The following is a 57,671-nucleotide window of genomic DNA, read 5'->3' on the forward strand; positions in this document are numbered from 1 at the left end:
TTGAACTGCACCATGTCGATAGACAGGGGGCAGTTCGTTAATTTACAATAGGTTAAACATGTTTGCTTCTTTAGATAAGATAAAGAATTGATATCAAATTACTGTAGAATTAAAGGAATTATACAAAGAATATCAAATATAATTATTTAATCTACTATGGATTTCTATTAATGTAATTATAAGCATGTGAGAATGAAAGAGAAATTGTAGTAACTCAAAATGACTTTTGAAGTATCTATTACTAATATAGCTTTATAAATAGAAATACATCATGTGCTACTACATACTTTTAGCTTAGTTTAATGGCTAAGATAGATTTTTAAGTCAAAATTAGGAGGTAAAGCGAATGGAACGAGTCACTTTTAAAAATTCTAGAAAATTAACATTAGTTGGCAATCTATATCCTTCAGCTTCTGAGACAATAATTATTATGTGTCATGGCTTTATGTCGAACAAGTACTCAAGAGGAAGATTTGAAAGACTTGTCTCATCTTTTAATAGATTGGGTTTTAGCGCATTAGCTTTTGATTTTAGTGGTTGTGGAGAAAGTGATGATGATATTTTAGCTGTTGAAAAAGAAGTAGATGATTTAAGAGCTGCGATTTTATTTGCTAAATCAAAAGGATATAAAAAAATTGCTGTATATGGTCATAGTCTCGGCACTCTTATTTGTTTAAAAGCTTATACTCAAGAAATTATAGCAATGGCTTTAACAGGTGCTCTGACTGATTCGATGAAATATAACTGGTATGATTTTTTTACAAAAGAGCAAATGAAGCAGTTAGAAGAAAAGGGATATATAATAGAATATACATCTGAAAAGATAAGAGAGAAAACAGTAATTGACAATCAAACATTAATGGATTTTGAACTGATTAATCAAAAGGAACTTTTAAGAAATGTTAGATGTCCAGTTTTAATAATTCATGGTGATAATGGTGAGGAAGAAAACTTACTTTGTGAAAGGTCAAAAAAAGCAATGGACTTACTCTCAGGTGATTCAAAATTAGAAATCATTAATGGAGCAAATCACAGTTTTATTGAACATTTTGATATCGTAATTAAATTAGTCAGTGATTGGTTTGAAAAACATCTTTATTGATAATTAATTTTGCAAATTGTATACATTGCTACTAATTCAATTGAGTAACATGAAGAATAATTACCATTTGAAACTGAGTCTATAAGGGCTGAGTGGTTAATAAAATTTGTTTTGTTTCCTTAACAGCTTTAAGTTCTTGAGAAAATTGAAGTTAAAGTATCTCAACAAACTACTAACTTCAAGAATTGGAATATGAGTACTTATAGCTATTGTTATTACTTCTAGGTGTTTGGGGTGAAAGCGAAAGTATAATCGGAAAAGACCTAAAGGAGTTTTTGTTTAACCCAAAAAGGGAGTGTCACTAACTATTAATAAAGGTAGTTTTGTGACACTCCCTTCTTAGTGCATGCACATATACTAGTCTATACTAGACAACATTAATATCCAAAGCCATAGCAGTTACAGAAGATTACAACTAATAACAGGAAGAAAAATAATAACTCACTTCCCCCTCCATATACTCCACAATTATTAGTGTTAATATCACTCATTAGAATACCTCCTTTTCTTAATAATTAAGACAATATGTTCACTTATTTATTCTTATCAATATTTACAAAAACTCCAAACAAGTTTTTGATTTCAGACATTTTTAAATTCTTTTGAAATTCTCTTTTTTTACTATATAAATATGAAAAAAAATAAATAATGTGATGGCTTTAAATATTTTTGAGAGCTATTTATTGGAAAGAATAAAGAACAATAAGAAATGAAATTTCTGAGTCTAATTATAATAGAGATAAATATGAAAAAATGTGAGTTAGAAAGACTTTTTTTGCTATGGCTATTCGAGTCAAAGAGATTTATGCTCAAGAAAAATATGTGAACATTACTACTAGGGAAATATTTCTTAATGTTTTTAAATGAAATGTAAGTGAGATTAATACAAACAATATTTTACCAAAGTATGGTATAATATGTAATAAACTTAAATCATGTTTAGAATATTTATAATTACTTGTATAGTTTCAAAAGAACAGTATTATATAGAAGATATAAAAATTAAGGAAAGAAGAATTAGAGTTAAGGGGGAAATAGGATGAAGGCAGATTTATTTCATAAGCTGGAAGGTGAAAATATTTATTTTAAACGTCTAAATATAAGTGATGCAAAAGAGATACACAGCTATGCTTCAGATGACGAAGTTTCGCGCTTTATTGGATGGCAATTAATGCACAATTTGAATGAAACCAGTAGATATATTGAAGAAATGTTGAGACGTGAGGCAGCTGGTACTCATTTTTATGCGTCTATTGTACTTAAATCAATTCAAGCGATTATAGGTACAGCGATAATTTTTAATTTTGATAGCGAGGCTAATCATGCAGAAATCGGCTATGTATTTCATAGCGGCTATTGGAAAAAAGGCTATGGCACAGAAACTGTTGCATTAATGAATAATTTCGCCTTTAAATCACTTAACCTACATAAGCTTCATGCACGTGTAGTGGAAGCAAATATTGGCTCTATTCGTGTACTTGAAAAGAATGGGTTTGAGATAGAGGGACGATTAAAAGATTACTTCTTTATAGATGGTGTATATTATGATGGATTGTTTTTTGGTAAAATATGCAATCAATAAGAAAAATCTTTTTAGCTGTGGCAACTATTACTACAGCAATAATTTATAATAGGTAGTAGGGGGAGTGAATAGCATTGAAAGAGAGAAAAATAGCATTAATTTCATGTAGAGTTTTATCAATTTATATTTTCGTACAGGGAATTATGCATATCTCTAACTTTATTTCTTTTTCTTTAACTTCATTACTAGACCAATCATTTAAAATCAGTTACAAGAATCAAATTATATTAATGTCGTTATTACCAGCATGTGTTCTATTGATTTTAGGAATAGTCCTATGGATTAAAGCAGATAAAATAAGTAAATATATAATATTTGAAGAAGATGATATAGACGATGATATAGACGATGATATGACACTGAACATGGATGAGCTACAGTATATAGCATTGTCTATTGTTGGGATTATTGTGTTAATAAATGTAATACCAGAGTTCTTAAGAGAAATACCTAATGTAATTCAGTTGAAAAACAACGTTATACAATCAGATTTATTTGCTTATGCTAAAATAATAAGTTCTGTAGTTGAAAAAATTATTAGACTTATCCTTGGATGCTTATTAGTTCTTAGGGCAAAAGGAATTGTTGGTTTTATAAGAAAGATACAAGGATTAGGTCTTGATGACATTAATGATAGTCAAAATTAATATGATATCCAGATTAACGTATCAGTAAGAAGAAGTATTAAGCAGCATAGGACAGAATTTATCATTATTATCTGAGCAAAAATACTGTGATTAATTTTCACAGTGTTTTTTATTACCAAAACTTAGATTATATGTGTTATAATATTTAGTGTCTCTAAATTATTACAGAAAGAAGAATGGAAATGGACAATTCAGAATGCAGAAAAGAAGAGAGAAACCACAAATTGTTTATGAATTTAAAAAGTTCAACTACAAAAGATGTCATTAATATTGCCTGGCCTGTTTTAGTTGAGCTTCTTTTAGGGTCACTTTTTGGTATGATTGATATGATGATGCTTGGAAGAATAAGTGATAATTCGTTGGCAGCAGCTTCTGTTGCTACCGTAGGAATAACTAATCAGCCTTTGTTTATAGGATTATCTCTTGTCCAGGCTTTAAATGTAGGTGGAACAGCCATGGTGGCAAGATATTTAGGTGCTCATCAGGATGAAAAAATAGAACTCACTCTAAAGCATATAATATTATTAAGCTTATTATTGCTAGCAATACCATTATCCATATTAGGAATAATTTTTACTGATTCTATTATGAATTTTATGGGCGCACAAGCTGATACATTACAGGTAGGAAGAATATATTTTAAGATAGTTATGGTTGGATTTGTATTTCAATCATTTAATATGTCTATATCAGCAGCATTAAGAGGTGTTGGTGAGACCAAGGCACCTATGAAGATAAATCTGAAAGTAAACTTTTTAAATGTAATTGGTAATGCTCTTCTTATATATGGATTATTTGGATTTCCAAAGCTCGGCGTTACAGGTGCAGGGCTTTCAACGGCGATATCTAACGTAATTGCAAGCATAATTTTATTTACATACGTTGTAAAAGGCAATAGTATTGTCAAATTTAGTATCAAAAGATCATTCAAATTCGATAAAGATATTATATATAATCTTGTTAAAATAGGAGTACCTGCATCATTAGAGCAGATGGTTTTAAGAACAGGAGTGCTTTTGTTTGTAAAAATAGTTGCAGGCTTAGGAACAGTTGTTTATGCAGCACATCAAATATCATTAAATATATTGAGTTTGTCTTTTCAACCAGGCCAAGCTTTTGGAATAGCAGCTGCATCATTGGTAGGCAGAAGCTTAGGAGCTAATAAGCTTTCAATGGCAGAAGATTATGCAAAAGAGACACGAAGGATTGGTTCTATGATTTCTTCTTTCATGGCTATAATATTTTTCTTTTTTGGACCACAGATTGTTGGACTATACTCAAATGATCCAAGGATTATACAGAATGCATCTATAGTGCTGAAGATAATAGCGCTAGTTCAACCTTTTCAATCTTCTCAGCTTATATTGGCCGGTGGATTAAGGGGTGCTGGAGATACTTTCTGGCCTTTATTAGGTACATTTTTTGGTGTGTTAGTAATTAGGCTTATACTTGCCCATCTATTTGTGAATGCACTTGGATATGGTTTATCTGGAGCATGGATGGCAGTATTATTTGACCAGTTTATAAGATGGTTATTTGTTTATATGAGATTTAGAACTGGCCGTTGGAAATATACAGTAGTTAGGTAATTGAAGAAAGTTATTGTAACTACATAAGTTAAATAAAAAAAGTGTCTTTAATAAGACACCATTAATATTAAATAACATAGAATTGCTGTTATTCCTCCGATAATTAATCGTAGCATATGATATTTTTTATAGATATTGAATCATCCTTTCCCTACCAATTATCATCTATTATACCATAAAATAGAATTGACATCAAATTGAAATTAATGATCCAATGGGACAAAAAAGAGATGATTATCATACTTATATACTAGGGAGGGAAGAAATTATGAAAAAACTAATAGGTTATACATTAGATAAAAGACAAGTATATGAACCAGAAGGAATAGGTTGTACAAGTATATTGTATTGTAAGGGCTGTGGTAAAATGCTTGCGTGTACATGTGGAAGAGCAGACGTATATTGCCTTGAGTGTGCAATGAAAAAAGATCTTTTAGTTTCATCAAAAACACAAAAACATTAAATTATCTACTGTCCCCTTATACATTTTCTTAAGTTTGACATTATTATAGAATAAAGATAAACATAGTCTTGTACAATATAGCCAGTATATATTATATATTGGCTATATTTGTGTAAGTCAATTCAAAATAAAAATAGTATGCATTTGTTTTCCCATTTTTTTATAATTAAAGGTTTTTTTATGTAAATAGAGTATATATAACAATATGATATTAAAATAATTACGAATGGAGGTATCTTAATATGCAGTATAGAAAATTTGGTAGACTTGATTTAGAAATATCTGCGCTAGGTTTTGGGTGCATGAGATTTCCAGTAATAGGTAATGATAATGGAAAAATTGACGAGAATGAAGCTATAAGAATGGTTAGATACGCTATAGATAATGGAGTAAACTATATTGATACTGCTTATCCTTATCATCAAGGTAGTAGTGAACCATTGGTAGCTAAGGCGTTAAAAGATGGATATAGAGAGAAGATAAAGTTAGCTACTAAACTACCAGTATGGTTAGTAAAAACATACGATGACTTTGATAAATATTTGAATGAACAATTAGAAAGGTTAGAAACTGAACACATAGACTTCTATCTTCTTCACGCACTTAACAGAAAAACATGGGAAAATTCAAAAAAACTTGGAGTATTAGATTTCGTTGATAAAGCATTAAAAGATGGAAGAATAAAGCATATAGGTTTCTCATTTCATGATAATTTGGAACTATTTAAAGAAATTGTTGATTCATATGATTGGACGTTCTGTCAAATTCAATTTAACTATATGGATGAAGAGTATCAGGCTGGCATAGATGGTATGAAATATGCTGCTGCTAAAGATTTAGCTGTAATAATAATGGAGCCTCTAAAAGGTGGAAAACTTGCAAAAAAACCAAGAGGAGAAATTAAAGAAGTTTGGGACGAGTATGGGATAGATAAGACTTCACCAGATTTGGCATTGAGATGGGTATGGAACCATCCAGAAGTAACATTACTTTTGAGTGGGATGAGTACTATGGAGCAAGTTGAACAAAACATAAAAAGCGCTGAAGATGCTTTTCCGTTATCTTTGACCAATAAAGAAATCAAGTTAGTTGACGAATTAAAAAATATTTATAGACAGAGAAATAAAGTTGGTTGTACAGGGTGCGAATATTGTATGCCTTGTCCAAACAATATAGTTATTCCTGATATTTTTGAAATCTATAATGAATATTATATTTATGATTCAGTTAAAGAAGGACATGATTTCTATAATAGAATAATGAATGCAAAGAAGGATGCATCCTTATGTATTGAATGTGCTAAATGTGAGACCGCTTGTCCTCAAAACCTTGCAATAATTAATTATTTAAAAGAAGCTCACGAAGTACTTAGCAAAGAGAATAAATAAAAGTAAATATCCGGTGAAAACCGGATATTTACATGCTTGGAGTTATTCTTCTTATAATTTCTTCGATTTCATTACCAAATCCTGAGATTGGCTTTCCAGTTCTAATATCTCTACCGATATTTTGAATACGTTTGAACAAGTCAGCATCTGCTGTAACAGTTACATTTGTTATGCTTTTATCGGTGTTTCTTACAGTCTTTTCAACCTTCTTTTTTAAATCTGTAGTTAGATTGCCTTCTACTTGGTTTTTAATGTCTACACCGACTATTGCAGTGTTACCTGAGATAACAACTGTTGCACTATTAACTTCTTTTAAGTTAGCTACGTTATTTGCTATTTTATCAGCTCTATCTGATAAATCTGTGTTCATGTTGTTGTCATTGATATCTCTGTTAATATTGTTATTGTTTATATTTCTATTCATATCATTATTTGGAGTATTATTATATGGTGTTGGTTTTGCTGGCCTTTGACATGCAACAACTCCTAAACTCAATACTAATAGTAATACAACAGCTAACGATAAAAATCTAAAACTTTTTTTCAAATTTTCCACCTCCTATTATTATTTTGTCACTTTTATTTGATTTTATTAAAGATATTAGACTAACAAATATGTAAATAGAAGAAATTTAATAAGTTTTATGTATAAAATATGATATATGGTATATAATAGAAAAATTTAAACTAAATAATATATATGACTAATAAACACAAGATACAAAGAATATACTATATCATGAAATTAATCAGGGTGAGTATATGTCAAAAAAATTTTATTTTATTGTAATTAAACTAAATAAGAAAATAATTATTGTATCATTGATTATCTGTCTCATATCAATTGTCATTACATTATTAATATCAAATAAGCATATTAGTGTCTTTAATAATAACTATTATTGTAATGGGAAGATTGTCATTGATCCTGGACATGGTGGAATTGACGGAGGGACAAGTGATAAATCAGGATTACTTGAAAAAAATATCAATTTAGATATAGGATTGAAACTGAAAAAAGTGTTATTAGAAGATAATATAAAGGTAATAATGACAAGAGAAAAAGATATATCATTAGAAAAGAAAAGTAACATTAATGCTTCAAGGTATAAAAGAGATTTAGATGCAAGAAAAAAAATTATTAATAGCAATAATCCTAATGCTTTTATTAGCGTTCATGTAAATGCAAGTGTTCAGACTAGAAATGCTAGAGGCATACAAGTATATTATTATCCATCTTCAAATGATAGTAAAAGATTAGCTCAGTTAATATGTGAATCAATAAATCAGAACTTATATCAAAAGCATCTAAAGCTTACAAAGGTTAAAGCTTGTATAATACCTGAAGATTATTTTATTTTAAGAGAAACAGAATATCCTGGTGTCTTAATAGAAACTGGATTCATAACTAATACCTATGATAAAAAACTCTTAATGGATAAAACTTATAAAGAAATTTTAGCAAAAGCTATCAAGAAAGGAATACTAGACTATATGAATTAACTTTGCATTGATTAGCGATAAATGATAATAATTGTAAAAAAAAGGTATAATTATTACAAAATTATGAAAAATAATTATTTAAAAAGGATTATCTTATAGTTTGTTGAATAAATACATAGTCACATAGAAACAAAATTCCAAAATTAACGAAATGATATAATATTTTGTTTTTTTGGAACTTTTTTATTGTTTTAAAGTCTAAAAAATTATAATAGAAAAAGGGGTGAGAAAAGTGGCAGTGATCGAATTAAATGATGTTACAAGATGTTATAAGATTGGGCAAATTCAAGTAAATGCTCTTAATGGCATAGATATATCCATAGAAAATGGTGAATTTGTTTCAATAATGGGGCCATCAGGTTCGGGGAAATCTACCTTACTTAATATCATAGGTTGTCTTGATAAACCTTCATCAGGTAGCTATAAGCTTGGAGATACTAGAGTTGAAAAAATAAGTGACTGGCAGTTATCGGATATAAGGAATCAATTTATTGGTTTTGTTTTTCAGAGCTTCCATCTTCTATCGGGCTTGAAAGCTATAGAGAATGTGGAACTACCATTAATATATAGAGGAATATTAGGTAGAGAAAGAAGGAAAAGATGTGCAGAAGCTTTAGAGGCAGTTGGACTAGGAGATAGAATGCATCATCTTCCTACACAGCTTTCTGGAGGAGAACAGCAAAGAGTGGCTATTGCAAGAGCAATAGTTGGGAATCCATCTGTATTATTAGCTGACGAGCCAACAGGTGCATTAGATTCACGTTCAAGTGAAAATATCATGTCTATCTTTAAAAGACTAAATGAAGAAATGGGAATAACAATTGTTCAGGTTACCCATGAGGAAAACATAGGTCACTATGGTCATAAGATATTCCGTTTGCTAGACGGGAAAATTGAAAAAGTGGATATTTTGAAGGGTTCAGTAACGACTTTATAAGTTAAAAGATGTATTTTGGAGGTGTAATAATGATTAAGAAAATTTTTATGGTTGTAGTTATAATCGCTATCGTGGTGGGAGGTGGCTTCTACGCTTTTCAACAACTTATGCCTGAAGAAGTTGTTGAGACGCAAGGAACTGTTTATTCGACTCAAGAAGCAAAAAAAGGAGATATTTCCGTAGGTGTTGAAGTTGTTGGGCAACTTGATGCTACAAATGGTGGTGGAATTAGAGTTCCTGGTAATAGGTATGGTGGGGATTCAGCACAATACATAATTGATGAGTTTTTTGTTCAAGAAGGAGATTCAGTTACACAAGGTCAAATACTAGCTAAGATATTATCTGATGATATTCATAATAAAATAGATGACCTCAACGAACAAATTGAATCACAGAAAAAGCAATTATCACAAGTGACTGGACTTCCAATAGACCAGTTAGATAATATAAATCCATCTCAAGGAATACAAATACTTGCACCTATAGATGGAAGTATAGTTAATTTGCAAGCAAAAGAAGGCCAAGAGCTTACTCAAGGTCAGATTATTGCACGCGTTGTTGATAATTCAAAGTTCAAAGTTGCTTGTAAGTTTACAACTGCGGAATTCAAAAAGGTAAAAGAAGGGCAAAAAGTTGTTCTCAAATTTCCTTACTTTGATGGATTTTATGAAGGAAAGATAACAGAAATCAATTCAACTCCTATACCAAATGACGAAAAGGAAGATACTTTTGGAACAAGCTTTGTTTACCATGCAGTCGTAGAAGGAGATAATCCAGGTCTTATACAACCTGAGATGAAGGTTAATATTGGATTATCTAATGGCAAGGATGTATCAGATGGAGTTACATATTTTATGTATGATGGTAAGGTAGATGGATTTGTAAGCGAAGAAAAGGTACTAAATCAGGTCGAAGCAGTAGCGACTGAGGTTCATGTTAAAGAAATGGGAAATGTAAGAAAAGGTGATCCTATTGTAACAATGTCAGGGTCAGATGTTAAGGAAATGATACAAAAATATCTTGATAAAATTAGAGAATTAAATAATGATAGAAGAGAATATGTTACCAAACTTGATCAATTAGAGATTAGATCACCTATGGATGGAGTAGTTGGTGGAATATATAGACAACAAGGTGAAAGTGTAAGTGCTGGTGATTGGATAGGAGATGTATATAATACATCAGATATGATGATATGGACAGAAATAGATGATGTAGATATATTACAAGTAAAACAAGATGCACCTGTTAAAGTAACAGTAGATGCTCTTCCAGGAGAGCAATTTGAAGGTAAGGTAGAGAGAGTTTCTACAATGAGCAGAGATAGAAATGGTGTGACTAGGTTTGCCGTGTCTATACAAGTAAAAGGAGGTCCGCAATTAAGACCAGGTATGCAAGCACGTGGTTTTATAGATGCTGGAAGTGCAAAAGATGTATTATTAATTCCTTTAGAAGGTATTTTTGAGGAAGACGGAGTATCAAAGGTGGAGTTATTAAAGAAAGATGGTACAACTGAGGTTGTGTCTATAAAGCTGGGACTAATGAATGATAGATATGCTGAGGTAGTTAGTGGATTAAATGAAGGAGATGCGATTATAACTGGTAGTACTGCTGATTTACTTCCAAGTCAACATATTAAGTCTGATGATGCATTAATTCCATCTGGGGACGGAAATGAAGATAGTAAAGATGAAAATAATGGGAATGACGGAAACAATAATACAGATGGTAATAACTAAGGAGGGGTAAAATATGGCACAAAAAAAGCAAATGTTCTCCTTCTTGATTAGATGGTGGTTTACTGCTAAAATGGCGGCACATGGTATTATGGCCAACACACTTAGGTCTTGCTTGACTGTATTAGGAGTTGCAATAGGTGTTGCTTCTGTTGTCAGTCTCATGGGAATAGGTGAAGGTGCTAGACAATCTGTTATAGAACAATTTGAAAGCTTAGGCTCGAATGTAATAGAGATTAAAGCTCAGAATCCATCTGTAGAGTTTGAACCAGAATTAGCTGAAGAGTTAGTTGAGAGAGTTAATGGTATGGATATGGCTACACCGGTTATACATACTAAGGCTACTATGAAATGGAGAAGAGCAAGAGGGAATGTTGATATAATTGGTGTAAATGCTGATTTTGCAACAATAAGGGATCATGATCTTATGTCAGGACATTTCTTTTCAGAACTTCATGTTAAGCAGCGATCACCAGTAGCAGTGCTGGGATACAACATGGGAGTTGGACTGATGGGTGGAAGAAATCCAGTCGGTCAGACATTTACTTTAAATGGCAAAACATATAGAATACTTGGAGTATTAGAAGAAAAAGGTCCAAATAGCGCAGAGGCTATAGACGATAAAATCATTATTCCGTATTCATCAGGTATGAAGATAGCAGATAAGAAAACAGTTGATCAAATTTGGGGAAAAGCGAATTCTAGTGAAGAGGCAGATTTAGTGGTTGTTCAACTAGGTAGAATATTTAGGCGTAGACTTGGCTTAGACCAACTTGCACCTGTAGCTGGACCTTCCGATGATAGCGGAGAAGGAGGAGACGAAAGCGGAGAGTTCATAGAAGATGAATTTATAGATGACTTCGATTCTCCTGAGCCATCTAATAAACCAGAAATTCCAGGTAGTGGAGAGGAACTAGTAACTATAACTAGTTTAAATAAATTGGTTAAAGAGGCAGATGATGCAAATAGGGTTATGACATTACTATTAGGAGGAATAGCAGCAGTGTCACTTCTAGTAGGTGGATTAGGTATAATGAACATAATGCTTGTAGCTGTAACTGAAAGAACAGAAGAGATAGGTCTTAGGAGGGCTATTGGAGCAAAACAACTTGATTTATTATTTCAGTTTATTTTAGAAGCACTTTATGTTAGTGCTATAGGTGCTATAGCTGGGATAGCGTTGGGAGTTTGGGGTCTTGGAATATTTAGTAAGTACGGATTTCAAACCGCAGTAAGCTTCCAGGCAATAAAGATTGCTACAGTAGTGGCATTAGCATCCGGATTACTATTTGGGGTTTATCCTGCAGTATCAGCATCGTCATTACCACCGGTGCAAGCTTTAAAGAGACAATAATATATTCTATAGTAGAGTAGCAACATAAAACAGGCCAAAGAGATATCTTTGGCCTTAATTTTTGTGCGCCCAGCATGGGCGTAAACTAGTCGGTGAAAGTCCGATACGGGGGTTGATAGTGCCAACCGTTAGCTTAAGACAAGGGTGTCCACCGTGAGGTGGAATCTGAAGGAAGTCGGGGGCAAAACTCTGGTCTGAGGTACACGAACTACATTCGAGGCTTAACCCTGTGGATGAGGCTGCAAGACAAGTCAAAGTCCAAAACTATCCGAAACAGGGAAAGTAAATGTAGCAGATATATGGAGTGAAAGTTTACGTTCTTACCTGGGGAGGTCTGATAGAAACATCATTAAAAGATGATACATCTAAATGATAACCTATGCAGTGATGTGTAGCTGAACTATCAGAAGTCAGCAGAAGCCATAGTACAAAGCTAGTCATGAATAATTTTGGAAGGGCTGAACATTAGGGAGGTGAGTAAGTTTGATAATCCAGGCAAACATGAAAAGAATACAGAAAACCAAGGATTTGGACTACCTTGTGGAAGTAGAGTTGGAAACTCAAGGTAAACAAGGAGTGTATAGTGATTTGTCGGCGATGTCAAATCTGAAAGCCAAGTCGAAAATTAAAATTAATACTGAAAACCTACTTGAAAAGATAGTGGATAAGAGAAATTTCTTTGAAGCGTACAAGAAAGTAGTAGCTAACAAGGGGAGTCATGGAATTGATGGAATGAGAGTAGATGAACTTCTACCGTATCTACAAGAACATTACGAAACCTTGAAGGCAAATCTGTTAGCTGGCAAATACAAGCCACAACCAGTTAGAAGGGTAGAAATACCTAAATCCAATGGAGGAATAAGACTTCTAGGGATACCAACCGTAATAGATAGACTAGTACAGCAAGCAATAAATCAAGTAATTAATCCGATATTCGATAAAGAGTTCTCTAATAATAGCTTTGGATTTAGACCAAGACGAAATACACATATGGCTCTAAAACAAGCACAGATATATATAAGTGAAGGATACAGATATGTAGTAGATATGGATTTAGAAAAGTTTTTTGATAATGTAAACCATGACCTTTTAATGCACTTAGTAGCAAAGAAAATACAAGATAAAAGGGTATTAAAATTAATACGAAAATATCTTAACTCTGGAGTAATGCTAAAAGGTATGTTGGTTAAATCAGAGAACGGTGCACCGCAAGGTGGACCGTTAAGTCCATTGCTTAGTAATATATTACTCGATGAATTAGATAAAGAACTAGAAAGAAGGGGACATAAATATTGCCGATACGCAGACGACTGTGCGCCACGAAGGCGAGTCCAAGTAGCGTAGCTACATGAGGATAGCCATGCTGTACAGATGATGGTGGAGGGCCCACCGAAACCGCCATACAGGTGGAAGTTTCAAACCACCTTAAGGTGCTGTAGTCAAAAGCTGTGGTACTGAGCGTTAAGGAAAAGGCAGTATTAACTGTCAGGTGAGTGTTAAGAAGATGAATGACCAAGTGAACCACTTAGGAAAATGTCGAAAGCGTAGAGATTCCATCAAAACTAGGGGGTAGTCGTTAACCTAGGATAAGCTTAGAGGAAACCTGTTTACTGTCTAAGCGGTGGGCGGCGTAGAGGTGGCATGAACTTAATACAGGCTTCTGTATGGAACGTGGGAACCCACGGACTGATGATAAGGGAGTATATCAAGTGGAAGAACCACAAGATAAGAGTACCGATGCAGTCATGGGGGCAGATTCTGTTGTAGTAGTGTTGAAGTATCTGTAATGGATATGGAGCGAAGAACAGAAGTTATTCAGTTTCAAGAATAAGCCAACTTTGAAAGGAGGAGGAGCTTGTGAAAGAAACAAAGCCATACAATATTTCAAAGAGAATAGTAGTAACTGCTTATGAAAAAGTAAAAGCAAACAAGGGAACATATGGAGTTGATGAACAGTCTATTGAGGCTTTTGAATTAAAGTTTAAAGATAATCTTTATAAGATTTGGAACAGAATGTCATCAGGAAGTTACTTTCCCAAACCTGTAAGAGCAGTAGCGATACCAAAGAAGAATGGCGGAACAAGAATCCTTGGAGTTCCAACCGTAGAAGATAGGATAGCACAGATGGTAGTGAAGTTATACTTTGAACCAAATGTACAACTGATTTTCTATGAAGACTCCTATGGATACAGACCAAATAAATCAGCGGTACAGGCTCTAGAAGTGACAAGAACAAGATGTTGGAGAAAAGATTGGGTATTGGAGTTTGATATCAAAGGCTTATTCGATAACATCAGACATGATTACTTGCTGGAAATGGTGAAACGGCATACGGAAGAGAAATGGATACTTCTGTATATTGAGCGATGGTTGAAAGCACCATTTCAGATGGAAGATGGAGCCATCGTTCAAAGAACATCTGGAACACCTCAAGGCGGAGTAATCAGTCCGGTTCTTGCCAATCTATTTCTGCACTATGCATTTGATGATTTTATGGTGAAAGAGTTTCCGTCAATACCGTGGGCAAGATATGCCGATGATGGGGTAACGCACTGCGTATCGCTTAAACAGGCAAAATACTTGCAACGAAGATTGATTGAAAGATTTGCGTTGTTTGGATTGGAATTGAATCTCGAGAAGACAAGAATTGTGTATTGTAAAGATGACGACCGAAAAGGTAATCATGAATATACTTCTTTTGACTTCTTGGGGTATACATTTCGACCAAGACATGCAATGAACAAGTATGGAAAGTTCTTTACGAATTTTCTGCCAGCAATGGGAGGAAAAGCAAAGAAAGCTATACGAAAAGAAATCCGAGGTTGGAAATTACAACTAAAATCAGATAAAAGTCTGAATGATATTGCCAACATGTTTAATAAGCAGATACAAGGGTGGATAAATTATTATACGCATTTCTATAAGTCAGAAATATATGATGTGCTTAGATACATTAATAGATGTCTCGTTAAATGGGTTCGGAGAAAATATAAAAAGCGAAACTCAAGGACAAGAGCAGAAAATTGGCTTGGAGAAATATCAAAGCGTGATAGGAGATTGTTTGCACATTGGAAGTTTGGAATATTGCCAACGGCTGGATAATGGGAGCTGTATGAGCTGAGAGGTTCACGTGAGTCTGCCTAAAATTAAGCTTTCTTTCTATAATTGTAGAAATTTAAAGCTAATTGTTAGACAGACTCACGTACGGTGGTGTGAGAGGACGGAAAATAAAATAATTATTTTCCTCCTACTCGATTGCTTTATTTTAGCATTCAGTAATAATTATTAATAAATCAATTAAAATATATATGATATAGTATATTAAGAATATTTCATTAGAGGTGATTGAATGAAGAAATTGCTAAAACCAGATTTATACGTAGATTCGGTATTTGATATTGAATTGCATAAACTAAAGAATGCCGGATATGATTCAATAATAGTAGATGTAGACAATACTCTTGTTGCGTGGGATAAAAAAACAGCCCCTGATTCTGTAGTAGAATGGTTTGAGAGAATAAAAAAGCTAGGATTTAATGTATGTTTAGTTTCAAATAATACTGAAGACAGAGTAGTTAAGTTTAATGAAGATGTCAAGGTTTGCGCTATACATAGAGCTTCAAAACCAAGAAGAAAACCATTTATTAAAGCAATGAGAAAGATGAAATCTACTCCTTCTAAGACAGTAGTAATAGGAGATCAAGTTTTTACTGATATCTTGGGGGGAAATAGAACTGGGCTTTTTACAATACTAGTTGTTCCAATTAGTGGTAATGAATTTGCATGGACTAAGTTTGTTCGTAGAATTGAAAGGATAGTTTTAAAAAATATGCAGAAGGAGGAGCAGAAATGAGTATTGATGCAGATACGAAACTATTTTGTCTTTTAGGTCATCCCATATCAAAGAGTTTATCACCCATTATACATAACTATAGCTTTGAAGAAAATGAAATTAATGCTAGATATGTGGCATTTGACGTTGATAAAAATGCACTGGAATATGCCGTTAATGGAATAAAAGCGCTAAATATACAGGGATTTAATGTTACAATTCCTCATAAAGTAGACATAATAAAATTATTAGACGAAATTGATGAAGAAGCGAGTTTATTAGGAGCTGTAAATACTGTAAAAAATGTAAATGGAAAGCTAACAGGATTCAACACAGATGGAAGAGGCTTTATACAGGCTTTGCAAAATAATAACATAGATATAAAAGACAAAAATATAACGATTATTGGAGCTGGAGGTGCTGCTAGAGCTATAACGATGACTATGGCTAAAGATGGGGCAAGAAGTATTCAAGTTGCAAATAGAACAGTTGAAAAAGCAAAAAAAATTGCATATGAAATTTCTTCTAAATTTCAGAATGTAGTTACTTCATGGACAGATATTCAAAATATTAATACTGTCGATATGGATATTGTTGTTAACTGTACATCTGTAGGAATGTATCCTGATGCTGAATCATTTATAATAGATCCATGTATTTTCAATAAGAATGCACTTATATGTGACATTGTTTACAAACCAACTTTAACTAAGTTTTTGAATGTAGCAAAGCAAAGTGGATATAGAATTATGGGTGGAATTGATATGCTAATATATCAAGCTATTTTAAGTGAACAGATTTGGTTAGATAAAAAAATTAATTCTAAATTTTTTACTGAAAAAAAGAAGGATATTTTTAACATATTGTAGAATAGTAGTTTTTATACTAAATATAGGTCGAAAGAACTATAAAGGATAGGACTTGAGAGCTAGTAGATTATTATAATAGTAGGTGAAGAAATGCTAAATAAAAACAAAATGAGATTAGGGGACCTATTATTATCAGTAGGAAAAATCACTGAAGCACAATTACAATACGCATTAAAAGAACAGAATCTTTCAGGTAAGAAGATTGGTGAAGTATTAGTAGATAATAATTTCACAACAGAAATTGATATTATCGAGGTATTGGAGTTTCAATTAGGAATACCTCATATTGACCTAAGCAAATATTTTATTGATCCAGAAGTTCCTGACATAATTCCAGAAAATATAGCAAGAAGAAATATTTTAATACCAATAAGAAAAGAAAAGGGGAAGCTGTTTGTTGCGATGTCTGATCCACTAAACATTTTTGTAATAGATGACATAAAAATTATTAGTGGATTAGAAGTTGAGCCAGTAATTTCAACGAAAAATGATATTTTAAATGCTATAGAGCAGTATTATGGAAAACAAAATGCAGAAAAGGCAATTGAAGATTTTAAGAAGCAATATAAGGTTGATGACATTGAAGATATTGATGAAGAAATGATAAATGAAATTAACAATGCTCCTGTGGTTAGACTAATTAATTTAATAATTAGACAAGCTGTTAAAGCTAAAGCAAGTGATATTCACATAGAACCTTTTGAAAGCAATGTAAGAGTTCGTTTTAGAATTGATGGAGAGTTACAAGAAATAATGTCACCTACCAAATCTACTCACTCTGCTATAGTAACTAGAATTAAGATTATGGGAAAAATGGATATAGCAGAAAAAAGAGTACCACAAGACGGAAGGGTTGAAACTAATATTGATGGACGTGATGTTGATTTAAGGATATCAGTTCTCCCTACAGTATATGGTGAAAAGATAGTTATAAGGCTATTGGATAGAAGCAGTTTCTTATTATCTAAAAAGCAGCTAGGATTTACTAAAAATAATAGTGAGAGATTTGAAAATGTTATTAGTAACAGTAATGGGATAATTTTAGTAACAGGTCCAACTGGTAGTGGCAAAACTACTACTCTTTACGCAGTATTAAGAGAGTTAAATACAATTAATAAAAATATTATTACTGTAGAGGATCCTGTTGAATACAGACTAGACGGTATAAATCAAGTTCAAGTAAATACTAAAGCAGGGCTTACTTTTGCTAACGGATTAAGATCTATATTGAGGCAGGATCCAGATATTGTCATGATTGGTGAAATAAGAGATGTAGAAACTGCTCAGATAGCTGTTAGAGCTTCAATAACAGGACATTTAGTTATTAGTACTATACATACTAATGATGCTCCATCTACAATAAGTAGACTTGTAGATATGGGAATAGAGCCATATTTAATAACATCTTCAGTAGTAGGAATTGTGGCTCAAAGACTAGCTAGAAAGATTTGCGAAAACTGTAAAATTGAATATGAGGCTTCTAATGAAGAGAAAGATGTATTAGGAGTGGATAGAAGTGAAAAGCTTATATTATATAAGGGTAAAGGGTGCAATAGTTGTTATAACTCAGGATATAAAGGAAGGATTGCTATACATGAGATTATGCCTATAACTAAAGGAATAAGAGAATTGATTAATAACAGACAATCTGTAGATATTATTAAAGGCAAAGCTTGTGAAGAAGGAATGAATACTTTAAAAGATAATTCTGTCTATTTAGTTAAAGAAGGAACTACAACTGTAGAGGAGCTTATTAAAATTACTCACACTGTAGAATAGGAGATGTAGATAATGGATATGCATGAGTTGTTGCAAAGGACTATAGAGTTTAAAGCATCGGATTTACATATTACAGTTGGTTCACCACCAATATTAAGGATTAATGGTGAACTTAAAAAAATAGGAGATATGAAATTAACTCCTGAGGATACTCTAAACATGGTTAAAAGCTTAGCAGATGATTCTCAATTTAAAAGGGTAGAAAATGAAGGCGAAATAGATATGTCTTTTTCTTATCCTGGAATAGGAAGGTTTAGAGTAAACATATATAAGCAAAGAGGTTCTTATGGAATAGCTATAAGAAGTGTGGCATTAGAAATTCCCAATCTTGAAGAGCTAGGTTTGCCTTCAACAATTGCTGAATTGTCAAGAAAACAAAGAGGATTAATATTAGTTACAGGGCCAACGGGAAGTGGAAAATCCACAACACTTGCTTCGATGGTAGATATTATAAACAAGGAAAGAAGCTGTCATATTCTAACTTTAGAAGATCCAATAGAGTATCTACATAAACATAATAAAAGTATTATTAACCAGAGAGAAATAGGACATGATTCAAAATCATTTGGAAATTCTTTAAGAGCTGCTTTAAGGCAAGATCCTGACGTAATATTAGTAGGTGAAATGAGGGATTTAGAAACCGTATCTATTGCTATTACTGCTGCTGAAACTGGTCATTTAGTTTTATCTACTTTGCATACATTAGGTTCAGCTAAAACAATAGACAGGATAATAGATGTATTTCCACCACATCAAAAACAGCAAATAGTCATGCAACTTTCAACCGCATTAGAAGGAATAGTGTCTCAACAGTTATTACCTAAACAAGATAATAGTGGAAGAGTAGTCGCTTTAGAGATATTAGTGTCGACTCCAGCTATTCGCAACCTTATTAGGGAAGGTAAAACTCATCAAATTCCTACAGCTATACAAACAGGCGCAAAATTTGGCATGAATACAATGGATAATTATATATTAGATTTATATAAGAAAAAGATAATTTCTAGAGAAACTGCCATTACTAATTCATTAGATAATGAAATGATAAAAAGACAGTTAGGGTTATAAATTAACAAACTATATATTTGAGGTGGACGACGTGCCTATATATAAGTATACTGCTATAAACAAATCTGGCGCCAAGATTACGAATGATTATTCTGCAAAGTCTCAGGCTGAAGTTATGATTATGTTGAAAGAAAATGGATTTTATCCCATAAGAGTAGAAGAACGTATTGAAAGAAAGGAAATAGTGATTTCAGATATTTTTAATAAAATTACTATTAAAGACATAGCAGTTTTTTGTCGTCAATTTTATACTATGCTGAATGCAGGAGTTACTATAACAAGTGCATTAGATATATTAAGACAGCAAACGGAAAACAAAAAGTTTAGAAAAATTATATCAGATATTTGTGAAGATGTGCAAAAAGGATCAGCATTTTCAGAAGCCTTAAAGAAACGCAAAGAAATATTTTCTGACCTACTCATAAATATGGTTGAGGCTGGAGAAGTTAGTGGAAACTTAGATACAATTATGGATAGAATGGCTAATCATTTTGAAAAAGAATTTAAAATTAACAACAAGATAAAAAGTGCCATGGTATATCCAATCATATTAAGTGTAGTAGCTATTGGTGTAGTTGTATTTCTTTTAACATCTGTTATGCCTACGTTTATAGGTATGTTTACGAGTAGTGGAGTTCCATTACCAGTTCCTACTAGGATTTTGTTAGGTATTAGTTCAGCACTGCAAAATTATTGGTATATTTTCTTTATAGGGATAATTTCAATAACTTTAGGTATTAATGCTTATAAAAAAACTGATGGTGGAAAATTACTGATTAGCAGGTTTAAACTTGCAATACCAGTTTTAAAGGACTCAAATAAGAAAATCATAACATCTAGGTTTACTAGAACCTTATCTACACTCCTATCAAGTGGAGTACCATTATTAGAAGCTCTAGATATTGTTTCCAAAGTTGTTGATAATGTAGTAATAGAAAAAGACATCAGTGTTGCAAAGGAAGAAGTTAGAAAAGGTTCAACTTTAGCAAAACCTATAAGAGAAACAGGACATTTTCCTCCTATGGTAACTTCAATGATAGAAATAGGAGAAGAATCAGGTGCACTAGATGATATATTAGAAAAAACTGCAAATTTTTATGATGAAGAGCTTGAAACAGCTATACAAAGAATGACTACATTAATTGAACCTATCATGATAGTACTTATGGCAGTGATAGTAGGATTTATTGTTATTTCAATGGCACTACCAATGTTTGATATGGTCAACACTGTTCAAATGTAGCCAAATTAAATAGGCAAAACTACCGAAAGGTTGTGACGCAAAGCTAGAGTCTAAAGCTACTTTCAAGTAGCCATGATCGTTCAGCTGCATGGATAATTTGTTGTTTATGCAGCTTTTTTTATTCCCAAAATTAGACAAGGCTATATTAATTATTTTTAGGAGGTGGTTCTGAGGATAAGCTCAAATGTGAAATGATTATTAATACTAAAATTCTAATTAAAACAAGGGGGTAAGGGTATGCTTAATTTCATTTTAAAACAAATGAAAAACAAAAATGGATTTACATTAATTGAATTGATTGTTGTTATTGCTATTTTAGGGATATTGGCTGCTATTGCGGTGCCAAGGTTTGGTGGGACACAAGCAAAGGCGAAGATGTCAGCAGATCAAGCATCTGCAAGAACAATTGCGAGTGCTTTAAATATGGCTACAGCGGAGGGAACAGCTATTATTGGAGATAGCGCAGTAACTTGGAAGAGCGGAATAACAGAAGGAGCATCAATTGAAAATAAATATGATACAACAGTCGCAACTCTTATACAACAGAAGTTCTTAGATACAGGATTGAAAGGACCTCAAACTGGAGGTACTTTTACAGTAGTTATTGATAGCGGTAATGTATCTATAACAAATGGAGATGGTACTACTTTTTATCCTGCGCCATAGGAATGATTGGCGTTAGACACTTAAGCTATCAATCTACCAACTTTTGAAAGTTTTAAAATATGGAGGGGTTATTTCCCTCCATATTTTAAAAATAATAGACTTTTTATTAACTGAAAAAAGCGTATAGGGTTGTTTAGTCTTTTATTCGCCTTTTTTAGTTAATAACTTAGAGCTTATAAGTGAAACAAAACATACGAGGAAGTGCTCAAAATATGAAAAGAACATTTAATCAGAATGGTTTTACTTTAATCGAAGTTATCTTTTCTATAGCTTTACTAGGTATAATAGCTTTATTTATACTACCTATGGCAATGTACGGAATAAAATATGCTAAGTGGAATAATATCAGACTTACAGCATTAAATTTGGGATATAGTCAAGTGGAATGGTTAAAGACACTAGATTATGATGATTTAGGTTTAGATATTTCTAATTATTCTCCAAATGGAATTGTTAAAGGGGATTTATATATGAATGAAGAAAATTCTAGCGCTTTAGAAATAGAAGGAATTGAGTATACATTAAATACAAATATAACCTGGAAAGAAGCTAAATCAAGCACCAGTGAGCCTGTTCCAACGGCAACAAAAAAAATAGACGTTACTGTAGAAGCAAAAGATCCTTTTTCAAGTATAAAGAGAGAGTATTCTGTATTAGGGTCTCTTGTAGCTAAAGAGAGCGAAAGAGACCCTACATATCCGGGACATTTAAAAATATATACATTTTTTCAAGAAGCAAGTTTTCCAAAGAAGAATGTAATGGTTAAAGTTAGTTATGATTCAGGTGGACTTGTATCTCTAACTAATACAGATGATGAAGGACGAGCATTAATAGGGAATTTAAATGAAGGCAAATATAAAGTAGAGCCTATTAGTTGGGAACATAGTGAGCTTATGGTCATGCCTAATGGTGTCATGAACAATATTCCAAATCCAATGTATCAGGTGGAAAAAAATATACTAATTCCAAAATGGGACAAGAACGATCCCCCATCTTATTCTTCAAATAGCTTTTATATTGATTTGCCTGGATATGTTAATTTATTACAGAGTGATATTTATCCTAATGCTACATTATCAATTAAACCAACTAATGGATCATATAACCCACCTGAAGGTGAACCTATAGACCACATGCTTTTAAAAACTTCTTTAGAAAAAATAAATCACACAAAGCTTTGGAGATTATGGACATATGATTATGATATTACTTTTGAGAAAGAAAATTATTATTTAATTGAAAAAGAAAATGGAACTTTATGGGATGGAAGTTTCGATATGAATAAAATTTATGAAGCTTCATACGAAAAATTGTTACTTGCTTTTGGCTTAAAAAATTCAGGAGCTTTTAGAAAAACTAATGATGGACTAAACAGAATTAATGAAATATATGTTGAATTTACCTCCGAAATAAGTAGTTTAGAATTATTAAAAAGTGTGAAATTTTGCATAAATAATATAATAATTGATAGTACTACATATACAATTTCTTCAGTCAATAATGGAAAAAACGATAAAATTAAAATAACTTTTAATAATCCTAGTATTGAAATTACTGAAGATGAAATATATTTTGAAATAATTGATTTTAGTACACTAGAAAACAACTATGGAATGAAATTAGCAAAAGATTTAAATAAATGTACCTTAAATCTAGTTGAATAAGGATTGAATAAGATGAAAAAAAATTTAAAAAACCAATATGGATTTACTCTGTTAGAGCTTATTATAGTTGTTCCACTAATTGGCATAATCTTGCTTATCGCTTACAATATGCTTTTTCTAACGACTAAGAGCTTTAATAGTGTGAATGACAGCTTTGATATATCTGAAGATTTGAGAATATTTCTAATAAGTATTCAAAGAGAAGCGAATCAGGCAAAAAAGTCTGAGGAAAAATTAGATGCTTTACATAGGGTGAGTCAAAGCGAGCTATATATATACACCGATATAGATGATGACTTTATTCCAGAGCTGGTTAGATATAGATTAGTAGGTAACGAAATAAGAAAAGATATAAAGAAAGCTTCTAATTCTAAATATCCTTTTGAATTTACAAATTTGTTTATCAATGAAAGAGTAGTATTATCAAATGTAGCTAATACTGAAATATTTAGTTATGTGGAAAAATTAAAAGAGCCAGCGACTGAACATGAAATTACTCAGCAGGAAGGTAAAGATTACAGAAGAAAAGTTAAGATGAAATTGGAGATTTCTAAAAGTGAAGGTAATAAATCTATAGTAATAGAAACATATTTAGTAACTAAGAGCAGAACGGAATACGAGTAGACAGGAGGAAACTCTATATGAAAATATATATGAATAACAGAGGAGTAACTATACCTATAGTGCTTATTGTGCTGTTAATAACTATTATATTTGGTTTCGCAATTATGTCAATGATATCTACTCAAGCAAAAATTAATACTATTGATGATGCTTCAAAGAAAGCTTTTGAGTATGCTGAAGCAGGGTACAATGCTTACATGTGGCACTTAAACGATGATGTGAATTTTTATAGTACAAATGAAAGTAAAAATATGCAAAATATAGATATACCTTTTCGAGAAGGTTTTTATAAACTAGAAGTTACTAAACCAAGTGATACAGATAGGTTTGTTACAATTAAATCTACAGGTTGGACTAAAAATAATCCTTCTGTAAATAGAACCATATTAGTTAAAATTAGAAAAAAACAGTTTGTACATCATGTGTATGTAAGTGATAGTGATGGAGAAAATATATGGTGGACATCAGGGGACGAAAGTCACGGTCCTTATCACACTAATGAAACATTAAGAATTCAAAAAAGCCCTAAATTCTATGACACTGTTACATATTCTTCTAGTTTCGTAAAGGGAACTGGTTATAGTCCTGATTTTAAGGTAAAAGATCCTATTCAACCTCAGAAAGTAGACAGATTAGAGTTTCCAAAAAACAATGAAAAATTGAGGGAATGGGCTGAAAAAGATGATATGGTATTTCAAGGTAGAACTTGTATATATTTAGATGGTAAATATATAAAGATACGAAATGGAAATGATAAAGAAGAAGAAATAATAAGAAGACCTATTTCTGAAATTGGTAATAAAGTAATCTATGTAGAAGGAGAACAAGAAAGTGATGTACGAAGAAAGTTTAACTTAAATGCAGGAAACGTATTTATTTCAGGTAAAATAGAGGGAAAGCTTACAATAGCAGCTAGTAACAATATCTACATAACCTATGATGATCCAACTAAGTGGTATGAAGCAGAAGATAGAAACAACGAGAATCCTCCTGTAGAAACTCCACTAAATGGAGGAATATATTATTTTAATACTACTTTTACCCCTGAAAATGAGTTGTCAGTTTACGATAGTGAGAAAAAAATTTATACAAGATATGCTAATGGTAAGGATATGTTAGGCCTAATAGCAAACAATGATGTCTTGATACTTCACTTTGGATGGCCAAAGTACAAGGGAAACAGTGCCGACAAAACGTATTGGAGTTATAAATGGGAAAAGCAACGTTACTGGGATTGGGGATGGAAATACAGGTGGATAAAAAATAACTTCAACTATGATGTAGCTCCTCATGATATTAGTATTCATGCTGCTATATTTGCTGTAACAGGCGGTTTTGGCTATGAAGACTATGAAGACAGTAATTGGTGGGGAAATACAAGAAAAGGTAATATTACTTTGTGGGGTAATATTACTCAAAAAACAAGGAAAGCAGTAGGTTTGATAGGAAGTACTGGTTATAATAAGCTATACGCACATGATCCCCGCATGTTTTATGATTATCCACCACATATACTAGAGCCTACTAATGTAGGTTGGGAGATTCACGAATGGAAAGAAATAAATGATTAGTGTTAAGGGAGGTTAATAGAGACGAGATGTATTTGACTGCTATTACTACAATAATAGGTGTTTTAATAGGCTCTTTTCTAAATGTATGCATTATTAGAATCCCTAAAAAAGAATCTATTGTGTATCCACCTTCACATTGTACAAGTTGTGGAGCTAAATTGAAGTCATCTGATTTAATTCCAATTTTTAGCTACATGCATTATAAAGGCAAATGTATATATTGCCAAGAAAAAATATCTATCCAATACCTGATCACAGAAATTTTAACTGGCATTATATTTTTATTATCTTATATTAGATTTGGATTATCAGTAGAATTTGTTTTTTATACTATGCTATTTTGCATTTTAATTATTATAAGTGGAATAGACTATAGTTATCAGATCATTCCAGACGACCTTATTTTGCTTAGTTTTGTTTTGGGGATTACATTTAAGCTGATAAGTTATTTATTTCTAGGACAAGCTTTCAGTTTTTTTAATTCTTTTCTAGGAATAGTAGTAGGAGGAGGATTCCTTTTATTTATTTCTATAATATCTAATGGAGGAATGGGTGGTGGAGATATAAAACTTATGGCAGTTTTAGGATTATGGATAGGATGGAAGTATACTATTTTGGCATTGTTATTGTCTTTTATTTTTGGGGGAATATTGTCATTAGTATTGCTTCTGTTGAAAATTAAATCTCGAGGTGAAATGATTCCTTTTGGACCTTTCTTAGCATTAGGGTTTTTAGTCACTGTTTTGTATGGTAAGAGTATTATTATTTGGTATATGAATGCTATTATATAAAATTATTTAAATAATCGAGTTTTATATTTAAATAATTATAGGGGTGAATTTGTTGGAAGCTAAATTGCTAAAGTTATCTAGAAAAGAAATCCTATCTATCGATATAGGATCATTCAACACTAAGTTTGTTTTAGGAAGGTCATCAGGTGATGAGGTTTCTGTAAGGAAAATGGTGTCAGCTAAAACACCAGAAAATATTTATCAAGATGGACAAATATTAAATATTAATAATATGAAAGATTTTATTGACGGAATAATAGGAGAAGAGAAAATTAGAAGCAATCTTATCTCGTTTTCATTTAATAGTTCTTCGCTGATAATAAAGGAGATTTCCGTTCCTTTTGCTAGTTCTAAGGACTTAAAACCTATGATTGAATTTGAAATAGAACAATATCTTCCAATAGATATTAGCAAATACAATGTTCAATATAAGCTTACGGGTAGTTTCGTTGAAGATGGGGTAAAAAAAGCTTCATTCGTTGTGGCTGCTTTACCGAAAGTGATTGCAGACAGTTACTTAAATTTAAGCAATATACTGGGAGTAAAGCCATATGCATTAGATATTCACTCGAACTGTGTAAGCAAACTTTTTAATAATAAAGCTAAGATAAATAGTGAACATGAGATAGGTAATGAAACTATAGTAGTGTTAGATTTAGGTCATATTTCTACAGGAGTAGTAGTTATAGAAAATGGGGAGTTTAAATTTGGAAGGCCATTCAATTCTGGGGGTAAAGATATAGATATTCACTTAGCAAATGCTTTTAACCTTACTATTTCAGATGCTTCTGAAAAAAAATTTAGTATTAAAGATTTATCTAATAATTCACTTGATTCACCTTTAGAATCTATGATTAAGGAAACTACTATTTTGGGATTGAATAATTTGATGCATGAAGTAGAGAGAATCTTTAAATTCTATACAACTAGAACTACCGGTAATAGAATTGATAAGATATTTATTTATGGAGGAGGTACAGGATTTATAGGTATTGATAAAGTGATTGAAAAGTATTTTAATATACCGACATTCAAGGTTAAAAACATTTCTGGTATAAATATAGGCTTAGATAAATCTAAGAAAAAAAATGATGATAGTAATGATATAGACATAAGTACATATATAAATGCTGTCGGAGCTATTATTAGAAAGTAGATAAAAGATACCTCAATTTTTAATCACAATATTAAGGAGTAAAGAGGTGAAAATACATGAACGATATGAATTTTTTTCAGTACTATTATGAAAAAAAAGAAAATTGTTTAAACAAAGACACTATTTTATATGGAATAATAATACTCTTAATGATTGGTATAGTAGGATATGTTTCTTTCAATTTTGTTAAAATAAGCAGACTTACTGCTGAAGCAGCAGCTTTAAAGCAACAAGTAGAAATTAAGAAAGCTGATAAAAAAATTACTGAAATTTTACAGAAAGAAAGAGAAATCAATGAATTTGGTGAGAAGCTTATGCGTTTAAAAATATTAGATGAGTATATAAATTCTAATGACATAATAAATGAATACTTACTAGACGCTATTACTATGAGAGTTCCTGAAACAGTTTTTCTCAATTCAATGACATTAACTTCTAACTCTATAACAATAGAAGGAACATCAAAAGATAAAATAGCTATTTCTGATTTTCAACATAGATTGGGAGAATTGGAACAATTCGAGACAATTTTCATACCAACTATTTTGCATCAAAATAATTACTATAGCTTTATTATGAGCATTCAGCTTCAGGAGGGGAGAGAAAATGGAGACCAAGATATTAACTAAAAGTTTCTCAAAACGAAATATTAATATAAGCAAAAAAGAGAAGAGGTTACTTATAATACTGCTATTTGTAGTGTTTTTATGGATTATTAATAAATTTACTATAACAGTTCAAAGTGCTAAAATATCAGAGCTTGAGCAAGAGAAAGCTAGTTATGAAACTGAGTTGCATGAAATAAACTCTATACTTGGTAAAGATAAGCTCATAACGGACAAATGGAACGAGGTAAATAAGAATATAAAGTATACTAGAGCAAAATATTTTTCTAATATTGATCAACCTAAAATAATGCATCTACTAAGTGAAATTATTGATAGTAATAAATTGTATATCCCGAGTATGAATTTTAGTGGACCTGATATAGCAACTATAAATGAAATAGAAACTAAATACCTTGGGATATCAATACCTTTTGAAGGAAGTTATGATGATTTAAGTTCTTTTTTCTCTCAGATTAGAAATAGTCCGAAAAAATTCTTAGTAACTCAGCTAACTTTATCAAAAAAAAATAATAATTTGTTGATTGGTCAGATTGGATTAAATACATATAGTTATGATGAAGTGATAGAAGGCTATACTGATTATACATATAAGCCATATGCCCGAAGTATAACTAAAGAAAATCCTTTTAAGTCTTTTGAAGGGTATAAGGAAAATACTGAAGAAAAAACTGATACAGTCTATGATAATGAAGGCAATCCAATTTCAAATTATAATAGTAATAGGATTGTCATAGAGGATTTTGAAAATAATAATGTATACTTTATGACCTCAAGCTCAAACGTTACTGGCAAGGTTTCTTTATTTAATAGTTCTAAGTATGGTAAGCATAGTTTAAGAACGGAGTATTTTATATCAACAGGTAATATTGAAGAGAGAGCTTACATAGCACTTGATGATAAAGATATAGTTTTAAAATATCCACCATCATCTTTAGGAGTGTGGGTGCATTCATATGCTTATTCGCCTGCAACTATAGGGCTTAGATTTAAGGATCAGGAAGGAAATAAAATTGATTTAGAGTTAGTAAGAGGAGTCAATTGGAAAGGCTGGGAGTATATAGAAAGTATGCCTCCTCAAGATATAAATGTATACCCATTAAAGCTAGACAGACTTTATTTACAGTTAGGAGCAAATAGAGATGACTATGGAGTAATTTTATTTGACAATCTAGAAGCACTTTATCCAATCATAGATAAGGAAGATAAAGAGAATACAAGCTATATATTTTACGTAGTACAGTATGGTGATACATTGGAATCTATTAGTGAAAAAATGTATGGTTCAAATATCAAATCGAAGGCAATAATGAATCAAAACGGCCTTAGTGATAGTACTCTAGAGGCAGGTCAAATATTAGTTATACCAAAATAATGGCTGAAAAGGGTGATGATTGTGAAAAAGTATATTAATTATATTACTATATTGGTTGTAGTATTTTGTTTTTTACTATCTTTTTCCAATACAAATTCACATGCTGAACCTTCTAACGAGGGATATAAGGATGGGTATTCAGAAGGATGGCTATGTGGAATAGAAGAAGCAGAGGATGATATAGAAGAAGGTAATAGAAAAAGCTACTCAAAAGCAATTCCTAGTAATGATGAAATAATAGAAGATTATGAATTAGAAAGAGAAAGTACTAGATACAAAAACTATTTTTTAGATGGATTTAAGGATGGGTTTAAGGATGGATACAATGAAACTTACACAACGTCTAAAGATAAAGATGATGAAAATGACAAAGACAAAGAAAAAAGCACAGCAAACTATGCAGAAGATTTAGGATATGCAACAGGTGAAGCTTATGGGTACAGAGACTATTGTAGCGGCAAATCCAATAGATGGACAAAAGCTGTTCCTTCTAGTTCATCTATTGCAGAAACATTTGACTTAAAAAGTGAGACTAGTAAATATAGGTCTAATTTTATAGCTATTTTTAGAAACAAATTTAAAGAAGGATACGAAGAAGGGTATAGGAAGGCTAAATTCACTTCATTTGAAGCTTCTTACTATCAAGGAAATAGTGATGGAGAGTATTTTGGAAGTTTATTAGGTGAAATATATGGAAAACAGGATTTTTTCTTAGGCAAGAAAAGCAATTGGGAAAGTAGCTTACCTTCCATAAATAGAATTATTATTGATTTCTCATTAAACAGAGACTCAGAAGAGTATTTAGAAGCGTTTATATCGTCTTTCGAATATGCTTTTGAACAAAAGTATAATGAATGTTTTAGAAATTCAAATTCTATGGTTAATAGTATTATGTACCAAAATGGTTATAAGAATGGTAAAGAAATTGGACTCAAAAGAGGCGAGGGTTTTAGTCAAATGGATTTGCTTCTTGGGCAGCCAAATGATGTGAATAGACATAAGTCATATGAATTTGGAATTATTAGAGAATACAGACTTAATCTAGAGACTGAAGAATATCAAAAGGGATTTATAAGTGGCTATAACGAAGGCCTTACTGAAGGGTATATAAAATCGTATCAAAATTTAAGTCATAATAGTCTTATAACTAAGCTAGAAACTAAAATAATTCCTATAAGTGGAGGAGAAATAACTACTGCTGATAAAAGAATTAGTGTTAAAGTAAGTGAGGGTACATATTATAATGATGTAGGATTGTCTATAGATGGTCTTAGAGAAACATATGATTGGTACCTGCCATCAAATTATAAGCTAATAAAAGCATCTGATATATACACTTTAAAAATTTCAAACTCGTCTTTTCAATTCAATGACGATAAGACACTAGAATTAAGCTTTGAGTATTATGGCCCGCAAAGTGGTGGGATATATAAATTTGCAAACAATTTTTGGGTTTATTTACCAAGTAAAATATCACAAAACAGAATTATAACTTATATAAAACCAGAATCGATAAATACTAGTAATGGAGTGTACGCTGTCTTTATAGATCAGGAAGCTAAAAACATTAAAGACATAAGATCACATTGGGCTAAAGATGAAATAAATGCGTATGCTAGAAGAGGACTTGCTGGTCTTTTTGCTGATTACTCATATAGACCAGATGCCCCTATTACTAGAGGGCAGTTATTAGGACTATTATGCAAGGCTTATAACTGGGATTTAAGTGATCTTGATGCAAATGTGAAACAACTAGAAAAACTTGATGATTATCAAAGCTTTGGGGACTACAAAAATGTTGTAGCTTACGCGTTGAAAAATGGCTATATGGAGATATATCCTGATAATACTTTTAAAATTTATAACACAGTTACTTACAATCAATTAAATAATATTATGCAACAAGTTACTAACGATACTAATTTTAATTGGAGCAATACTGCATATTATATGCTGAATTATAAGGATACTCGAAGCAAGAGCTATAACTCTATGGAAAATAATATAACTAGAGCAGAGGCGTTGTATATGCTTTATTTAATAAATGAATGAAGATATTAGTGCTATCGACAAATAGAAAAAGACAAATCCTATAATGTTACAGGATTTGTCTTTTTTTATTTATATATGCAAGACTAGAAAAAAATTAAAAAAATAGAGGTATTTTGGAAAAAATAGTGAATATTTCAAATATATACTGTTCTAATACTGTATATATAGTTTCGTGAAACATTATTATATTTTGGAGTGAGGGTTTATGGTAAAAAGATTAAACAACAACATAGGGCTTTCACTTATAGAGTTACTATTCACTTTGGCTATATTAGGAATAACAGTCATTGCTGTTTCATCACTGCTAGTTAATACCGCTAAGATAAACAAAAAATCCGAACAACAATATAATGCTACTTTATTAGCTCAAAGCTATATGGAATGTATCAAAGCTTCTAGTGATATCAACATTGGTAGAACTATTCATTTTGATGATGATTTTAAAATTATAATTGATATAAGTGAAATCGATGAATACCACGACAAGATGTATAAAGTTATTATTGAGATTATTAGTAATGGAAATATATTAGAAAAGTTAGGGAGCTATAAAGTTCTCTATTATTAGGAGTGATACTGTGAAAAGAAAAAAAATTAACTGCAAAGGTTCAGCTCTAGTTTTCTTACTATTTACAATCTCGGTAATAGTAATAATTGGTAGTGTTGCATTATCAGTGTCAGTAATGAATTATAAAATGAAAAAACTAAATAGTCAAATGAAAAAAGCTTTTTATTCATCCGAGGCAGGTATTGATGAGGCATATATGATGTCTAGGCAGTTTATAAGTGAAGCAATTAATTATGCATTTAATAAAACAAAAGATTATACCGAAGTTGAGAAACAAAGTCGCAATGTTTACTCTGATATGAAAGATGACTTAAATGATAAGAACTATACTAATGAAATATTCCAGTCTTATTTTAAGAATTATTTGAAGGGAACATGTATGGATGTAGATTCAACAAAAGGACTAATAAATTTGCTAAATAATAGTACCTCATATTTAATATATGAAAACGGATATCCTAGAATAGCTGCAAGTCTTATAGAGAATCCAAATGATTTTTTGGTAGAAGTAAAGTCAACGTATATATATCAGAACATAAAAAAAGAAATAGTATTAAAATTAAAAGTAGATATCCCGAAATATGATGACGAAACAATACGCTTTGGTGCCAATGTCGATGAATTAATACATGTTATTGATTGGAAAATAGAAAGAGAGATTTAACTATGAGGCTTATTTCATGTAGTTATAATAAAGGATTTACAATAATTGAACTTTTAATATCTATAGCGTTAACAGGAGTAGTAGTATCTTTAATATTTTCTATTTTAATTATAAACAGCAATATGTTCTATGAAGCTGACAATGATATTGAACTACAGCAGCAAGGCCAGTTTATAATTGGGTTTATTGAGGATAAGATGATAGAGGCTAGTCAAGTTATATATCTAGAGGATATGAGAAGAGTAGCTAAGCAAAATACTAATGAGAAGGTTATGCTTAGAAAAATAATTGTGAAAAATCATCCTAATAAAACTGACAAAGGCTATATTTTTCAGCTAAGTAAAGATACTGGAACTAATACATATAATCTAAAGTATGGAATAGGACTATATGGTAGTGCTACTGTAGAAGCAGGAAATTATATTGAAAAAATTGAAGTAGAGCCAATACCATTTAACAAGACATATGTTGAAGCAGATGGTGTCACTATAATATTATATTTAGATGTTAATGGGCAAAAGAAAACTTTAAAAAGCAAAATATGCTTTAGGAATTCTCATAGGAGGTAATGATAATGAGAAGACAAAAGTATGATAGAGGTATGACGTTAATAGAACTGCTTGTAGTTTTATCACTTCTTGCAATAATTGCATCTATGGTGATCCCTAAAATAGATAGACGAGATTATTTTCTGATGGCAAGCAGCAGAATGTTGAGAGATGACATAAGGAGTATAAGATATATGAAGATGACAGAAGGAAAGAATTACAAGATTTCTTTAGAGTATAATAGATATGTTATTTCGCGAAATAGTATACAAGTAAAAGATGTCAAATTAGAAAAAAACTTTAAGATTGTACATAATATTAGTGGAGGGAATGTTTGGTTTAGCTACATTGGAGCTCCGTTGCAAAGCGGAACAATAAGAGTCCTTGATGATGAAACTAATAGATATTGTGAAATTACAATAGTTCCAGCTACAGGAAGAATACTATTAAAAAATCAAATATTTGAAGGATATATTAAAAATAAGTCGAATTAATAAAACTAAATAAGTTTCTTATGGAGGGAAAGGATTATGGAATTGCATAACTATATGGAAGATACTGTAAAAAGATGTTTGGATAAGATGATAGATAGATACGAAAATATATGCAAATGCAACAAATGTAAATTAGATATATCTGCTATAGCATTGAATAATTTACCACCCAGATATGTAGTAACTGAGCAAGGCAAGCTATTTACAAAAGTTGACGAGATGGAACCACAATATGATGTTGATATTACAAGAGAGATAGCGAAGGCAATACAGATAGTTTCAAAGTCACCACATCATAATTGTGAATAAATTACCAAATAGACGTATTATTGCTTATTTTTTTCTATTCAAACATTTAAAATTATGATATTATATTATAGGAATTCACTTAACTTGATGGTAACATGTATAAATTCACATTTGGTTATAGTAATATAGTAATAAAGTTTTAAATGGAGTTAATACTAATGTTACAATGAAGTTTATTTTATTACTGACTACTAGCTTTTTAAGACTACAAAGTCTATAACTATTACAAATTAATAATTACAGGAGGTTTAAAGATGATTTCAGCAAGTGATTTTAAAAAAGGTATTACTTTTGAAATGGATGGAGATATTTATCAAGTAATTGATTTTCAACATGTTAAACCTGGAAAAGGAGCTGCTTTTGTAAGAACTAAAATAAGAAATATAATAACTGGTGCTACAAAAGATACTTCATTTAATCCTAGTGATAAATATCCTAAGGCTCATATTGAGACTAAAGAAATGCAATATCTATACAATGATGGAGAGCTATACTATTTTATGGATGTTGAAACCTATGAGCAGGTACCATTTAATCATGAACAAGTTGAAGATGCAGTTAAATATATTAAAGAAAATGACACTGCAGTTATTAGATTCTATAAAGGTAAAGCATTTGAGGTTCAAGCTCCAAACTTTGTTGAATTAATAGTAACTCATACTGAGCCAGGAGTTAAGGGAGATACAGCTACAGGAGCTACTAAGCCTGCAACGGTTGAAACAGGAGCAATTATTTCTGTACCTCTATTTATTAATATTGAAGATAAAATTAAAATTGATACAAGAACTAATGAGTATTTGTCAAGAGTTTAGGCAATAATATAAAATGAAAAAACCGATAAAAGGAGGTCAATGTTATGGAATACTTATATGAGAAAATTGCTTATCTTAGAGGGTTAGCAGAGGGGTTAGAAGTTGAAGAAAGCAGCAAAGAGGGTAAATTATTATTACATATAATTGATACCCTAGAAGATTTTGCAGATGCTATGAATGATTTAAATGACGAACAAGATGAATTAAATGAATATGTTGATTTTATGGATGAAGACTTAGCTGATGTGGAAGAAGAATTATTTGGTGAATTTGATGAAGATGATGACTATGAAGACTTTGAGGATGATATAGATTATTTAGAGTATATTTGTCCGCATTGTCACGAAACAATCTATCTAGATAAAGATTTATTTGATGAAGATGGAGAAACTGAATGCCCTAATTGCCATGAATTAATAGTATGTGATTGTGAATAATAAAGCTAAAAACCTGATGTCAAAAGACATCAGGTTTTTTTTCTTTTTTAGCATAATATAGAAAGCCTATCATACTTATATATAAAGGAGGGACAGGTCATGAATGTACAAATGAATAGTAATTTCAAGAAAAAAAAATTGTCCTTTAGTGATAACTCTTTTGAAAGAGTTATTGAATACTTAGATCCTATGCTTAGTGACTTAATGTCTAAAATATCATTGGAAGCTATGCATAGAATTGAGGAAATAAGGTTAAGGACTGAGAAACCTTTAATGGTATGTATGGAAGGTCTAGATTTTTATGTAACTCATAATAGTGAAATATCAGAAAAAAATATTGATAGCTATATTGTTAGTAAAGACAATATTGTAAAGACATTTCAAATATTATGCAACTATTCTATTTATTCTATAGAGGAAGAGCTGAGAAATGGATTTATTACGATAAAAGGTGGACATAGAGTGGGTATAGCAGGAAAGGCTGTTTATGGAAAAGGTGGTTTAGAAACTATAAAAGATATTTCTTCACTCAATCTTAGAATAGCTAGACAAAAAATTGGTGTTTCGGACAAACTTTTCAAACATATTATAAAAAAACCAAATACAATATATCATACATTAATTGTATCACCCCCTCAGTGTGGAAAAACAACTATGTTAAGAGACTTAATAAGGAATATTAGTGATGGTGTACCTAGATATTCGTTTAGAGGAATAAAGGTTGGGATCGTTGACGAGAGATCAGAGTTAGGAGGACTGTATAGGGGTTCACCACAAAACAATGTTGGGGTAAGGACTGATATACTTGATGGATGTCAAAAATATGATGGGATAATAATACTATTAAGGTCTATGTCTCCTAATGTAATAGCAACAGATGAACTGGGTGGTTCACAAGATATTAAGGCTATACATGAAGCGATTAAAGCAGGTGTTAAGATAATCGCTACAGTACACGGGGAAGACATAAATGACATATGTTCGAAGCCAAACCTTAGAGAAATAGTGAAAGAAAATATCTTTGAAAGAATAATTATACTAGACAATTCTCAAGGAGTAGGAACAGTACGCGACATAATAGATGGAACAAGCTATAAATCAATCATATAGTAAGTGAAAAGACATGAGGTGAAAAAATGTATATGATAAAAATATTTGGAAGCTTATTGATTATTATTTCATCTTCAACCTTGGGATTAATATATAGTAGGAGATTTAGGGATAGAGTTAATAATCTTAAATTGTTATATAATTGTGTCCAATTATTAGAAACTGAAATAATTTATTCTGCAAATCCAATACCGGATGCTTTAGATGAGGTATATAGGAAAGGAAATAAAAAAGTTTCTTATGTTTTTAAAGATATAAAAGAACATCTTGTTTCTAATAGAAACTTCACTTTACTTGATAGTTTTATATATGCATCAGATATATTAAAGGAAAGAATGTATTTAGAAAATGAGGATATAGAGGTTATATTGTCACTTGGACGGAGTTTGGGTGCATCTGATAGGTCTGATCAAGAAAAGCATTTTAAAACTGTATTAGTTCAACTTCAGGCACAACAAGGAGATGCTGAAGAAAAGAAAAACAACAATGTCAAGCTTTATAAGAGTTTGGGAGTACTAATAGGATTTGCTATAGTTTTGGTTCTATATTGATATAGAAGGAGGTAATGTTATGAATGTAGATTTGATTTTTAAGATTGCAGGTATTGGTATAGTTGTAGGAATATTGCATAATGTTCTTGCGAAAATTGGTAAAGAAGAATATGCGCATATAGCAACTTTAGTGGGAGTTGTAATAGTGTTGACAATGGTAATAAACCTAATAAGCAAACTGTTTGATAGCGTAAAAACCATATTTCAATTATATTGACGAGGAAGATATATTATGGAGATACTTCAGATTGTAGGGATAGGAATAATAGCTACTATACTTGCTGTTGTTTTGAGACAGCAAAAGCCTGAATATGCACTTCAAATAAGTATTGTTACAGGCTTATTGATTTTTCTATTTGTTATTACGAAACTCAATTACGTTGTACAAGTATTAAGTAATTTAGCTGAAAGAGTTGATTTAAATTTTTTGTACTTCTCAACCATACTTAAAGTAATAGGTATTGCTTATATAGCTGAATTTGGAGCGCAGATATCGAGAGACGCTGGGGAAAATGCTATAGCTTCAAAAATAGAGCTTGGCGGGAAAATACTTATTATGGTTCTTGCTATTCCAATCTTAACAGCATTACTAGATTTGATAATCAAAATAATACCTTAAGGTGTGAAAAGATGAAAAGAAAAACACTAATTATTTTCATTATTACAATCATAACTTTTGTTCCATGTATTGCATATTCATATGATGGTGATGATGAGAATCTGAGTCTCGACAATTTGATTGAGCAGCAGATAGATAATTTAAAGATAGAGGAGCTAGAAAGATTAGTAAAAGACATTAGTAGGACAACAGATGATATATTACCAGAAATTGATTTTAAAGAATTTATGGTTTCCTTGATTAAGGGTGAAAAGGTTTTAGAAGGTAAAGATTTGGTAAATGGAATCTTTAAACTTGTTTTTAGGGAGGTTATAGCTAATTCAAGCTTATTAGTGAAACTTTTAGTACTTAGCATAATCTGCTCTGTCTTAATGAATTTACAAAGTGCATTTGAAAAAGATACTGTTGGAGAGCTCGCATTTTATGTATGCTATTTAGTTCTCACTTCTATTGCTATAAAGAGTTTTATTATGGCTATGGATATAGCAAAAAGTGCCATTAATGACATGGTTATTCTAATGCAAGTGCTTCTACCTACACTTTTAACTCTATTGTTAGCAGTAGGAGGTATTACTTCCTCGGCATTATTTAGACCGATAATATTAGGAGCGGTAAGCGTAGTGAGTACACTTATGAGAGATATAATTCTACCAATGATTTTTTTTGGAGCAATTGTTGGAATTGTAAGCAAGATTTCTAGTAGGATACAAATATCAAGATTATCAGGACTTATAAGACAGATATCAACTGGAATAATTGGAGTGGTACTTACTATTTTTATTGGAATAATATCTATACAAGGGGTGACTTCGTCAAAAGTAGATGGAGTGACTATAAGAACAGCAAAGTTTGCTGTAGATAAATTCGTTCCTATAGTCGGAAAATTTCTTTCTGATGCAATGGAAACGGTCGTTGGGTGTTCTATGATATTAAAGAATGCTGTAGGAGTAATAGGAATGATAGCGTTATTCCTTATTTGTATCATACCAGTTATGAAAATAATCTCTTTAATTATTGTATATAAGCTTACTAGTGCTGTTATTGAACCAATCGCTAATAACAGAATAGTAGATTGCTTAGGAGAAATAAGCAAATCGCTTATTATGCTCTTGGCAACAGTTTCAGCTGTAGGTGTTATGTTCTTTATTGCAGTTACAATAATAATTGGAGCTGGCAATATTACAGTTATGCTAAGGTAGGTGATTAAATGATAAATTTTATGAGAGAGTGGATTATTAATATAGTCATAATGATTGTATTTGTTACTTTTCTCGAGATTATTTTACCTAGCAGCAATATGAAAAGGTACATACAAATGATAATTGGGCTATTAATTATTATAGTTTTAATAAATCCATTCATAAATTTGATAACTAAAGATATAAATATAGAAAGAGAAGTTTTTGCTAATATAGGAGAATCATTTTCTTATGATCAAACTGGGAACTCAGAATATATTGAACTGCAGAATAAACAGATAATCAACATGTATAAGCAAAAGTTGCATAAAGAGATCAGCGAGATGGTATCTAAAGAGGGTGATTTTGATATCTTAAATCTAGACATTGATATTATAGAGGACAGCATTCAAAATAATTATGGAGATATAACTAGAATAGAACTTGCTATCATGACAGCAAAAAAAGAAGGTATTCAGAAAAATGATGAAATCAAAGTCAATAAGATTCAAGATGTTGTAATAAGTACGCTAGATAGTGACTCGACTAAAAGCATTCAAACATCTGAAAGTTGCAAAAAAATACAAAAAAAAATCTCTGAGTATTATAAAATCTCTGAAGATAAAGTTTTAGTATATTTAGAAACAGAAAGCTAATAGGGGGGAAAACATGTTAGAAAAAATAAAAGAAATGGTAAGTAAAGATAAGTCTAAGAAATTTACATCTAACCTTATCATACTGCTTTGTTTAGGAGTACTGATAGTTATTATGTCAAATGTATTTTTTTCTAATGATGAGAAGGACAATTTCTCCTTATCTACGGGAGAGACTGTTCAAGACAAATATACTAGCATTGAGGATAATTTATTTGAAGATTATTCTTCTACTATAGAATCAAAACTTAAAAATATACTAGGACAAATCAAGGGAGTGGGCAAAGTTAACGTAATGATTACTTTAGAAGATACTGCAGAGCGAATACCTGCATTTAATACAACACAAATGAATGAAAAAACTGATGAAAAAGATGCACAAGGAGGAGCTAGGGAAGTTGTTAGAGAGGATTTAACGCAACAAGTAGTCACAGGAAGCGGGAATGAGTCACTAATGATAATAAAAGAAGTAAAGCCAAAGGTAAGAGGTGTAGTGGTGGTAGCAGAAGGTGCAGAGAATATTGAAGTAAAGGAGAAACTATATTCAGCTGTAAAAACGGTTCTTGGCATATCTGGTAATAAAGTGGAAATTTATTCAAGTAATTAGGAGGGGTTTATATGATATTAAAGAAAAAAACAGTTCTTATTATTTCTCTAATTTGTTTGCTTGTAGTAGTTGGATATCTTAATCATCAGCTAACAAAAAAATCCTTACTTCAATCCTCAAATGAGTACCAGCAGCATGAAGAAGATCAGCTTATGAAAATAAATAGTTTAGTAGATGATAGCATTGTAGAAACAGTGTCAGAAAATTTATCTGAAGTAGAATTAGATGATATACCAGTTGTTGACAGTAGGGATAGTATGATAGATGATCTTAAAACTGATACAGATGATGATATAGAAGAAACAATTACAAAAGAAGAAAATATGAGGAGTAGTAATTATTTTATTGAATACAGACTATCAAGAGATAAGCTTAGAGCAAGCTTGATTGAAAGGTTAAATGAAATAGTAAACAATGAAAAGACTAACGAGGATATGAGAACTAACGCTCAAAATGAAATAATAAGTATTGGTCAGATAGCAGAAACAGAATTATATGTAGAGGGCTTAGTTAAAGCTAAAGGTTTTGAAGATGCTCTAGTTTTTTTAAAGAATGACAGTGCCAGAGTAGTAGTTTCTGTAAAAGAGCTTTCTGAACAAGATGTTATGAAAATACTTGAAATTGTAAAAAGTGAAACTAGTATTGATCCTTCCAACATCAAAATAATGAAAAAGTTTTAGTAATGTTTGTAAATGTATAGACGTTTTGGTATAATATCTGTATAGAATTTAAACGATGCTGGAGGTGAATTTCTTGTCAAACGTTGATAAACAAGATGATATAGTAGACTATGGACAAATCAAAATAGCAGATGAAGTGGTAGGCATTATTGCTGGTCTAGCAGCTACAGAAGTAAAAGGTGTTGCAGGTATGAGTGGTGGCATAGCCGGAGGTATTGCAGAAATCCTTGGAAGAAAGAATCTCAATAAAGGCGTAAAAGTTGAAGTTGGAGAAAGGGAAGCTGCAATTGATTTATACATAATAGTTGAATATGGTGCTAAAATTCCTGAAGTAGCTTGGGAAATACAAGAAAGTGTTAAAAATGCTGTTGAAACTATGACAGGATTGAATGTTGTTGAAGTGAATATCAATATTCAAGGTGTAAATATAGAAAAAGAACAGAAAGAAGAAGAAGACCAATCACAGACTAGAGTAAAATAGTAAACAAAACCCTCTGAAAATTCAGAGGGTTAATTTAAGTTATATTAAGGAAGGTGTGGATATGAAAATATTAGATAGAATAGTGCTAACAATTTATACTTTTTGTTTAGCGATTGTTTCTATAGTGTTTATTTTGATACCTTTTGATCTAATCAGTGCTTTGTCAATTAACAATGTAGAGATGTACTTTAATTCTGTAAAAGGAAATTATTTATACTCAATAATTGGACTAGCATTCTTGCTTGTTAGCATTAGATTTTTGTTATCAGGATTGAGCAGTAAAAAGAAGGAAAAATATATTGTTAGGCATACAAATCTCGGTGAATTAAAAATTTCTACTCAAACAGTTGAAGGCCTTGCACAAAGTATTACATCTAATTTTACAGGTATTAAAGACATAAAAACAAACGTTATCGTTGAAGAAGAAGGGTTAATTATATCTATAAAAGGATTAGTAAATCCAGATGTAATTATTCCAGAGACTACTGTAAGTATACAAAACAAGGTTAAAGAACATATAGAAAAGTGTACTGGAGTTGAAGTACAGGAGATAAAAGTTGAAATAATTAATATTACAACACCAACAAAAGTGGTAAAATAATTTTAATAAAGGGTGTCTAATATGATAAAGGAAAGTATTATAAGTCTATTAGAAAAACATCAAGGTAAAGTAGTGGGCAGTTTAGTTGGATTTATTGCTGCAGTGATTATTTTACTCATTGGTTTCTTTAGAGCTTTGTTTATTGCAATATGTATTACTATAGGATATTATTTAGGGAGTAAAATAGATGGCAAGGAAAGCTTAAGCGAAATACTAGATAGAATACTTCCTCCTGGAAAGATCAAATAGTACATATAATATTAAAAATGACGAAAACTAATATAATAAAGCATAAGGAGGATAAATATGGGGAGGAAATTTGCAAGAGAGTCAGCTATGAAACTATTGTTTCAAATGGAAGCAAATAATGATTTTACCGAAAATATAGTAGATTTATTTATGGCAAACAATGAATTAAATGGTGAAGATAAAGACTATATCTTTAAAACTGTAAATAAGATAGTACAAAATAAAGAAGAAATAGATAGGAACATAGAAAAATATTCTCAAGGGTGGAGACTAAATAGGATGCCCAAAGTCGACTTGGCAGTTTTAAGAATTGCTGTGTTTGAAATAATGTATGAAGAAGAAATCCCTATAGAAGTTTCAATAAATGAAGCTATAGATATTGTAAAAAAATACAGTACAAGCGAGTCTAGCAAGTTTGTTAATGGACTTTTAGGTGGATTAGTACGTGATAGAGATGACAATAATGGATAGATATTATTTAGGTATAGATACTAGCGCGTATACTACTTCATTATCTGTAGTAAATCAAGACGGTATAATAGTTTTTGAAGATAGAGAAATATTGAAAGTACCCTCAGGAAAAAGAGGACTGAGACAACAGGAAGCTGTCTTTCAACATGTGAATAATTTACCAAAATTGATTAAAAATCTAAGAAAAGAAATTGATGTATCAAAAATTGTAACCGTATCAGCAAGTGTTAAACCTAGAAATAATGAAGAATCTTACATGCCTGTTTTTAAAGTATCTCAAGGACAGGCATTTATACTATCTAAAATTTTAGATGTTAAGTATAAAGAGTTTAGTCATCAAGAAGGGCATATAGCTGCCGGCTTACTTGGATGCAATATTGCTTTTAGAAAAGATTTTTTGGCTCTTCATATATCAGGTGGGACCACCGAACTTCTTTATGTTAGAAATGATAATCAAAATTATGATATTAACATTATAGGAGGTACAAAGGATATAAGTGCTGGACAACTTGTAGATAGGATTGGAGTAAAGCTTGGACTAAAATTTCCATGTGGGAAGGAGTTAGATATTTTATCTCAACAAGGATCAAGAATTAGCGACATTCTACCTATTAGTACAAATGATTCATGGATTAATTTTTCTGGTGCAGAAACTTTTTTTTATAAGCTAATTGATAACATGTACAGACCTGAAGATGTAGCCAGAAGTGCGTTTTATTGCATTTCGCTTTCTTTAGCAAATATCATAAAATATACAACTTCTAAATTTAATATAAGAGATGTCTTAATTATAGGGGGAGTAGCAGCAAACTCATATGTAAGAGATATTTTAAATACGGAAATATGTCAGAAAAACGTAGCTACTATTTACTTTCCTCCTAAGGAGTTTTGTACTGACAATGCAATAGGCATAGCATATTTAGGGAGAGTAAATAGAGGAAATTAACTTAAGTGGAGGCTTGGAATATGGATTTGAAGCCATTGAAGGTTGCTGAACTAAATCAATATATTAAGAGATTGCTTACTAGCGATCCAATACTATACAATATTAACGTAGAGGGTGAAATCTCTAATTATAAATATCATTTTAGTGGACATATGTACTTTACTTTGAAAGATGATAAAAGTAAAATTAAATGTGTTTTTTTTAATAATGATAATAGACAGATGAATCTAATACCAAAAGACGGAATGAAAGTTATACTTACAGGCTATGTTTCAGTTTTTGAAAAAGACGGGAGCTATCAGCTCTATGTAAAAAGTATGAAACAAAAGGGTATAGGCGAACTCTTCGAAAAGTTTGAAAATCTTAAAAAGAAGCTGGATAAAGAAGGTTTATTTGATCAAACATACAAAAAATCTATTCCTTTTCTTCCTAAAAAAATAGGGGTTGTTACATCATCTACTGGGGCAGCTATAAGGGACATAATAACAGTTATTAGTAGACGTATGCCGACAGCTGATATCATTGTATATCCTGTTTTAGTACAAGGAGATAAGGCTCATATAGAGATTTGCGAAGGAATAAGCTATTTTAATTTGAGAGATGATATTGACACTATAATAATTGGTCGAGGCGGAGGGTCTATAGAAGAACTGTGGGCATTCAATGAAGAGGATGTGGCAAGAGCTGTTTTCAATTCAAGAATACCTATAATATCTGCAGTAGGTCATGAAACTGATTTTACTATAGCAGATTTTGTATCTGACCTAAGAGCACCTACTCCTTCTGCTGCTGGAGAATTATCTGTTCCCTTCACTGAAGAATTGCATTATAAATTGAATTCAAATTTCAAGAAATTGTGTTCATCATATGTGTCTTTAATAAATAAAAAGAAGAACAAGTTAGAAGTTATTAATGAGAAAATATTATTTAATAGCCCTTTATATAGATTAAATGATGATAAACAAAGGATAGATGTAATTTTCAAGGATTTACAAAGAGGCTTTGAACAGTCTTATCAGAGATATCGAAATAAGTTAGATAGTTTAGGGAATAAGCTTGATGTGCTGAGTCCTTTATCTGTGCTTTGCAGAGGTTATTCTATAACTTCAGATAAAACAGGGCAAATCATAAGATCTGTAAACCAAGTTGAAATTGGAGAAAAGTTAGTTATTATATTGAAGGATGGAAAGATTGAAGTAAAAGTAATTAACCAATAGTGTAAAGGAAAGGTGAGAATATGGGTAGAAAGAAAAAAGATTATTCCTTTGAGGAAGCTATTGACGAACTTGAAATGACAGTAAATCAGCTAGAAAATGGGGATTTAAGTTTAGATGAATCATTGACTAAGTTTCAAAAAGGAATAGAGTTATACAAATATTGTAATGAATTATTAAATAAAGCTGAAGGCCAGGTTAAAATCATACTAAGTAACAATTATAATGAGCTTGAAGAGGTTGACTTTGACACTAATGAATAGGAGGAAAATATGAAATTGAATCAAGAAATGCATAAATATAAGATTATTGTGGACCAAGAACTTGATAGAATATTACCAAAAGATGATTCACCCCAGAATCGAGTTTATGAAGCTATGAGATATAGCATATTTGCAGGCGGTAAAAGATTAAGACCTATTATTACTTTAAAGGCAAGTGAATTAGTTTGTGGAGATTATAAGCCAGCTCTTCCAATTGCGGCTGCAATTGAAATGATACATACGTATTCACTAATTCATGACGATTTACCAGCTATGGATAATGATGATTATCGAAGAGGAAAACTGACAAATCATAAAATATACGGTGATGCAATTGCAATACTTGCTGGAGATGGACTATTGAATTTTGCGTTTGAAACTATGATAAATGGAATTGAGCATTGTATGACGAAATACGATGGATATATAAATGCAATAAAAGAGGTGGGAAGAGCTTCGGGCGTATTTGGTATGATTGGAGGACAAACAGCTGATATACTCTCGGATAATAATGCTTTAAATGAACAATTACTATCGTTTATACATCAAAACAAAACGGCAGCTTTAATAGAAGCTTCAATTGTAGCTGGTGGATTAGCAGCTGGTGGAACAGACGATCAAGTTAAAAGGCTCAGAGAGTACGGCAAAGCAATCGGACTAAGTTATCAAATACGTGATGACATACTAGATAGAATTGGTGACAAAGACAAGCTAGGTAAAAATACTGGAAGCGATGAGGCTAATAATAAATTTACATACTTAACTTTATATGGGCTTGAAAGGGCCATAGAAAAAACAAAAGAGTTGTGTAATGATGCTATCAATTCTTTGTCAATATTTAATGAAAAGAATACAAATTTTTTTATAAGTTTATCTCATTATCTTACATATAGAGAAAATTAGATATTTTACGTATGGCGTACATAATTTGATAGATAACAATACTATCTTGTATTACGTATATATATAACATATGATTGTATTTATGATATTTGATTTGTTTCAAACCCTATGCTATAATTAACTTTAGTCTAGAGTGGTGCAGTATTCTAGTCAGTACAGCTAATTTTGAAGGCGGGGCTAAAAATCCGTCAAAGGGCATATCGATGAAGTTCCTGGTTTCGGCTGCTGACGCCCAGTTGGGGGTCGTTTCTGGGAGTAAGGAGGATGGGGCGATCCGCAATGGCATGTGGGCGATGACCCTACCTCCGTGGAGACTCGGACATCTTACGTACGAGATTAACCTGCAATGTGGTTAAAGCTACGTGCAGCGTAGCCTGCCTTGAGTGAAATAGGCGGAACACGGTTGCAGCTTCAAATTCCATGGGCCCATGGAAAGAGAAGTTTTGCTGTCGAAACCTATTTTGCAAAAGAGGCTAGAAATTAGCATGGCTGTAGAGGAAATCTCCTAGACTGTTCTCAATAGAGAGATATATTAGGGATTACAGTGCGGACTAAGTGGCAATCTAGCCCTATTTGTGGCGACAGAATAGAGATGGAATTAAAGGGAAACCGCTGTTTTGGCGACAGACAGTTTCTATCTGGGAAAACCTGCTAGACCTCAAGCCGTAAGATTTATCTACTATATCACCACTCGAAGCTGATAGCCTTTAGCTATCAGCTTTATTTCTATTGAAATAATGGAGGGATAAAATTGCCCAAAGAGAATGATAAAAAAAATAAAAATAAAAACTTTAGTTTATTGAAAAAATATAATATGAAATGGGTATTATTAATAACACTATGGACATTTTTGTTAGCAATTAGTGTTAGTTTAATATCTGAGAGTATATTAAGAAATTTTGATATTTTATTAGCTTTTGTAAGCTTAATATTTATTATAATATTTGGAGTCTTTTTTGACGTGATAGGGATTGCAGTAACTGCTTCCGACGAGAGAACATTTCATTCAATGGCTGCGAATAAGGTTAAAGAAGCAAAATATGCAGTTAAACTTGTCAGAAATGCTGGTCCGGTATCAAATTTCTGTAATGATGTAATTGGAGATATAAGTGGAATAATAAGTGGTGCTGCTGGTACAATAATTGTTATGAAACTAGTCAATGAATATGGTTTTAAAGAAGGTACATTATTAAGTATAGTTATGAGCGGTATAATTGCAGCTCTTACCGTTGGAGGCAAAGCTATAGGAAAAGAAATTGCAATAAAAAAGTCAGAAAAGATTATATTTTGCACATCAAAAGTTCTTATGCTAATACATATGAAAATTGGCATAGACATACTTCCTGAGCTAAGAAAGAAAAAAAACATATGAAAGTGAGTTGGAGAAATTGAGTAACATTCTTTCAAATTACGAAGATTTAAATGACTTGAAAAAAATGGACATCGATCAATTAAAGATACTATCTAGTGACATAAGGCAATTTATTATAAATGTGGTAGCTGAAAATGGAGGACATCTTGCTTCAAATTTAGGTGTTGTTGAGCTTACAATAGCTTTACATAAAGTATTCAATAGTAGTAGAGATAAAATTATTTGGGATGTAGGCCATCAATCATACGTTCACAAAATACTTACTGGTAGGAAAGATGAATTTCAAACACTGAGAAAATATAAAGGATTAAGTGGATTCCCTAAAAGAAAAGAGAGTGAACATGATATTTTTGAAACTGGACATAGTTCAACATCTATATCTGCTGGACTTGGGTACGCTCTAGCTAGAGATATAAAGAAAGAGAAAAGTAACATAATAAGTGTTATTGGTGATGGTGCTATGACTGCAGGGATGGCTTTTGAAGCACTAAATCATGCTGGTGATGAGAAAACTAATCTTATAGTAATATTGAATGATAATGAAATGTCAATTTCTCCAAATGTAGGTGGATTGTCACAATATTTAAATAGAATAAGGACTGCACCAACATACTTTAAAATGAAAGAAGATGTTGAAAATATACTTAATAGTATACCAGCAATAGGAAAGAAGGTTTTCAAAACCGCTGAAAGGGCTAAAGACAGCTTTAAATATTTTCTTGTTCCTGGTGTTTTTTTTGAAGAATTAGGATTTAAATATCTAGGGCCAATAAATGGACATAATATTTCTGATATAGTTGATGTTTTAGAGAGAGCAAAAACTGTTGAAGGGCCAGTGCTAATTCACGTATTGACAAAAAAAGGTAAAGGATATAAACCTGCTGAGGATAATCCGGATAAGTTTCACAGTGCATCTCCTTTTGATATAGATACAGGAAAGGCTAAGAACAAATCGAACAAACTATCATATTCTGATGTATTAGGTAATACATTAGTCAAAATAGCTGAAAAAAATGAAAAAATCGTTGCAATTACTGCGGCAATGCCAGCTGGTACTGGATTAACTAATTTTAAGCAAAAATTTCCTAAAAGATTTTTCGATGTAGGGATTGCGGAACAACATGGAGTAACTTTATCTGCTGGACTTGCATCAAATGGATTAAAGCCATTTTTTGCTGTATACTCAACATTTCTTCAACGAGGATATGATCAAGTTCTACATGATGTATGCATACAAAATTTACCGGTGACATTTGCGATTGATAGAGCAGGTCTAGTCGGAAATGATGGGGAAACACATCATGGCGTATTTGATTTATCATATCTGAACCATATACCCAATATGACAATAATGGCTCCAAAGGATGAAGAAGAATTTATTGATATGATTGCTTTTTGTGCCGATTATGATGGCCCAATAGCATTAAGATACCCTAGAGGAAGCTGCTATAATCTCTTTAATAGCTCACAAAAGCAAGGTATTGAGCTTGGTAAAGGTGAAATTATCTGTGAAGGAAAAGATATAGCTATCATTGCGATTGGGAAAATGGTTGAACATGGATATAAGGTAGCAGAAAAACTAAAGGGTGAGAATATGAATGTCTCTTTAGTTAACTCTAGATTTGTAAAACCTTTGGATGAAGAATTAATATCAGATTTGTCTAAAAATCATTCTATTATAGTTACAATGGAGGATAATGCTAAGATAGGAGGTTTTGGAAGTAATATAAATGATCTTCTTATTAGATTAAAATATAAAGGCGATATAATAAATATAGGTTTTCCTGACCAATTTATTGAGCATGGAAGCGTACAAGAACTTTTCAAGCAGTATGAAATGGATGTTGATAGTATTGCTAGAACGATTAAGAATAGAGTAAGTATGTAGGGAGAGATTTGATGGCAAATGATAAAGAGCGAATTGACATTTTATTGGTGGAGAATGGTCTAGTTGAAACTAGAGAAAAAGCTAAAAAAATAATTATGGCTGGATTGGTATTCATTGATAGTGAGAGAATAGATAAACCAGGTGTAAAAGTACCTGTTGAAAGTAATATTATTGTAAAGGGAAATCCTATTCCATATGTTAGTAGAGGTGGATTAAAGCTAGAAAAGGCATTGAAAACATTCCCGGTTTTACTTGAAGACAAAGTTGCTTTAGATATAGGTGCTTCAACTGGAGGATTTTCTGACTGTATGCTAAAAAATGGTATAAGAAAGGTTTATGCAATAGATGTAGGATACGGGCAGCTTGCTTGGAAAATACGTAGTAATAAAAAAGTTATTGCTATGGATAGAACTAATATCAGATATGTCACAAAAAAAGATATAGGTGAGTTAGCTAATTTTGTTTCAATAGATGTTTCGTTTATTTCACTTAAACTTGTTTTACCTGTAGTAAAAGAGCTTACCACTGATAGTGTAGATATAATAGCGCTAATTAAACCTCAGTTTGAAGCTGGAAGAGAGAAAGTCGGGAAAAAAGGTGTAATTAAGGATATAAATATCCACAGGGAAGTAATTAAAAACATATATAATTTTTGCAGGACGATAGATCTTGATTTTGTAGGATTAACTTATTCACCTGTTAAGGGAGCTGAAGGTAATAGAGAATATTTAGCACATATTGTTAAAAATAGTGATAAAGTAATAGATATAGACCAGTTAATTGAAACTACAGTAGTTGAGTCACATAATGAACTATAATAAATAAAAGAGCATGTAATAATATGAGAAATATAAATCTATTGAATAAAACTCTAATATTTTAATTTAAAATAAGAAAAATAATAATATAAGTAAAATAAACGATTTTGTTTTATTTTTACATTTGATATAATAATTATGTACTCGTGGTAAAACTTGTACAAATAGCAATATGCGGAACTAAAGAAATATTGTTTATGTAGGACATAATTTTATGTAAAACCAAAGGTAAAGGGGATAATAAATTGAAAAAATATTCAAGACAGACTAAAATATTAGAGCTAATTGAAAATCATGAAATAGAAACACAGGAAGAGTTAGCTGAGTTTCTGAAAAAGGCTGGAATTGATGTGACACAAGCTACGGTATCAAGAGATATAAGAGAGCTTAGATTGGTAAAAGTATTATCAAAAAGCGGCAAGTACAAATATGCAGCAATGGGACAAAATGCTGAAGGTACAACAGATAGGTTAATAAAAATATTTAAAAACTCTATTGTATCAATTGATATTGCAGGTCATCTTTTGGTAATAAAAACACTACCGGGAGCTGCTCAGATTTGTGCTTCAGCAGTGGACTCATTAGGAATTGAAGAGATAGTTGGTACTATTGCAGGCGATGATACGTTATTTGTGGCTATAACTAACCAAGATAAGATAAAGGAGATTGTTGATATTTTTAATAAATTGCTTAATTAATTGGAGGTTATAAAATGCTCCTTGAATTAAACATAGAAAATTTTGCCATAATTGACAAACTAAGAATTTCTTTCACAAAAGGTCTTAATATACTTACTGGAGAGACTGGTACAGGTAAATCTATTATAATTGATGCAATAAGCTTGGTTTTAGGTGGCAGGGCTACAAGAGAATATATTAGATCTGGTTCTGATAGGACAGTAATTGAAGCTCTATTTTCTATAAATTCTCCAGAAATTATGCTTAGTGTTTTGGGGAATTTTGGCATAGACTATGAAAAAGATGACACACTTTTAATAACAAGAGAAATACATAATACAGGAAGAAGCACGTCTAGAGTAAATGGTAGAACTGTTACGTTGAGTATGCTTAATGATATAACTAATAAATTAATTGATATACATGGACAGCATGAGCATCAGTCATTATTATTTAGTGAACGGCACATAGATTTTATAGATTGTTTAGGCAAAGATGACGTAATAATTATAAAAGAAAAAGTAAAAGAAGAGTATTCAAAGTTATCCTTTCTTAGAAATAAGTTAAAACAAATATCAAATAACGAAATGGAAAAAGAGAGAAAGTTAGATTTATTAAAATTTCAGCTTTCTGAGATAAATGAAGCTAGTTTGAAAGTCTCTGAAGAAGAAGAAATATCTAATCAATTTAAAATCCTTTCTAATGTAGAGATAATATCAAATTCTTTAAAGACAGTAATAGAAAACTTAAGCTCAAGTGATTACAATACAAAGCCTGTAATTGATCAACTAAATAGTATGTACATAATATTACAAAAATTAGGTAAGCATGATGAAAGACTGTCTACATTTGCTGCTTCCATTGAGTCAACAGTTTATCAGCTTCAAGACATAGTTAGAGAGCTAAGATATTATGAAGAAGGTATAGAGTATGATCCTGAGAGACTAAAATTTCTAGAAGATAGAATGGATTTAATTAATAGACTTAAAAGAAAATATGGAAAAACTATACAAGAAATACTTGAATATCGTGAGAATATATTCAATGAATTAGCAATTTTAATGAATTGTGAAGAAGAAATTAAGTCTATAAAGTCTCAAATACGTTCTATTGAAGCTGTTCTTGAAGATTGTTGTGATAGATTATCTAAAGAAAGGAAGAATATATCATCATTAGTAGAAAGAGCAATTACTAAAGAGTTAAAAGAGCTTAATATGGGTAACGTTTCTTTTAAAGTAAAGATAGACAAGCTGGATTACTTTACTCAGAATGGAAATGATAAAATTGAATTTTTGATATCTACCAATCCTGGAGAACCATTAAAATCATTATCAAAGGTTGTTTCTGGAGGAGAAATGTCAAGAATAATGTTAGCTTTTAAGAATATACTTGCTGAAGTAGATAATATTCCAACATTAATTTTCGACGAAATAGATACTGGTATTAGCGGAAGAACTGCACAAATAGTTGGTGAGAAAATTTCTAAAATTTCTAATACTCATCAAGTGATATGTATAACTCATCTTCCTCAAATTGCTGCAATGGCAGATAGTCATTTTATGATAAATAAAATAATTCATGAAAATATAACTAAAACAGAAATAAAAAGGTTGCAATATGATGAGCGAGTTGAAGAATTATCTAGATTACTTGGTGGAGTTAGCTTAACTAATACGACAAAAAAGCATGCTAATGAAATGCTTGAAATGTCAAAAAAAATTAAAAGTAATTATTTAAAACATCTTTAATTTTTAAAATTAAAGATGTTTTAATTTTCTCTATAAAAGCTAGAAATACTGCCAATTTTATTTTTATAGTATATCTATAAAACGGAAATTGAGATTTTACTTAACATATTACTAAATAATTGTTCGGAATAATTGGACTCTAAAAAGGCTAAATTAACATTATAGAAACCATTTTAATCTTCAGTTTTAAAAGAAGATTAATGTTTTTTGGAGGTGAATTAAAGACAAAGGGTAACGGGAGAGTGATTTTTTTTGAATAAAAGCCCACGTCAGAAAAAGCTTATTATTTATGTATTATTAGCTGTAGTTGCCATATACTCAATTCAAATTTTAAATATTATTAGCTATCCCTCCCAAATTGACGTAATAAAAGGACAAAGTAAAAAACTTGATTTTTTATTTCCATTTACGGTTGATATCAATGGAAACGAAAATAGAATTGTAGAGTTTAATAATAATTATGCAGAAAAATTAAATTTAGGATTGAAAAACACTTATGAATTTAAGACAATCAATAATGGAATAGCTCAGATAGGAATAAAAATTTTTGGGTTAGTGCCTGTTAAAAACGTAAAAGTTAATGTAATTGATCAGATTTATTTAGTTCCTGGAGGAGATGCAATAGGTGTAAAATTGAATACTAAAGGAGTATTAGTAGTTGGAACATCTGAAATCACAGATGAGGGTGGAAATAAACATAATCCTGCTAAGGAAGCAGGAATAAGAATTGGAGATTCAATTATAGAAATAGATGGAGTAAAAGTGAAAGATGCTAATCATGTAATAAGCTTGTTAAATAAAGTGAAAAATAAAAAAATAGAAATAAAGATAGAAAGAAATAATGCAACTTTTTCTACTAATGTTAAACCAGTAAAAAGTAATCAAGATGGTTGTTATAGATTAGGCATATGGGTTAGAGATAAAACTGCTGGGATAGGGACACTAACTTTTTATGATCCTAATTCAAAAAAGTTTGGAGCACTAGGGCATGCCATTACAGATATTGATACTGGTTCTCTCATGAAAATAGAAAATGGAGAGATTATGAAGGCTAAAGTTTCTTCTATTCAACAAGGAAAGAAAGGTAGTCCAGGTGAAATAAGAGGGATATTTTTTGAATCTGAGGATCTTCTAGGAAAGATTGAATCCAATACAACATTTGGAATATATGGGACTATGTATAATGGCAATCAGAATATATCACAAAAGAAAGAATTACCAGTTGGTCTTCAGAGTGAAATCAAACTAGGAAAAGCATATATTCTTACAACTACTCATGATAATAAAGTTGAGAAATATGAAATTGAAATAGTTAAGTTGGAACGACAGAATATGCCGGAGTCTAAAAGTATGGTTATAAAAGTTACCGATAAAAGGTTAATAGATAAAACAGGTGGAATAGTTCAAGGAATGAGTGGAAGTCCTATAATGCAAAATGGAAAAATAATTGGAGCAATAACACACGTGTTTGTAAATGATCCAACTAAAGGATATGGCTTGTATATTGAATGGATGCTAAAGGAAGCAGGGATTTTAGTAAATAGTAATAACGAATTTGCAAAATATGAATAAACAGGGAAGACAAAAAGGAATACAGCAGATTAAAGCTGTATTCTTTTTTTATAATCCATAAGAAAGTCCTAGGTTTCCATAATAATAACTTTCTGTCAGTTAGATTTCAAAGATGGCTTCCTTAGTATATTGATGCTTCAATAGAAGTATTTTTTATTTTTAAAATTAAAAAAATTAGATAATTCAAAAAAAAATATTAAATTAACAAAACTAGGAAGGAGATGTTTAATGTTTGTCGAATTAATAATTACAAAAGAAGTATGTAGTTGAAAAAAGATTTTCAGGGGGGGTAATTTAGTGAATAATCAAAAAATAAGTGTACTTATAGCGGATGATAATAAAGATTTTTGTAGTATCTTAAGCGAGTATTTGTCAACTCAAGACGATGTTGAGGTAGTTGGAATTGCGAAGGATGGGATTGAAGCGTTAGAATTGATAACTGAAAACAAACCAGATGTATTAGTTTTAGACATTATTATGCCTCATTTAGATGGACTTGGAGTCCTAGAAAAGCTTCATTCAATAGAATTAGATAAATTTCCTAAAATAATTGTTTTATCTGCAGTAGGACAAGATAAGATAACACAAAGAGCAATAAATCTAGGTGCTGATTATTATGTTGTAAAACCTTTTGACTTTGAGATTTTCATGAAAAGAATAAGACAGGTTACTGGAAGTACTCCAGCAATAATTGAAAGAAGAAAACAGATAGAAGTACCATCAGGGTTAGTAAATAGTGTTACAAGTTCAAAATCTCTTGAAGCAAAAATTACTAATATAATTCATGAAATAGGAGTTCCAGCTCATATAAAAGGGTACCTATACTTAAGAGAAGCAATAACTATGGTTGTTGATAATATAGAACTATTAAGTGCTGTTACCAAAGAGCTTTACCCAAATATTGCTAAAAAATTTAACACGACTCCAAGTAGAGTTGAAAGAGCAATAAGGCATGCAATAGAAGTTGCATGGAGCAGAGGTAAAGTAGATACTATAAATAATCTATTTGGATACACAGTTCATACTGATAAAGGAAAACCAACCAATAGCGAATTTATAGCAATGGTTGCTGATAAATTAAGATTAGAACAGAAGATTTCGTAGTCTAGTGGTTTTAAAGGATAGGAAAAATAATAAACCAACCAATTTTTCATAATATATATAGAAAAGCTATTCCATAGCTATAAACTATTTATTTATACAACAAAAAACCTTGTTATTTATTGGGTGTGGATTACATCAATAAATAACAAGGTTTTTTGTGTGATAATAGTAACTCAATTTGAAAAATAGATTGATGAATTTATGTTGTATTGTGAAACAGAAGGATTAGCTCAAAAAACAAGGAGAGATATAGAGAATAGAAGCTATATCTTTTTTTATGCCTTAAAATAGGCAAAAAATATTTTACCATTTAGCTAATGTATGGTAAAATAAAAGATTTAGCACTTTTGTAATGAATCAATTAAACAAGTATATAATTATTTTCTATTACTTCTCTAAATTGTATATTTTCTTTTCTGAGAGCTGTTATAAATTATTTCAGTATTTTAAGTTAGCATAGCAAGGCTGAAAGTAAATGAAAATGTCTATAAACGAAATAAAAATTCTATTTATTAGCAAAAAGCAGTAGAAATGCTGCCTTCCTAGATTAGATTTTATTTAAGAATAATGCCGATATTTAAGCTTTATAATGGAATCCTAATATTAAGGTTCTATCATGTCATATTTTAAGAAAATCTACTTTACAATATATTTATTTAGCTGGATATTCACTTTCTATAGGTTGTCTGCAATGTTTTTTTAGATATGGCAGCACCGCAAGTGAAGCCATTTCAGGAATTCCCCTAATTCGCTTTATAAGAAAGTTGCGATTTAATTTTTAATTTTGTATACCACATTATAGAAATAAAATATCCTATTATAGGAGAAAATCCGTACCCCATTAATGGAACTGAAAAGTTTCCAAATAATGTAGAAAATAAAAGAATTGCAGAATATAAACCTATACATATTGAAGGTAGTTTATAGTTTTTTGGTGGAAACAATATAAAAGGTATTGGTAATATAACAAGAGAAACAACCCCTATATTCAATTTACTTGAAACTACAAAATATGAAATCAATCCTATTATTAATAAACAAACAATATCTTGCATCCAAATGAAGGCTGGAATTTTATTGTAATACATTGCTACTGCTCCAATAGTGATGGCAGGAGTTGTCATTATCAATGGAATAAAACTTAGTAATCTTAATTTTTTCATCGTTAAACTCCTTAAAAAACAAAAACTATGAATTTATCATTCGAAAAATATACAAGTGTGTACTAGATTATATATTATCTATATGCTAATTATAACACTAAAAGGGATTGTGGAAAAATCATTATTCGAAATTGTTATATGAAGCTGATTTAGATTATTAAGATATTTGTTTAGCAATGACTAAGCAGAAATATCTTAATGTTCAAGATATTTTTATGTCTATAAGGTTATTTATAGTCATAGAGAACTCTATCACAAAATTAGCGTTAAAAATATGAATTCAGAAGAAATTTTTGTTGCGATTTATATTTATAAAATGAATTAAGGTAAGTTAAAGGACTTTTTTTAGATAGTTATATAATATTTTATTACTGTTTTAAACATAGCAAAAAAATATAATTACTATAGAGCAGAAATTCATAAAAATGCTTGCCCTCTCTCTGAATTATTGTTTGAAAGAGGGTTTTTTGCTTGGAAAATTAACATACTGATAGAAAAGAACTAATAAAGCTGGAGTTGCTATAAAGTATAATTTCTTCTATCATTTTATCTGTTAAGTTTAATTTTAATGTACTTGCATAGGTTTTTATGAATATTTTTTGAGTAAAAAATGGCATAGATTCTTTTTCTGCTTTCCGTGCAAATTCTAATATTAAACATAGAGTAGATTTAAAGGCTTGCAAGCTCATATTGAATCCTCCTATTAAATATTTTTCCTACAATATAAATTCGTTAAACATATTAGAAATATGGTGTATTTTTGATGGTAAAACATTGAAAATATATACATAGTTTTACAATAATAATCATATTTGATTTTATCATAAATGATATATTTTGCTTGTATTGTTATCTAGTAATTGGTTAAAATAAAATATATAATTAGATATGATATGAAATTTCCACAAATTACGATAATAATGGTTAAAAACACTAGATATATTCAAATTTACTTAATAAACTTATAATTATTGACTTTACTAATATGAACTATTGTAGTAAATTAATGTAGTGTGTAAAAATCAAAATAGACTGTCTCAGAACATGGTTTGGGGGATAATAAATGGTTATTAAAGGAACAGTTAAAAAAGATAGAAAAACTAAAAATCTTATAAAAAGGCTAAACCAAGGTGATATTGCAATAATTAGTCATAGAGATCTTGATGAAATTGCTGCTACTTCTTTAGTGGAAGCAAAGGTAAAGTGTATTCTTAACTTGGATAAAACCATAAGTGGAAAATATCCTAATGAAGGCCCATCAATACTTTTAGAAGCAGGGATTCCTATTTTTGAAAGTCATGAAGAAGAACTATTTGAAAAATTTGTTGAAGGCGAAACGATTGAATTATCAGAT

61 protein-coding genes and 1 riboswitch (1 of these 62 only partly in view) are annotated in these 57,671 nt (G+C 31.0%); of the genes, 58 read left to right on the forward strand and 3 right to left on the reverse strand.

The window, feature by feature from the left end:
• Positions 1-346 precede the first annotated feature (346 nt).
• The 6 genes from HNR33_RS03045 to HNR33_RS03070 all read left to right on the forward strand — a co-directional run bounded on the left by HNR33_RS03045 (position 347) and on the right by HNR33_RS03070 (position 6,771).
• Entirely contained in the window at positions 347-1,102 is a 756-nt protein-coding gene (locus HNR33_RS03045) for an alpha/beta hydrolase (RefSeq protein ID WP_429079854.1), read from the forward strand.
• A 1,039-nt stretch (positions 1,103-2,141) separates the two neighbouring features.
• Positions 2,142-2,684 (forward strand): GNAT family N-acetyltransferase, encoded by a 543-nt coding sequence (locus tag HNR33_RS03050; protein WP_429079856.1) that lies wholly within the window; start codon positions 2,142-2,144, stop codon positions 2,682-2,684.
• Positions 2,685-2,758: 74 nt separating this feature from the next.
• A complete protein-coding gene (locus HNR33_RS03055; RefSeq protein WP_429079859.1) occupies positions 2,759-3,331 on the forward strand; it encodes a hypothetical protein in 573 nt (190 codons plus the stop codon).
• Positions 3,332-3,513: 182 nt separating this feature from the next.
• Positions 3,514-4,920 (forward strand): MATE family efflux transporter, encoded by a 1,407-nt coding sequence (locus HNR33_RS03060; protein ID WP_429079861.1) that lies wholly within the window; start codon positions 3,514-3,516, stop codon positions 4,918-4,920.
• Between the two features lie 268 nt (positions 4,921-5,188).
• A complete protein-coding gene (locus HNR33_RS03065) occupies positions 5,189-5,383 on the forward strand; it encodes a hypothetical protein (RefSeq protein ID WP_429079864.1) in 195 nt (64 codons plus the stop codon).
• A gap of 242 nt (positions 5,384-5,625) precedes the next feature.
• Entirely contained in the window at positions 5,626-6,771 is a 1,146-nt protein-coding gene (locus HNR33_RS03070; RefSeq protein WP_429079866.1) for an aldo/keto reductase, read from the forward strand.
• A gap of 28 nt (positions 6,772-6,799) precedes the next feature.
• Here HNR33_RS03070 and HNR33_RS03075 read toward each other — a convergent pair whose 3' ends face one another.
• Positions 6,800-7,318 (reverse strand): YhcN/YlaJ family sporulation lipoprotein, encoded by a 519-nt coding sequence (locus tag HNR33_RS03075; RefSeq protein WP_429079868.1) that lies wholly within the window; start codon positions 7,316-7,318, stop codon positions 6,800-6,802.
• 215 nt (positions 7,319-7,533) lie between these two features.
• Here HNR33_RS03075 and HNR33_RS03080 point away from each other — a divergent pair, with 215 nt between their 5' ends.
• From HNR33_RS03080 to spo0A, 51 genes are all read left to right on the forward strand, one after another.
• Positions 7,534-8,274 (forward strand): N-acetylmuramoyl-L-alanine amidase family protein, encoded by a 741-nt coding sequence (locus HNR33_RS03080; RefSeq protein WP_429079871.1) that lies wholly within the window; start codon positions 7,534-7,536, stop codon positions 8,272-8,274.
• 232 nt (positions 8,275-8,506) lie between these two features.
• Positions 8,507-9,211, forward strand: a complete 705-nt coding sequence (locus HNR33_RS03085; protein ID WP_429079874.1) for an ABC transporter ATP-binding protein — start codon at positions 8,507-8,509, stop codon at positions 9,209-9,211.
• Between the two features lie 29 nt (positions 9,212-9,240).
• A complete protein-coding gene (locus HNR33_RS03090; RefSeq protein ID WP_429079877.1) occupies positions 9,241-10,950 on the forward strand; it encodes an efflux RND transporter periplasmic adaptor subunit in 1,710 nt (569 codons plus the stop codon).
• A 13-nt stretch (positions 10,951-10,963) separates the two neighbouring features.
• Positions 10,964-12,301 carry an ABC transporter permease gene (locus tag HNR33_RS03095; protein WP_429079879.1) on the forward strand — a complete coding sequence of 446 codons (1,338 nt, stop codon included), beginning with the start codon at positions 10,964-10,966 and terminating at the stop codon, positions 12,299-12,301.
• Between the two features lie 501 nt (positions 12,302-12,802).
• Positions 12,803-13,645, forward strand: coding sequence for a group II intron reverse transcriptase/maturase (gene ltrA / locus HNR33_RS03100; protein ID WP_429079881.1), 843 nt, complete (start codon positions 12,803-12,805; stop codon positions 13,643-13,645).
• 320 nt (positions 13,646-13,965) lie between these two features.
• Positions 13,966-14,088 (forward strand): hypothetical protein, encoded by a 123-nt coding sequence (locus tag HNR33_RS03105; RefSeq protein ID WP_429079884.1) that lies wholly within the window; start codon positions 13,966-13,968, stop codon positions 14,086-14,088.
• 70 nt (positions 14,089-14,158) lie between these two features.
• A complete protein-coding gene (gene ltrA / locus HNR33_RS03110) occupies positions 14,159-15,403 on the forward strand; it encodes a group II intron reverse transcriptase/maturase (protein ID WP_429079885.1) in 1,245 nt (414 codons plus the stop codon).
• A gap of 247 nt (positions 15,404-15,650) precedes the next feature.
• A complete protein-coding gene (locus HNR33_RS03115) occupies positions 15,651-16,154 on the forward strand; it encodes a YqeG family HAD IIIA-type phosphatase (protein ID WP_429079888.1) in 504 nt (167 codons plus the stop codon).
• A complete protein-coding gene (gene aroE / locus HNR33_RS03120; protein ID WP_429079891.1) occupies positions 16,151-17,002 on the forward strand; it encodes a shikimate dehydrogenase in 852 nt (283 codons plus the stop codon). Before HNR33_RS03115 ends, aroE begins: the two co-directional genes overlap by 4 nt.
• A 90-nt stretch (positions 17,003-17,092) precedes the next feature.
• A complete protein-coding gene (gene gspE / locus HNR33_RS03125; RefSeq protein WP_429079894.1) occupies positions 17,093-18,781 on the forward strand; it encodes a type II secretion system ATPase GspE in 1,689 nt (562 codons plus the stop codon).
• A gap of 12 nt (positions 18,782-18,793) precedes the next feature.
• Entirely contained in the window at positions 18,794-19,849 is a 1,056-nt protein-coding gene (locus HNR33_RS03130) for a type IV pilus twitching motility protein PilT (RefSeq protein WP_429079897.1), read from the forward strand.
• Positions 19,850-19,880: 31 nt separating this feature from the next.
• The gene (locus tag HNR33_RS03135; RefSeq protein ID WP_429079900.1) at positions 19,881-21,092 is read left to right on the forward strand and encodes a type II secretion system F family protein; all 1,212 of its coding nucleotides are present in this window, start codon (positions 19,881-19,883) and stop codon (positions 21,090-21,092) included.
• A gap of 2 nt (positions 21,093-21,094) precedes the next feature.
• A riboswitch (cyclic di-GMP riboswitch) is annotated at positions 21,095-21,184 on the forward strand.
• Between the two features lie 145 nt (positions 21,185-21,329).
• Positions 21,330-21,758, forward strand: a complete 429-nt coding sequence (locus HNR33_RS03140; RefSeq protein WP_429079903.1) for a prepilin-type N-terminal cleavage/methylation domain-containing protein — start codon at positions 21,330-21,332, stop codon at positions 21,756-21,758.
• A gap of 212 nt (positions 21,759-21,970) precedes the next feature.
• Positions 21,971-23,422 (forward strand): type IV pilus modification PilV family protein, encoded by a 1,452-nt coding sequence (locus tag HNR33_RS03145; protein ID WP_429079905.1) that lies wholly within the window; start codon positions 21,971-21,973, stop codon positions 23,420-23,422.
• A gap of 12 nt (positions 23,423-23,434) precedes the next feature.
• A complete protein-coding gene (locus tag HNR33_RS03150; protein ID WP_429079907.1) occupies positions 23,435-24,046 on the forward strand; it encodes a PilW family protein in 612 nt (203 codons plus the stop codon).
• Between the two features lie 17 nt (positions 24,047-24,063).
• Positions 24,064-25,617, forward strand: coding sequence for a DUF4900 domain-containing protein (locus tag HNR33_RS03155; RefSeq protein WP_429079910.1), 1,554 nt, complete (start codon positions 24,064-24,066; stop codon positions 25,615-25,617).
• Positions 25,617-26,408 carry a prepilin peptidase gene (locus HNR33_RS03160; RefSeq protein WP_429079912.1) on the forward strand — a complete coding sequence of 264 codons (792 nt, stop codon included), beginning with the start codon at positions 25,617-25,619 and terminating at the stop codon, positions 26,406-26,408. The genes HNR33_RS03155 and HNR33_RS03160 overlap by 1 nt, the downstream gene beginning before the upstream one ends.
• Positions 26,409-26,460: 52 nt before the next feature.
• Entirely contained in the window at positions 26,461-27,564 is a 1,104-nt protein-coding gene (gene pilM / locus HNR33_RS03165) for a pilus assembly protein PilM (RefSeq protein WP_429079915.1), read from the forward strand.
• Between the two features lie 56 nt (positions 27,565-27,620).
• Complete coding sequence (locus HNR33_RS03170) at positions 27,621-28,193, forward strand: PilN domain-containing protein (RefSeq protein ID WP_429079917.1); 573 nt, start codon at positions 27,621-27,623, stop codon at positions 28,191-28,193.
• Positions 28,171-29,565: a LysM peptidoglycan-binding domain-containing protein gene (locus HNR33_RS03175; RefSeq protein ID WP_429079920.1), complete on the forward strand. Its 1,395-nt coding sequence runs from the start codon at positions 28,171-28,173 to the stop codon at positions 29,563-29,565. Before HNR33_RS03170 ends, HNR33_RS03175 begins: the two co-directional genes overlap by 23 nt.
• Positions 29,566-29,586: 21 nt before the next feature.
• On the forward strand, positions 29,587-31,617 hold the full coding sequence (locus HNR33_RS03180; protein WP_429079923.1) for an S-layer homology domain-containing protein: 2,031 nt from the start codon (positions 29,587-29,589) through the stop codon (positions 31,615-31,617).
• A 205-nt stretch (positions 31,618-31,822) separates the two neighbouring features.
• The gene (locus HNR33_RS03185; RefSeq protein ID WP_429079926.1) at positions 31,823-32,185 is read left to right on the forward strand and encodes a type IV pilus modification PilV family protein; all 363 of its coding nucleotides are present in this window, start codon (positions 31,823-31,825) and stop codon (positions 32,183-32,185) included.
• A gap of 10 nt (positions 32,186-32,195) precedes the next feature.
• Positions 32,196-32,849: a hypothetical protein gene (locus tag HNR33_RS03190; RefSeq protein WP_429079929.1), complete on the forward strand. Its 654-nt coding sequence runs from the start codon at positions 32,196-32,198 to the stop codon at positions 32,847-32,849.
• A 2-nt stretch (positions 32,850-32,851) separates the two neighbouring features.
• Positions 32,852-33,418 carry a PilW family protein gene (locus tag HNR33_RS03195; protein ID WP_429079932.1) on the forward strand — a complete coding sequence of 189 codons (567 nt, stop codon included), beginning with the start codon at positions 32,852-32,854 and terminating at the stop codon, positions 33,416-33,418.
• A gap of 5 nt (positions 33,419-33,423) precedes the next feature.
• Entirely contained in the window at positions 33,424-33,891 is a 468-nt protein-coding gene (locus HNR33_RS03200; RefSeq protein WP_429079934.1) for a pilus assembly FimT family protein, read from the forward strand.
• A gap of 36 nt (positions 33,892-33,927) precedes the next feature.
• Positions 33,928-34,200 carry a late competence development ComFB family protein gene (locus HNR33_RS03205; RefSeq protein ID WP_429079937.1) on the forward strand — a complete coding sequence of 91 codons (273 nt, stop codon included), beginning with the start codon at positions 33,928-33,930 and terminating at the stop codon, positions 34,198-34,200.
• A 254-nt stretch (positions 34,201-34,454) separates the two neighbouring features.
• Positions 34,455-35,012 carry an elongation factor P gene (gene efp, locus HNR33_RS03210; protein WP_429079940.1) on the forward strand — a complete coding sequence of 186 codons (558 nt, stop codon included), beginning with the start codon at positions 34,455-34,457 and terminating at the stop codon, positions 35,010-35,012.
• Between the two features lie 44 nt (positions 35,013-35,056).
• Positions 35,057-35,449 carry a CD1247 N-terminal domain-containing protein gene (locus HNR33_RS03215; protein WP_429079943.1) on the forward strand — a complete coding sequence of 131 codons (393 nt, stop codon included), beginning with the start codon at positions 35,057-35,059 and terminating at the stop codon, positions 35,447-35,449.
• 99 nt (positions 35,450-35,548) lie between these two features.
• The gene (gene spoIIIAA / locus HNR33_RS03220; protein WP_429079946.1) at positions 35,549-36,559 is read left to right on the forward strand and encodes a stage III sporulation protein AA; all 1,011 of its coding nucleotides are present in this window, start codon (positions 35,549-35,551) and stop codon (positions 36,557-36,559) included.
• A 26-nt stretch (positions 36,560-36,585) separates the two neighbouring features.
• The gene (gene spoIIIAB / locus HNR33_RS03225; protein WP_429079948.1) at positions 36,586-37,110 is read left to right on the forward strand and encodes a stage III sporulation protein SpoIIIAB; all 525 of its coding nucleotides are present in this window, start codon (positions 36,586-36,588) and stop codon (positions 37,108-37,110) included.
• Between the two features lie 19 nt (positions 37,111-37,129).
• Entirely contained in the window at positions 37,130-37,327 is a 198-nt protein-coding gene (spoIIIAC, locus tag HNR33_RS03230) for a stage III sporulation protein AC (RefSeq protein ID WP_429079951.1), read from the forward strand.
• Between the two features lie 15 nt (positions 37,328-37,342).
• Complete coding sequence (spoIIIAD, locus tag HNR33_RS03235; RefSeq protein ID WP_429079954.1) at positions 37,343-37,729, forward strand: stage III sporulation protein AD; 387 nt, start codon at positions 37,343-37,345, stop codon at positions 37,727-37,729.
• Positions 37,730-37,740: 11 nt separating this feature from the next.
• Complete coding sequence (spoIIIAE, locus tag HNR33_RS03240; RefSeq protein WP_429079955.1) at positions 37,741-38,928, forward strand: stage III sporulation protein AE; 1,188 nt, start codon at positions 37,741-37,743, stop codon at positions 38,926-38,928.
• Between the two features lie 8 nt (positions 38,929-38,936).
• Positions 38,937-39,563 carry a stage III sporulation protein AF gene (spoIIIAF, locus tag HNR33_RS03245; protein ID WP_429079957.1) on the forward strand — a complete coding sequence of 209 codons (627 nt, stop codon included), beginning with the start codon at positions 38,937-38,939 and terminating at the stop codon, positions 39,561-39,563.
• Positions 39,564-39,576: 13 nt separating this feature from the next.
• Complete coding sequence (spoIIIAG, locus tag HNR33_RS03250) at positions 39,577-40,167, forward strand: stage III sporulation protein AG (RefSeq protein ID WP_429079958.1); 591 nt, start codon at positions 39,577-39,579, stop codon at positions 40,165-40,167.
• 11 nt (positions 40,168-40,178) lie between these two features.
• Positions 40,179-40,847 carry a SpoIIIAH-like family protein gene (locus HNR33_RS03255; RefSeq protein WP_429079960.1) on the forward strand — a complete coding sequence of 223 codons (669 nt, stop codon included), beginning with the start codon at positions 40,179-40,181 and terminating at the stop codon, positions 40,845-40,847.
• Between the two features lie 64 nt (positions 40,848-40,911).
• Complete coding sequence (locus HNR33_RS03260; RefSeq protein WP_429080705.1) at positions 40,912-41,328, forward strand: Asp23/Gls24 family envelope stress response protein; 417 nt, start codon at positions 40,912-40,914, stop codon at positions 41,326-41,328.
• 61 nt (positions 41,329-41,389) lie between these two features.
• On the forward strand, positions 41,390-41,929 hold the full coding sequence (gene amaP / locus HNR33_RS03265) for an alkaline shock response membrane anchor protein AmaP (RefSeq protein WP_429079962.1): 540 nt from the start codon (positions 41,390-41,392) through the stop codon (positions 41,927-41,929).
• A gap of 21 nt (positions 41,930-41,950) precedes the next feature.
• Positions 41,951-42,178 (forward strand): DUF2273 domain-containing protein, encoded by a 228-nt coding sequence (locus HNR33_RS03270; RefSeq protein ID WP_429079964.1) that lies wholly within the window; start codon positions 41,951-41,953, stop codon positions 42,176-42,178.
• Between the two features lie 57 nt (positions 42,179-42,235).
• The gene (nusB, locus tag HNR33_RS03275; RefSeq protein WP_429079966.1) at positions 42,236-42,649 is read left to right on the forward strand and encodes a transcription antitermination factor NusB; all 414 of its coding nucleotides are present in this window, start codon (positions 42,236-42,238) and stop codon (positions 42,647-42,649) included.
• Positions 42,633-43,595 (forward strand): hypothetical protein, encoded by a 963-nt coding sequence (locus HNR33_RS03280; protein WP_429080707.1) that lies wholly within the window; start codon positions 42,633-42,635, stop codon positions 43,593-43,595. Before nusB ends, HNR33_RS03280 begins: the two co-directional genes overlap by 17 nt.
• A 20-nt stretch (positions 43,596-43,615) precedes the next feature.
• Positions 43,616-44,812 carry an exodeoxyribonuclease VII large subunit gene (gene xseA / locus HNR33_RS03285; RefSeq protein ID WP_429079969.1) on the forward strand — a complete coding sequence of 399 codons (1,197 nt, stop codon included), beginning with the start codon at positions 43,616-43,618 and terminating at the stop codon, positions 44,810-44,812.
• A gap of 20 nt (positions 44,813-44,832) precedes the next feature.
• Positions 44,833-45,072 (forward strand): exodeoxyribonuclease VII small subunit, encoded by a 240-nt coding sequence (gene xseB / locus HNR33_RS03290; protein ID WP_429079970.1) that lies wholly within the window; start codon positions 44,833-44,835, stop codon positions 45,070-45,072.
• A 9-nt stretch (positions 45,073-45,081) separates the two neighbouring features.
• Positions 45,082-45,975: a polyprenyl synthetase family protein gene (locus HNR33_RS03295; RefSeq protein ID WP_429079973.1), complete on the forward strand. Its 894-nt coding sequence runs from the start codon at positions 45,082-45,084 to the stop codon at positions 45,973-45,975.
• Between the two features lie 751 nt (positions 45,976-46,726).
• Positions 46,727-47,347 (forward strand): hypothetical protein, encoded by a 621-nt coding sequence (locus tag HNR33_RS03300; protein ID WP_429079976.1) that lies wholly within the window; start codon positions 46,727-46,729, stop codon positions 47,345-47,347.
• A 16-nt stretch (positions 47,348-47,363) separates the two neighbouring features.
• Positions 47,364-49,235: a 1-deoxy-D-xylulose-5-phosphate synthase gene (dxs, locus tag HNR33_RS03305; protein ID WP_429079979.1), complete on the forward strand. Its 1,872-nt coding sequence runs from the start codon at positions 47,364-47,366 to the stop codon at positions 49,233-49,235.
• 11 nt (positions 49,236-49,246) lie between these two features.
• Positions 49,247-50,053 (forward strand): TlyA family RNA methyltransferase, encoded by an 807-nt coding sequence (locus HNR33_RS03310; protein ID WP_429079982.1) that lies wholly within the window; start codon positions 49,247-49,249, stop codon positions 50,051-50,053.
• Positions 50,054-50,298: 245 nt separating this feature from the next.
• On the forward strand, positions 50,299-50,751 hold the full coding sequence (locus tag HNR33_RS03315) for an arginine repressor (RefSeq protein WP_429079984.1): 453 nt from the start codon (positions 50,299-50,301) through the stop codon (positions 50,749-50,751).
• 14 nt (positions 50,752-50,765) lie between these two features.
• A complete protein-coding gene (recN, locus tag HNR33_RS03320) occupies positions 50,766-52,478 on the forward strand; it encodes a DNA repair protein RecN (RefSeq protein ID WP_429079985.1) in 1,713 nt (570 codons plus the stop codon).
• A 252-nt stretch (positions 52,479-52,730) separates the two neighbouring features.
• Positions 52,731-54,050 (forward strand): SpoIVB peptidase, encoded by a 1,320-nt coding sequence (gene spoIVB / locus HNR33_RS03325; RefSeq protein WP_429079986.1) that lies wholly within the window; start codon positions 52,731-52,733, stop codon positions 54,048-54,050.
• Between the two features lie 297 nt (positions 54,051-54,347).
• Positions 54,348-55,154, forward strand: coding sequence for a sporulation transcription factor Spo0A (gene spo0A / locus HNR33_RS03330; protein ID WP_429079987.1), 807 nt, complete (start codon positions 54,348-54,350; stop codon positions 55,152-55,154).
• A gap of 743 nt (positions 55,155-55,897) precedes the next feature.
• On the opposite strand, the gene HNR33_RS03335 is transcribed toward spo0A, so the two are convergent.
• Both HNR33_RS03335 and HNR33_RS03340 read right to left on the reverse strand, forming a co-directional pair.
• Complete coding sequence (locus tag HNR33_RS03335) at positions 55,898-56,317, reverse strand: hypothetical protein (protein ID WP_429079989.1); 420 nt, start codon at positions 56,315-56,317, stop codon at positions 55,898-55,900.
• 479 nt (positions 56,318-56,796) lie between these two features.
• Positions 56,797-57,006, reverse strand: coding sequence for a hypothetical protein (locus HNR33_RS03340; protein WP_429079992.1), 210 nt, complete (start codon positions 57,004-57,006; stop codon positions 56,797-56,799).
• 374 nt (positions 57,007-57,380) lie between these two features.
• Here HNR33_RS03340 and steA point away from each other — a divergent pair, with 374 nt between their 5' ends.
• A protein-coding gene (gene steA / locus HNR33_RS03345; RefSeq protein ID WP_429079993.1) for a putative cytokinetic ring protein SteA crosses the window boundary here: on the forward strand, positions 57,381-57,671 show its start. It continues 831 nt past the right edge of the window; 291 of the gene's 1,122 nt are visible here — the first part of the coding sequence; its start codon is at positions 57,381-57,383; its stop codon lies off the right edge, out of view.

Origin of the sequence: Brassicibacter mesophilus, from assembly GCF_050433385.1 — a bacterium.
GTDB classification, from domain to species: Bacteria; Bacillota; Clostridia; order Tissierellales; family Proteiniboraceae; genus Brassicibacter; species Brassicibacter mesophilus.

Coding starts and splice junctions, on each gene's coding strand:
- HNR33_RS03045 (WP_429079854.1), top strand. CDS start 347: ATGGAACGAGTCACTTTTAAAAATTCTAGAAAATTAACATTAGTTGGC.
- HNR33_RS03050 (WP_429079856.1), top strand. CDS start 2,142: ATGAAGGCAGATTTATTTCATAAGCTGGAAGGTGAAAATATTTATTTT.
- HNR33_RS03060 (WP_429079861.1), top strand. CDS start 3,514: ATGGACAATTCAGAATGCAGAAAAGAAGAGAGAAACCACAAATTGTTT.
- HNR33_RS03065 (WP_429079864.1), top strand. CDS start 5,189: ATGAAAAAACTAATAGGTTATACATTAGATAAAAGACAAGTATATGAA.
- HNR33_RS03070 (WP_429079866.1), top strand. CDS start 5,626: ATGCAGTATAGAAAATTTGGTAGACTTGATTTAGAAATATCTGCGCTA.
- HNR33_RS03080 (WP_429079871.1), top strand. CDS start 7,534: ATGTCAAAAAAATTTTATTTTATTGTAATTAAACTAAATAAGAAAATA.
- HNR33_RS03090 (WP_429079877.1), top strand. CDS start 9,241: ATGATTAAGAAAATTTTTATGGTTGTAGTTATAATCGCTATCGTGGTG.
- HNR33_RS03095 (WP_429079879.1), top strand. CDS start 10,964: ATGGCACAAAAAAAGCAAATGTTCTCCTTCTTGATTAGATGGTGGTTT.
- ltrA (WP_429079881.1), top strand. CDS start 12,803: ATGAAAAGAATACAGAAAACCAAGGATTTGGACTACCTTGTGGAAGTA.
- HNR33_RS03105 (WP_429079884.1), top strand. CDS start 13,966: ATGGAACGTGGGAACCCACGGACTGATGATAAGGGAGTATATCAAGTG.
- HNR33_RS03115 (WP_429079888.1), top strand. CDS start 15,651: ATGAAGAAATTGCTAAAACCAGATTTATACGTAGATTCGGTATTTGAT.
- aroE (WP_429079891.1), top strand. CDS start 16,151: ATGAGTATTGATGCAGATACGAAACTATTTTGTCTTTTAGGTCATCCC.
- gspE (WP_429079894.1), top strand. CDS start 17,093: ATGCTAAATAAAAACAAAATGAGATTAGGGGACCTATTATTATCAGTA.
- HNR33_RS03130 (WP_429079897.1), top strand. CDS start 18,794: ATGGATATGCATGAGTTGTTGCAAAGGACTATAGAGTTTAAAGCATCG.
- HNR33_RS03140 (WP_429079903.1), top strand. CDS start 21,330: ATGCTTAATTTCATTTTAAAACAAATGAAAAACAAAAATGGATTTACA.
- HNR33_RS03145 (WP_429079905.1), top strand. CDS start 21,971: ATGAAAAGAACATTTAATCAGAATGGTTTTACTTTAATCGAAGTTATC.
- HNR33_RS03150 (WP_429079907.1), top strand. CDS start 23,435: ATGAAAAAAAATTTAAAAAACCAATATGGATTTACTCTGTTAGAGCTT.
- HNR33_RS03155 (WP_429079910.1), top strand. CDS start 24,064: ATGAAAATATATATGAATAACAGAGGAGTAACTATACCTATAGTGCTT.
- HNR33_RS03170 (WP_429079917.1), top strand. CDS start 27,621: ATGAACGATATGAATTTTTTTCAGTACTATTATGAAAAAAAAGAAAAT.
- HNR33_RS03175 (WP_429079920.1), top strand. CDS start 28,171: ATGGAGACCAAGATATTAACTAAAAGTTTCTCAAAACGAAATATTAAT.
- HNR33_RS03185 (WP_429079926.1), top strand. CDS start 31,823: ATGGTAAAAAGATTAAACAACAACATAGGGCTTTCACTTATAGAGTTA.
- HNR33_RS03195 (WP_429079932.1), top strand. CDS start 32,852: ATGAGGCTTATTTCATGTAGTTATAATAAAGGATTTACAATAATTGAA.
- HNR33_RS03200 (WP_429079934.1), top strand. CDS start 33,424: ATGAGAAGACAAAAGTATGATAGAGGTATGACGTTAATAGAACTGCTT.
- HNR33_RS03205 (WP_429079937.1), top strand. CDS start 33,928: ATGGAATTGCATAACTATATGGAAGATACTGTAAAAAGATGTTTGGAT.
- efp (WP_429079940.1), top strand. CDS start 34,455: ATGATTTCAGCAAGTGATTTTAAAAAAGGTATTACTTTTGAAATGGAT.
- HNR33_RS03215 (WP_429079943.1), top strand. CDS start 35,057: ATGGAATACTTATATGAGAAAATTGCTTATCTTAGAGGGTTAGCAGAG.
- spoIIIAA (WP_429079946.1), top strand. CDS start 35,549: ATGAATGTACAAATGAATAGTAATTTCAAGAAAAAAAAATTGTCCTTT.
- spoIIIAB (WP_429079948.1), top strand. CDS start 36,586: ATGTATATGATAAAAATATTTGGAAGCTTATTGATTATTATTTCATCT.
- spoIIIAC (WP_429079951.1), top strand. CDS start 37,130: ATGAATGTAGATTTGATTTTTAAGATTGCAGGTATTGGTATAGTTGTA.
- spoIIIAD (WP_429079954.1), top strand. CDS start 37,343: ATGGAGATACTTCAGATTGTAGGGATAGGAATAATAGCTACTATACTT.
- spoIIIAE (WP_429079955.1), top strand. CDS start 37,741: ATGAAAAGAAAAACACTAATTATTTTCATTATTACAATCATAACTTTT.
- spoIIIAF (WP_429079957.1), top strand. CDS start 38,937: ATGATAAATTTTATGAGAGAGTGGATTATTAATATAGTCATAATGATT.
- spoIIIAG (WP_429079958.1), top strand. CDS start 39,577: ATGTTAGAAAAAATAAAAGAAATGGTAAGTAAAGATAAGTCTAAGAAA.
- HNR33_RS03255 (WP_429079960.1), top strand. CDS start 40,179: ATGATATTAAAGAAAAAAACAGTTCTTATTATTTCTCTAATTTGTTTG.
- amaP (WP_429079962.1), top strand. CDS start 41,390: ATGAAAATATTAGATAGAATAGTGCTAACAATTTATACTTTTTGTTTA.
- HNR33_RS03270 (WP_429079964.1), top strand. CDS start 41,951: ATGATAAAGGAAAGTATTATAAGTCTATTAGAAAAACATCAAGGTAAA.
- nusB (WP_429079966.1), top strand. CDS start 42,236: ATGGGGAGGAAATTTGCAAGAGAGTCAGCTATGAAACTATTGTTTCAA.
- HNR33_RS03280 (WP_429080707.1), top strand. CDS start 42,633: ATGACAATAATGGATAGATATTATTTAGGTATAGATACTAGCGCGTAT.
- xseA (WP_429079969.1), top strand. CDS start 43,616: ATGGATTTGAAGCCATTGAAGGTTGCTGAACTAAATCAATATATTAAG.
- xseB (WP_429079970.1), top strand. CDS start 44,833: ATGGGTAGAAAGAAAAAAGATTATTCCTTTGAGGAAGCTATTGACGAA.
- HNR33_RS03295 (WP_429079973.1), top strand. CDS start 45,082: ATGAAATTGAATCAAGAAATGCATAAATATAAGATTATTGTGGACCAA.
- HNR33_RS03310 (WP_429079982.1), top strand. CDS start 49,247: ATGGCAAATGATAAAGAGCGAATTGACATTTTATTGGTGGAGAATGGT.
- recN (WP_429079985.1), top strand. CDS start 50,766: ATGCTCCTTGAATTAAACATAGAAAATTTTGCCATAATTGACAAACTA.
- HNR33_RS03335 (WP_429079989.1), bottom strand. CDS start 56,317: ATGAAAAAATTAAGATTACTAAGTTTTATTCCATTGATAATGACAACT.
- HNR33_RS03340 (WP_429079992.1), bottom strand. CDS start 57,006: ATGAGCTTGCAAGCCTTTAAATCTACTCTATGTTTAATATTAGAATTT.